General features: G+C 61.4%; 51 protein-coding genes (2 of these 51 cut by a window edge). 24 read left to right on the top strand and 27 right to left on the bottom strand.

Annotation, left to right across the window (positions count from 1 at the left end; genetic code table 11):
• On the top strand, window positions 1-695 hold the 3' portion of the coding sequence (locus tag NKJ35_RS16545; protein WP_352648502.1) for a hypothetical protein. Its footprint begins 25 nt before the window's first position; 695 of the gene's 720 nt are visible here — the last part of the coding sequence; its start codon lies off the left edge, out of view; its stop codon occupies window positions 693-695.
• A 1498-nt stretch (window positions 696-2193) separates the two neighbouring features.
• Here NKJ35_RS16545 and NKJ35_RS16550 read toward each other — a convergent pair.
• Window positions 2194-2454, bottom strand: a complete 261-nt coding sequence (locus NKJ35_RS16550) for a hypothetical protein (protein WP_352648505.1) — start codon at window positions 2452-2454, stop codon at window positions 2194-2196.
• Between the two features lie 386 nt (window positions 2455-2840).
• Between NKJ35_RS16550 and NKJ35_RS16555 the strand changes: the two genes are divergently transcribed.
• The 11 genes from NKJ35_RS16555 (at window position 2841) to NKJ35_RS16605 (ending at window position 21759) form a co-directional block, all read left to right on the top strand.
• Window positions 2841-4823 (top strand): type I restriction-modification system subunit M, encoded by a 1983-nt coding sequence (locus NKJ35_RS16555; protein ID WP_352648507.1) that lies wholly within the window; start codon window positions 2841-2843, stop codon window positions 4821-4823.
• Window positions 4823-7075, top strand: a complete 2253-nt coding sequence (locus NKJ35_RS16560) for a GmrSD restriction endonuclease domain-containing protein (RefSeq protein ID WP_352648509.1) — start codon at window positions 4823-4825, stop codon at window positions 7073-7075. The genes NKJ35_RS16555 and NKJ35_RS16560 overlap by 1 nt, the downstream gene beginning before the upstream one ends.
• A complete protein-coding gene (locus NKJ35_RS16565; protein WP_352648512.1) occupies window positions 7072-8487 on the top strand; it encodes a restriction endonuclease subunit S in 1416 nt (471 codons plus the stop codon). The genes NKJ35_RS16560 and NKJ35_RS16565 overlap by 4 nt, the downstream gene beginning before the upstream one ends.
• Window positions 8488-8489: 2 nt before the next feature.
• Window positions 8490-9131: a type II toxin-antitoxin system toxin DNA ADP-ribosyl transferase DarT gene (gene darT, locus NKJ35_RS16570; RefSeq protein ID WP_352648514.1), complete on the top strand. Its 642-nt coding sequence runs from the start codon at window positions 8490-8492 to the stop codon at window positions 9129-9131.
• Window positions 9132-9142: 11 nt separating this feature from the next.
• Window positions 9143-10174 (top strand): type II toxin-antitoxin system antitoxin DNA ADP-ribosyl glycohydrolase DarG, encoded by a 1032-nt coding sequence (gene darG / locus NKJ35_RS16575; RefSeq protein WP_352648516.1) that lies wholly within the window; start codon window positions 9143-9145, stop codon window positions 10172-10174.
• Window positions 10174-13194 (top strand): type I restriction endonuclease subunit R, encoded by a 3021-nt coding sequence (locus NKJ35_RS16580; RefSeq protein WP_352648518.1) that lies wholly within the window; start codon window positions 10174-10176, stop codon window positions 13192-13194. The genes darG and NKJ35_RS16580 overlap by 1 nt, the downstream gene beginning before the upstream one ends.
• Before the next feature lie 229 nt (window positions 13195-13423).
• Complete coding sequence (gene zorA, locus NKJ35_RS16585) at window positions 13424-15574, top strand: anti-phage ZorAB system protein ZorA (protein WP_352648520.1); 2151 nt, start codon at window positions 13424-13426, stop codon at window positions 15572-15574.
• Between the two features lie 12 nt (window positions 15575-15586).
• A complete protein-coding gene (locus tag NKJ35_RS16590; RefSeq protein ID WP_352648522.1) occupies window positions 15587-16450 on the top strand; it encodes an OmpA/MotB family protein in 864 nt (287 codons plus the stop codon).
• Window positions 16447-17832, top strand: a complete 1386-nt coding sequence (locus NKJ35_RS16595; RefSeq protein WP_352648524.1) for an EH signature domain-containing protein — start codon at window positions 16447-16449, stop codon at window positions 17830-17832. The genes NKJ35_RS16590 and NKJ35_RS16595 overlap by 4 nt, the downstream gene beginning before the upstream one ends.
• Before the next feature lie 416 nt (window positions 17833-18248).
• Window positions 18249-20813, top strand: coding sequence for a DEAD/DEAH box helicase (locus tag NKJ35_RS16600; RefSeq protein WP_352648526.1), 2565 nt, complete (start codon window positions 18249-18251; stop codon window positions 20811-20813).
• Window positions 20814-20850: 37 nt separating this feature from the next.
• Entirely contained in the window at window positions 20851-21759 is a 909-nt protein-coding gene (locus NKJ35_RS16605; protein ID WP_352648528.1) for an ASCH domain-containing protein, read from the top strand.
• A gap of 9 nt (window positions 21760-21768) precedes the next feature.
• Here the strand turns inward: NKJ35_RS16605 and NKJ35_RS16610 are convergent, their stop codons facing one another.
• The 6 genes from NKJ35_RS16610 to NKJ35_RS16635 form a co-directional block, all read right to left on the bottom strand.
• Window positions 21769-23871, bottom strand: coding sequence for a UvrD-helicase domain-containing protein (locus tag NKJ35_RS16610; protein ID WP_352648530.1), 2103 nt, complete (start codon window positions 23869-23871; stop codon window positions 21769-21771).
• A gap of 468 nt (window positions 23872-24339) precedes the next feature.
• Window positions 24340-24504, bottom strand: coding sequence for a hypothetical protein (locus NKJ35_RS16615; RefSeq protein WP_352648532.1), 165 nt, complete (start codon window positions 24502-24504; stop codon window positions 24340-24342).
• A gap of 246 nt (window positions 24505-24750) precedes the next feature.
• A complete protein-coding gene (locus NKJ35_RS16620) occupies window positions 24751-25158 on the bottom strand; it encodes a lysozyme inhibitor LprI family protein (RefSeq protein ID WP_254817984.1) in 408 nt (135 codons plus the stop codon).
• A 229-nt stretch (window positions 25159-25387) separates the two neighbouring features.
• Window positions 25388-25822, bottom strand: coding sequence for a hypothetical protein (locus tag NKJ35_RS16625; RefSeq protein ID WP_352648534.1), 435 nt, complete (start codon window positions 25820-25822; stop codon window positions 25388-25390).
• A 32-nt stretch (window positions 25823-25854) separates the two neighbouring features.
• The gene (locus tag NKJ35_RS16630) at window positions 25855-26244 is read right to left on the bottom strand and encodes a hypothetical protein (protein ID WP_352648536.1); all 390 of its coding nucleotides are present in this window, start codon (window positions 26242-26244) and stop codon (window positions 25855-25857) included.
• A gap of 787 nt (window positions 26245-27031) precedes the next feature.
• Entirely contained in the window at window positions 27032-29029 is a 1998-nt protein-coding gene (locus NKJ35_RS16635) for a transcriptional regulator (protein ID WP_352648611.1), read from the bottom strand.
• Window positions 29030-29276: 247 nt separating this feature from the next.
• On the opposite strand from NKJ35_RS16635, the gene NKJ35_RS16640 reads away from it, so the two are divergent.
• Both NKJ35_RS16640 and NKJ35_RS16645 read left to right on the top strand, forming a co-directional pair.
• Window positions 29277-30362, top strand: a complete 1086-nt coding sequence (locus NKJ35_RS16640) for a PLP-dependent cysteine synthase family protein (RefSeq protein ID WP_352648538.1) — start codon at window positions 29277-29279, stop codon at window positions 30360-30362.
• A gap of 25 nt (window positions 30363-30387) precedes the next feature.
• Window positions 30388-31875 carry a pyridoxal phosphate-dependent decarboxylase family protein gene (locus NKJ35_RS16645; RefSeq protein ID WP_352648540.1) on the top strand — a complete coding sequence of 496 codons (1488 nt, stop codon included), beginning with the start codon at window positions 30388-30390 and terminating at the stop codon, window positions 31873-31875.
• A gap of 49 nt (window positions 31876-31924) precedes the next feature.
• Here the strand turns inward: NKJ35_RS16645 and NKJ35_RS16650 are convergent, their stop codons facing one another.
• From NKJ35_RS16650 to NKJ35_RS16665, 4 genes are all read right to left on the bottom strand, one after another.
• Entirely contained in the window at window positions 31925-33565 is a 1641-nt protein-coding gene (locus NKJ35_RS16650; RefSeq protein WP_352648542.1) for an ABC transporter substrate-binding protein, read from the bottom strand.
• Window positions 33566-33777: 212 nt separating this feature from the next.
• Window positions 33778-34779: an alpha/beta hydrolase gene (locus NKJ35_RS16655; RefSeq protein ID WP_352648544.1), complete on the bottom strand. Its 1002-nt coding sequence runs from the start codon at window positions 34777-34779 to the stop codon at window positions 33778-33780.
• A 16-nt stretch (window positions 34780-34795) separates the two neighbouring features.
• Window positions 34796-35473 (bottom strand): isochorismatase family protein, encoded by a 678-nt coding sequence (locus NKJ35_RS16660; RefSeq protein WP_352648546.1) that lies wholly within the window; start codon window positions 35471-35473, stop codon window positions 34796-34798.
• 20 nt (window positions 35474-35493) lie between these two features.
• Window positions 35494-36798 carry a M24 family metallopeptidase gene (locus NKJ35_RS16665; protein WP_352648548.1) on the bottom strand — a complete coding sequence of 435 codons (1305 nt, stop codon included), beginning with the start codon at window positions 36796-36798 and terminating at the stop codon, window positions 35494-35496.
• Window positions 36799-37061: 263 nt separating this feature from the next.
• Between NKJ35_RS16665 and NKJ35_RS16670 the strand changes: the two genes are divergently transcribed.
• Window positions 37062-37349, top strand: coding sequence for a GIY-YIG nuclease family protein (locus NKJ35_RS16670; RefSeq protein ID WP_352648550.1), 288 nt, complete (start codon window positions 37062-37064; stop codon window positions 37347-37349).
• 151 nt (window positions 37350-37500) lie between these two features.
• Here the strand turns inward: NKJ35_RS16670 and NKJ35_RS16675 are convergent, their stop codons facing one another.
• The 7 genes from NKJ35_RS16675 to NKJ35_RS16705 form a co-directional block, all read right to left on the bottom strand.
• A complete protein-coding gene (locus NKJ35_RS16675; RefSeq protein WP_352648552.1) occupies window positions 37501-38478 on the bottom strand; it encodes a GlxA family transcriptional regulator in 978 nt (325 codons plus the stop codon).
• A gap of 328 nt (window positions 38479-38806) precedes the next feature.
• Entirely contained in the window at window positions 38807-39988 is a 1182-nt protein-coding gene (locus tag NKJ35_RS16680) for a trans-sulfuration enzyme family protein (protein WP_352648554.1), read from the bottom strand.
• Complete coding sequence (locus NKJ35_RS16685; protein WP_352648557.1) at window positions 39985-41409, bottom strand: pyridoxal-phosphate dependent enzyme; 1425 nt, start codon at window positions 41407-41409, stop codon at window positions 39985-39987. Before NKJ35_RS16685 ends, NKJ35_RS16680 begins: the two co-directional genes overlap by 4 nt.
• Window positions 41410-41728: 319 nt before the next feature.
• A complete protein-coding gene (locus NKJ35_RS16690; protein WP_352648559.1) occupies window positions 41729-41935 on the bottom strand; it encodes a winged helix-turn-helix transcriptional regulator in 207 nt (68 codons plus the stop codon).
• A 324-nt stretch (window positions 41936-42259) separates the two neighbouring features.
• Window positions 42260-43606, bottom strand: coding sequence for an FAD/NAD(P)-binding protein (locus NKJ35_RS16695; protein ID WP_352648561.1), 1347 nt, complete (start codon window positions 43604-43606; stop codon window positions 42260-42262).
• A 49-nt stretch (window positions 43607-43655) separates the two neighbouring features.
• Window positions 43656-44108 carry an RrF2 family transcriptional regulator gene (locus tag NKJ35_RS16700; RefSeq protein ID WP_352648563.1) on the bottom strand — a complete coding sequence of 151 codons (453 nt, stop codon included), beginning with the start codon at window positions 44106-44108 and terminating at the stop codon, window positions 43656-43658.
• 147 nt (window positions 44109-44255) lie between these two features.
• Window positions 44256-44447: a hypothetical protein gene (locus tag NKJ35_RS16705; protein WP_352648565.1), complete on the bottom strand. Its 192-nt coding sequence runs from the start codon at window positions 44445-44447 to the stop codon at window positions 44256-44258.
• Window positions 44448-44793: 346 nt separating this feature from the next.
• Here NKJ35_RS16705 and tauA point away from each other — a divergent pair, with 346 nt between their 5' ends.
• From tauA to NKJ35_RS16725, 4 genes are all read left to right on the top strand, one after another.
• A complete protein-coding gene (tauA, locus tag NKJ35_RS16710) occupies window positions 44794-45807 on the top strand; it encodes a taurine ABC transporter substrate-binding protein (RefSeq protein ID WP_254817967.1) in 1014 nt (337 codons plus the stop codon).
• A 112-nt stretch (window positions 45808-45919) separates the two neighbouring features.
• Window positions 45920-46693, top strand: coding sequence for a taurine ABC transporter ATP-binding protein (locus tag NKJ35_RS16715; protein ID WP_352476810.1), 774 nt, complete (start codon window positions 45920-45922; stop codon window positions 46691-46693).
• Complete coding sequence (locus tag NKJ35_RS16720) at window positions 46690-47556, top strand: ABC transporter permease subunit (RefSeq protein WP_352648568.1); 867 nt, start codon at window positions 46690-46692, stop codon at window positions 47554-47556. Before NKJ35_RS16715 ends, NKJ35_RS16720 begins: the two co-directional genes overlap by 4 nt.
• Before the next feature lie 6 nt (window positions 47557-47562).
• Window positions 47563-47745, top strand: a complete 183-nt coding sequence (locus NKJ35_RS16725) for a hypothetical protein (RefSeq protein ID WP_352476808.1) — start codon at window positions 47563-47565, stop codon at window positions 47743-47745.
• A gap of 58 nt (window positions 47746-47803) precedes the next feature.
• Here the strand turns inward: NKJ35_RS16725 and NKJ35_RS16730 are convergent, their stop codons facing one another.
• Window positions 47804-47989, bottom strand: a complete 186-nt coding sequence (locus NKJ35_RS16730) for a hypothetical protein (RefSeq protein ID WP_352476807.1) — start codon at window positions 47987-47989, stop codon at window positions 47804-47806.
• A 303-nt stretch (window positions 47990-48292) separates the two neighbouring features.
• Here NKJ35_RS16730 and NKJ35_RS16735 point away from each other — a divergent pair, with 303 nt between their 5' ends.
• The 3 genes from NKJ35_RS16735 to NKJ35_RS16745 all read left to right on the top strand — a co-directional run bounded on the left by NKJ35_RS16735 (window position 48293) and on the right by NKJ35_RS16745 (window position 51031).
• Window positions 48293-48652 (top strand): septal ring lytic transglycosylase RlpA family protein, encoded by a 360-nt coding sequence (locus tag NKJ35_RS16735; protein ID WP_352476806.1) that lies wholly within the window; start codon window positions 48293-48295, stop codon window positions 48650-48652.
• A gap of 271 nt (window positions 48653-48923) precedes the next feature.
• Complete coding sequence (locus NKJ35_RS16740; RefSeq protein WP_352476805.1) at window positions 48924-50201, top strand: polyhydroxyalkanoate depolymerase; 1278 nt, start codon at window positions 48924-48926, stop codon at window positions 50199-50201.
• A gap of 212 nt (window positions 50202-50413) precedes the next feature.
• The gene (locus NKJ35_RS16745) at window positions 50414-51031 is read left to right on the top strand and encodes a transglutaminase-like cysteine peptidase (protein WP_352476804.1); all 618 of its coding nucleotides are present in this window, start codon (window positions 50414-50416) and stop codon (window positions 51029-51031) included.
• Between the two features lie 9 nt (window positions 51032-51040).
• Here NKJ35_RS16745 and NKJ35_RS16750 read toward each other — a convergent pair whose 3' ends face one another.
• Genes NKJ35_RS16750 through NKJ35_RS16765 form a run of 4 tightly spaced genes read right to left on the bottom strand, consistent with a single transcriptional unit; the run spans window position 51041 to window position 53833 of the window.
• Window positions 51041-51409 (bottom strand): helix-turn-helix domain-containing protein, encoded by a 369-nt coding sequence (locus NKJ35_RS16750; RefSeq protein ID WP_023675912.1) that lies wholly within the window; start codon window positions 51407-51409, stop codon window positions 51041-51043.
• A 53-nt stretch (window positions 51410-51462) separates the two neighbouring features.
• Window positions 51463-51999: a Smr/MutS family protein gene (locus NKJ35_RS16755; protein ID WP_352476803.1), complete on the bottom strand. Its 537-nt coding sequence runs from the start codon at window positions 51997-51999 to the stop codon at window positions 51463-51465.
• Entirely contained in the window at window positions 51996-53102 is a 1107-nt protein-coding gene (mltA, locus tag NKJ35_RS16760) for a murein transglycosylase A (RefSeq protein WP_352648572.1), read from the bottom strand. The genes NKJ35_RS16755 and mltA overlap by 4 nt, the downstream gene beginning before the upstream one ends.
• A gap of 23 nt (window positions 53103-53125) precedes the next feature.
• Window positions 53126-53833 carry a Tim44/TimA family putative adaptor protein gene (locus tag NKJ35_RS16765; RefSeq protein WP_254817956.1) on the bottom strand — a complete coding sequence of 236 codons (708 nt, stop codon included), beginning with the start codon at window positions 53831-53833 and terminating at the stop codon, window positions 53126-53128.
• A 198-nt stretch (window positions 53834-54031) separates the two neighbouring features.
• Between NKJ35_RS16765 and NKJ35_RS16770 the strand changes: the two genes are divergently transcribed.
• Together NKJ35_RS16770 and secB are read left to right on the top strand one after the other, a co-directional pair.
• Window positions 54032-54523: an FxsA family protein gene (locus tag NKJ35_RS16770; protein ID WP_352648574.1), complete on the top strand. Its 492-nt coding sequence runs from the start codon at window positions 54032-54034 to the stop codon at window positions 54521-54523.
• A gap of 113 nt (window positions 54524-54636) precedes the next feature.
• Window positions 54637-55137 (top strand): protein-export chaperone SecB, encoded by a 501-nt coding sequence (secB, locus tag NKJ35_RS16775; protein WP_254817954.1) that lies wholly within the window; start codon window positions 54637-54639, stop codon window positions 55135-55137.
• A gap of 285 nt (window positions 55138-55422) precedes the next feature.
• On the opposite strand, the gene dnaQ is transcribed toward secB, so the two are convergent.
• The 4 genes from dnaQ to NKJ35_RS16795 form a co-directional block, all read right to left on the bottom strand.
• Window positions 55423-56127, bottom strand: coding sequence for a DNA polymerase III subunit epsilon (gene dnaQ, locus NKJ35_RS16780; RefSeq protein WP_352648576.1), 705 nt, complete (start codon window positions 56125-56127; stop codon window positions 55423-55425).
• A gap of 86 nt (window positions 56128-56213) precedes the next feature.
• Window positions 56214-56816: a dephospho-CoA kinase gene (coaE, locus tag NKJ35_RS16785; protein WP_352476798.1), complete on the bottom strand. Its 603-nt coding sequence runs from the start codon at window positions 56814-56816 to the stop codon at window positions 56214-56216.
• Entirely contained in the window at window positions 56813-57655 is an 843-nt protein-coding gene (locus NKJ35_RS16790) for a shikimate dehydrogenase (protein WP_352648578.1), read from the bottom strand. Before NKJ35_RS16790 ends, coaE begins: the two co-directional genes overlap by 4 nt.
• Window positions 57648-57671, bottom strand: the final stretch of a protein-coding gene (locus NKJ35_RS16795; RefSeq protein ID WP_352648580.1) for a Maf-like protein. Its footprint extends 576 nt past the window's final position; 24 of the gene's 600 nt are visible here — the last part of the coding sequence; its start codon lies off the right edge, out of view — the gene reads right to left on this strand; it ends in the stop codon at window positions 57648-57650. The genes NKJ35_RS16790 and NKJ35_RS16795 overlap by 8 nt, the downstream gene beginning before the upstream one ends.

The raw sequence follows: 57671 nt of genomic DNA on the forward strand, positions 1-57671 counted from the left end.
TTTCGAGTGCTGACTATCTGGCAATCGCTAGAAAGCGCCACAAGGGCGGACGCTCAAAACTGTATTCCGAGCTTAACTGGATGCTGGTCAGCACGTCCTTCGACTTTGGTGTCAATGCAAGAAACGTCGGACTTCTACTTGATCCTCTCGGTTGGAGTAAACTGGTCACCCAACAAAAAAGGACCCCCCGCGTTTTCTTGGATGCACGGGTCAACCAGAGCGGCAATGCAGAAATCGTGTGGGCTAGAGGGGACAAAGGAATTGTGTACGAGGAGGACTTCTTGCCAGCATATTTGTACGCGGCACTGTCCCCCAACGAGGGTCCCGGCCGAGGCATTGGGGAGCTGATCTGGGTCAAGGATTATGAGAGGCTGGTCGATAATGTCGCCAGTCGCCAATGCCCTACGGCGACCGCCTTGCTGTTCGGGTTTGCCGCCCGACTGAACGAACTCGCTGCTGTAATCGCCAACGGCGTGGGCCTTGTAGGGGCCATGAAGATGGAGTTTCGATATTCATCGCGCGGCAATCTGACGTCTGTTGAATTTGTTCCGTCCGTTTCATTCGATCGCCTGCAAGCGCTGCGGGAAGAGGGCCGTGAACAACGGAGGCCGCGTTTGCAGGCCGCGATCAAGAAGCTCGAGGAGTCGCATCCCTTGGACATGATGGCGCCGGATAGCGCGGATGGGACCGATTGATGACAGCCGCCAATCCTGGATGGCTCTTCTTGACTCATACAGGCACCGCTACAGCGCCTTCTCGCGGCGCCGAGTCCCTTCGGGCCTCAACAGTAAGGATCCGCTGCAGGGTGCCTCCTGGCCCGGGGAAATCTAGCGCAAGGTTCTGATGAGCGAAGGACGTCCCTAGAGGGAATTAGACGTCCATCGTGGATCCGCGGCGTCGCCCTTTCAACCGCAGTGGTACCGATCTTCGGAACGCCCCGCGTTCATCTCGCGTCGGATATGCCCAATCAACTGCTCGGGAGTTAGCCCAAGTCTGGTGAACCACACCAAGACCGCGCTGGCCGACGGTTGCTTGACACTCTTACCGTTCCAACGTGCGTCGAGGAACGTCTCGTAGAAGTCAGGGTCTTGGATGACTCGTCTAGCGGCTTCGAGATAGGGTACAGACTGATCGACAATCAGACGCGCGACCTCTCGACTGATCGCAAGGCGGGCGGACGCTCTGACCCTGGCGCGGTAGGTGCTGTGTATTGGCATGCCTGATCTCCGGTGGTTGGTCCACGAGATTTAAGCGCCAGAAACGGAAGTTGAAGTGGCCACGTTGCGTTGTCTATAGGATGTCGGCGAATGGATTGAACCAACCATTGCCTCGGTCCAATAGATTACGGGTCTGCAAACTTCTGTTGTCTGCCATCGGCATGAAGTGGCCCGCGAAGTTTCGGAACATCGACACATAGTGAGGTATTGCCAGAGATTGTCGTGGAAGAAGAGTAACCCTCGGGCGTTCAAAAGGCCGATCGAAATCCCTAGTTCATTTTTGTCTATTGAACTAAGAATTTCCGTGGCGATCAATCGAAGGAAAAAATGGGTTCCCATCTTTTTTCTTTTTTTCCTCCAACGTCTCGCCCGACTCTAGAAGAGACTTCTATTAGGAAGTTCTAATAGAATAGGAGGAAAGAGAGAAGACATAAGCTGGTTAACTCCATTTATTTTCCGATTGGTCGCTACGGAAAATTCTTAGTCCAATAGACAAAAATGAACTAGGGATTTCGATCGGCCTTTTGAACGCCCCCGTGGCGATACAAACTAGGGGATTTTGACGGCCGATGTTGGCGTCAGCCTCGCGCCCGCCCCCCCGGGCACGCATCTAGCGTGAAAAGACGCGGGCGGCCTGCGGCTCATCAGCCGCAGAGGTCATAGTGACCAAACTAATCTCAGTTGGACGCGGCCTATCCGCGTTGCAGGCGAACCTAGGGCCCATCACGGCTTGCCTTTTGAACCAGATTGCAGCGTTGATTAGAAATCGCGCCAGGCGGATTTTGAATTACGCGCTCGGTGCGGATCATCGGTTCGGCCACGCGAACAAATGCATTCCGATCTGGGCGGAAGGAGTAGACGTTTTTCTGGCAGGCATTTGCGCCACCGATGGTCTGAAACTTAGTGCGAAAAAAATTTTGAAATGGACCGTGATATCATATCTCCGATCTGCCCAACGGCCAAGCCGCGCGAACTGCTACTCCGCACAGTTCCATTCCTTGGCGATGACATAGACCTTCTTGGGATTGATGACGCTCCCGCGCGTCGAATACAGGTCGCCGTAGAGATAGCGACCAATGTCAGTTAAGACCGCCTTGCGCACGACAAATCCCATTCCGGTGTCGACGTAGCTCTCTCCCTGCCAATCGCGGTGAATATCGTTCGGCGACGGGCTGGCTAGAATGCGAGCGGCGTTATCTCGCGCGTTGCAAATCGTCTTGCTGGCACCACACTTCATGCACGTTGTTTGATCTGGCTTTCGCGTATTTGAGGTCTATTGCGGTCGCATGATTACAGCCCGTGAACCGCATCGGGTCCGATGTGGAAAGCAAAATCTCCGATCCTTCAAGTTTCATTTCACTCCCCCACCCAACTCATAATAGAATCGTAAGCACTGATCGTGACAATAGCTGTCACCCGGATTGGTGAAGGACCGATGTCATTTGAGGAGGCGCAGCAGTCAATTGAGCTTGCAACGTATGGTTCAGGCCGAAGGCTAGGTGTGACACTTGACGAAGTCGGGGAGCGGATTCGCATAAGAGCTGCAAATAGCTGTCCCATCCAATGATTTCTTGGCTGACCACGCCCAACCAGCTAAGTTCGTGGGAATCATGGGGGCGTGGCGTGCAGAACGGGCATCTGAACTGGATCAGCAATTTTATCTGGGGCATCGCGGACGACGTGCTGCGAGACCTTTATGTCCGGGGCAAATACCGGGACGTGATCCTGCCGATGACCGTATTGCGACGGCTCGACGCGGTCCTGGAGCCCGCAAATTCCGCTGTCATGGACATGAAGGCTGCGCTCAACAAGGCGCAGGTCGACAACCAGGATCTGGCGCTGCGTCAGGCTGCGGGCCAGGCATTCTACAATACGTCGGGATTCACTTTGCGCGATCTACGCAATCGAGCCACCCGGCAGCAGTTGAAAGCCGACTTCGAGGCCTGGCTCGACGGCTTTTCGCCCAACGTGCAGGAAATCCTGGAGAACTTCGAGTTTCGCAATCAGATCCCGCGCTTGTCCAAGGCCGATGCCCTTGGCACGCTAATCGAAAAGTTCATGGATTCGTCCATCAACGTCAGCCCCAACCCGGTGCTGAACGGTGATGGTTCGGTAAAGCACCCCGGTCTCGACAATCATGCGATGGGAACGATTTTCGAAGAGCTGGTTCGGCGCTTCAACGAGGAGAACAACGAGGAAGCCGGTGAGCACTGGACGCCTCGCGACGCCGTCAAGCTCATGGCGCGCCTGATCTTCGAGCCGATTGCGGAGAAAATCGAGAGTGGGTCCTACATGCTCTATGACGGCGCCTGCGGCACCGGCGGCATGCTCACGGTTGCCGAGGAAACCTTGCGGGAACTCGCCGATGAGCACGGCAAGCAGGTTTCAACGCATCTCTTCGGGCAGGAAATCAACGCCGAAACCTACGCAATCGCCAAGGCCGACTTCCTGCTGAAGGGCGAAGGCGAAGCAGCCGACAATCTCGTCGGCGGGCCAGAGCACTCAACCCTGTCGAACGATGCCTTTCCGGCCAAGTCGTTCGATTTCATGCTCTCGAATCCCCCCTACGGGAAGAGCTGGAAAAGCGATCAGGAACGCATGGGCGGCAAAAGCGGGATCAAGGACCCGCGCTTTATCATCGAGCACGACGGCGATCCAGAATACAGCCTCGTGACCCGGTCCAGCGACGGGCAGATGCTGTTCTTGGCCAACCTGATCTCCAAGATGAAACCCGGCACCACATTGGGCAGCCGGGTTGCGGAGGTCCACAACGGTTCGTCTCTTTTCACCGGCGACGCCGGTTCCGGCGAGAGCAACATCCGCAGGTGGGTCATCGAGAAGGATTGGGTCGAGGCGATCGTCGCCCTGCCGCTCAACCTCTTCTACAACACGGGCATCGCGACTTATGTCTGGGTGCTTTCCAATCGCAAAACCAAGCACCGCCGGGGTAAAATCCAGTTGATTGACGCGACGCAGTGGTTCACGCCGCTGCGCAAGAATCTCGGCAAGAAGAATTGCGACCTTTCGGAATTTGACATCCGCAGAATCCTCGACACGTTCGCCGCCTTCGAAGAGACCGAGCAGTCGAAGATTTTCGAGAATGCGTCGTTCGGTTATTCGAAAGTGACGGTGGAACGCCCGCTGCGGGTCACAGACATCGATCCGAAGGCGGTCTATGGGGCCAAGGAGATAAAGGCGTTCAAGGAAGCCGGCCGCGTTTCGCACCGAGGACACCCTCTCATTCGCCGCATCCACAAGCTGGGCAAGGTACAGCCCAACCCACTGCATGGCTTCTGCGAGGCGAGGATCGACGGCCGTGTGTGCGTGGTGGAATATGAGCCGGATTCGGAGCTGCGTGATACCGAGCAGGTGCCTTTGACGGAGCCTGGGGGCATAGAATCCTTCGTCCGACGCGAGGTTCTGCCGCATGCGCCGGACGCGTGGGTGGCGAAAGACAAGACGCAGATCGGGTACGAGATCAGCTTCACTCGACACTTCTACAAGCCGAAGCCGCTGCGGACGCTGGAGGAGATACGCGCCGACATCCTGGCGCTGGAGCGTGAGACAGACGGCCTTCTGGCCGAAGTAGTGGGGGAAACCGCCTGATGAGAGACGCCCAGAAACCCGATCACATCAGCCTGAGCACTTTGGTTGAGCGGCTCCGGGAAGGCCGATACGTCATTCCCGATTTCCAGCGTGAGTTCGAATGGGAACCCTGGGACATTCGCGAACTCATGCGGTCGATCTTTCTCGACTATTATATCGGCAGCCTGCTGCTGTGGCGGGGGAGCGCCCGCAGTTACGCGGATCTTTCCTGTGAGCCGGTCTATGGGCACGAGGGAAGCGGAAAGCCCGAATATATCGTACTAGACGGCCAGCAGCGCCTCACGGCCATGCACTACGCATTCCTGGCGCCTAAGATCAATTTGCCAAAAAAGAAGAACCGGGCCTTCTACTACATGCATGTCGACCGCTTCATGGCCGAGGAACATGACGAGGCGTTCCAATACGATTGGGGTTGGGGGAAGGGTCCCAAAATCCTCGGAGATATCGAGGCGCAGTACCGCGACCACATCTTTCCGTTCAGCCTGGTCGGGGCCGGCGGTTGGGCGCTACCCAACTGGGTGCAGGGCTATCACAAATACTGGGCCGATACGGCCGCGAACGCCGTCCCCGGCAGCGAGGGAGCCGTGACCGCCACGCTCCATGCCGAAAACGCGGTCACGTTCGGCGAACACGTCAAGGGAGTGACCCAGCAGTTCCAGATCTCCTATGTCGAACTCGACCGCGAGTTGGAGATCGAAAAGGTCTGCGACATCTTTACCCAGATCAATAGCCGCGGCGTGAGGCTCGACGTGTTCGACCTGATGAACGCGTTGCTGAAGCCTAAGGGTTTGCAGCTGAAGCAGCTCTGGCGCGACGCCCGTAAGCGCCTCGACTTTGTCGATACGCCGAAGATGAACGTCTACGTCCTGCAGGTGATGTCGATCCTGCGGCAGTCCTACTGCTCGCCGAAATATCTCTATTTCCTGCTGCCCGGAACCGAGAGGCCATTCCGCGATCCTGACGGCACGCTGCGAAAGGAGGCCCTCGTCACCAGCGTGGAAGATTTCGAGGCTCGCTGGAAATCCGCCGTGGATGCGCTGGAGAAGGCCATCAAGCGGCTCAAGCACCCGCAGGAATTCGGCGTCACCAGCGCCGGGTATCTGCCTTACGTCTCGATCCTGCCTGTGTTCGCCGCGCTGCTGAACCAGGTCGAGCAGTTGCCGGCCGAGGAACGGCTGAAGGGCGGCCGCAAGCTCCGCCACTGGTATTGGGCGAGCATCTTCACGAACCGCTATTCCGGTTCGGTCGAATCCACGAGTGCCCGCGACTTCCAGGACGTGCGGCTGTGGCTCGAAAAGGATGACGCGGAGCCGCCGCTGATCGGCGAGTTCAAGACCAAGCTGGCCTCTCTCGATCTGCGCACGGAGACCAAGCGCGGCGCCTCGATCTACAACGCCGTATTCAATCTGCTTGTGATCCAGGGCGCGCGCGACTGGATCACTGGCAATGTTCCGCAGCCCGACGAACTCGACGACCACCATATCGTACCGTCGTCATGGGGGCTGAAGAATCTGTCCGGACAACTCGGCCACACAATCCTCAACCGGACCCCGCTGACCGCAGCCACCAACCGGGAAGCGATCCGGGATCGGCTGCCCAACGCCTACCTTCCAGAGTTGATCAAGAGTATCGGTCGAGATGAAATCGAGAAGATCATGGCCTCGCACTTCGTCAGTCCCGCTGCGCTCGACATTCTGTTGCGCAATCCCTTCACGCCGGCCGACTACGAAGCCTTCATTACGGAACGCCAGAAGACGCTGACCGCCGCGATCGAAAGCTTGCTTGTTAAGGGTAGATTGGACCTGCCGCCCGACTTGCGTGCGCTCGACGAACGCATGGAGAAGATCGAGCTGGCCCTACGCGCGGCAATCGCCACGGCCAGCGGCGGGGATGCTTCACGCCTGCCGCCGCATGTGCTGGTCAAGATCGACGATCGCATCAAGGGCGAACTGAAGAAGAATCCGGCGCTCGATCCTGAGGAGATGAAGTCGCTGACCCGGCGGCTGGAGTATGCCGACTTGCGCGAGACGCAGGAGGCGCTTTGTGGCGCCGGATTGTGGACGGTCTTCGAATCCTGGTTCGGAACTAAGCCGGGATTGATCGGACGCTTCGACCAGCTCGCCGGCTTGCGCAACAACATCCGCCACAGCCGCACCGTGACCGACGTGACGCGAAAGGATGGCGAGGCGGCGATCCTGTGGTTCGAGGACATACTGAAAGCGCGCGCGGGCGAGCAGGCGCGCGCCGCATGATCGAAGGACTGAAGCCCTATCCGGACATGAACCCGTCCGGCCTGCGGTGGCTGGGGGCGGTGCCGGCGCATTGGGAAATACATCGAGCCAAATATTCGTTCTACGAAGCTGACGATCGGTCAGAGCAGGGTGACGAGGAACTGCTTTCCGTTTCGCATAAGACAGGAGTCACGCCGCGCAGCCAGAAAAACATTACGATGTTCATGGCCGAAAGCTACGTAGGCCATAAGGTTTGCAACCCCGGCGACATCGTCGTGAACACGATGTGGGCGTGGATGGCCGCCATCGGCGTCAGCCGCCACGTTGGTATCGTCAGTCCAGCATACGCGGTCTATCGCTCGCGAGTAGCGGATCGGTTTGAGCCGAAATTTCTCGACTACCTGCTTAGAACCGAAATTTATCGCGCCGAATACGTCCGCGGTTCACGCGGTATCACCACCTCAAGGTTGCGGCTCTACCCGCCGGATTTTCTCAACATCCCCTTCATTCAACCATCCATAGACGAGCAGCGATTGATCGCGAGGTTTCTGGACTGGCACGGCGTCCATACCTCGAAGCTGATCCGCGCTAAGCAGAAAATGATCGCGCTCCTGAACGAGCAGAAACAGGCCATCATCCACCGGGCCGTCTCAGCCGGCGTCGATCAACCCTCCCGATTCATCACGACTGGCAATCCTTGGTTCCCTGAATTACCTGAGCGTTGGCAGTTGTTGCCGATGCGGAGAGTCATCACGAGAGCGGTTGACGGCCCACATCACTCGCCTGAATACCAAGGCGGCGGAATTCCATTCCTTTCTGCGCGGAATATTCGGCCGAACGAATGGAATCTCGGAACTGAAAAGTTCATCTCGGAATCTGATTATCTTGAGTTCTGTCGGCGTATCAAACCAGAAGTGGGCGATGTTCTCTACACCAAGGGCGGGACAACTGGCGTTGCTCTTGCGGTGGACCGTGATTTCCGTTTTCAGGTTTGGGTCCACATCGCAGTTCTGAAATTAAGAGAGGACAAGATACGACCGAAGTTCCTCGCATTGGCTCTGAACTCACCCAAGTGTTACGAGCAATCGCAGCTGCTCACACGTGGAGCGACAAACCAAGACCTTGGGTTGGGACGCATGAAGGATATAGTCCTTCCGGTACCACCACTGGCGCAGCAAGATGCAATTGTCGCGTCAATTGAATTGAGCGTCCAGGCTCTTGATCGAACTATGGAAACTGCGCGATCCGAAATCAGTTTTTTCCGGGAATATTACACCCGCCTAGCCGCCGATGTCGTCACCGGCAAGCTCGACGTGCGGGCGCTCGCTGCCGGCCTGCCGGAGGCCACCGACCGCGAACTTCTCGAAGAGCTGGGTGACGACGAAGACCTGGAGGAAGCGTTCGACGACGCCGAGAACGAGGAGGCTGCCTGAGGTTGCCCGTTCCCGCCCAACCCAAGATCTATCACATTGTCCACGTCGACAATCTCGCATCGATTGTCGCTGACGGAGGGCTTTGCTCCGATTCCGTCATGGTGCAGCGGCAAGGCGGAACCGTCATCGGCATGGGCAGCATCAAGCAGCGGCGGCTGTCTCTGCCGGTCTCCTGCCATGACGGTGTGCATGTGGGCGATTTTATCCCGTTCTATTTTTGTTCGCGATCTATTATGTTGTACGTGATCCACTGCGCGAACCATCCCGAACTTACCTATCGTGGTGGACAACAACCAATCGTGCATCTGGAGGCTGATCTACACCGGGTCGTTCAGTGGGCGGAGGAGAACGGACGACGGTGGGCGTTCTCGCTGTCGAATGCCGGAGCCGTCTATACGCAATTTCGCGCGCAACTGGTTCAGTTGGGAGACGTCAACTGGCAGGCGGTGGCGGCGACCGATTTTCGTCCCGCCGACATCAAGGAAGGCAAGCAGGCTGAATTCCTTGTGGAGCAGTTCTTCCCATGGGACCTTGTCGAGAGGATCGGCGTTCATTCCCAAAGTATCGTGCAAAAGGTTTCGACGGCAATGCAGGGCGCGGCGCATCGGCCGATTATAGAAATACAAAGAGGATGGTATTACTAAGAGGGATGGCGATGATCGAGTTCAGAACGGGAGATATCCTGAGGGCGAATGCCGAGGCGCTCGTCAACACGGTCAACTGTGTCGGGATCATGGGGCGCGGGATCGCCCTCCAGTTCAAGAACGACTTCCCGGAGAACTTCAAGGCTTATGCCGCCGCTTGCGCGCGTGAAGAAGTGCAGCCCGGCAAGATGTTCGTGTTTGAGACCCGAACCCTCACGAACCCCAAATACATCATCAACTTCCCGACCAAGCGACACTGGCGTGGCAAGAGTCGGATGGAAGATATCGACTCCGGCCTCCGGGCGCTTGTCGAAGAGATTCGCAGGCGTGGCATTCGCTCAATTGCTATTCCTCCACTGGGAAGCGGCCTCGGTGGTCTGAACTGGGCCGACGTGCGCCCGCGCATCGAAGCCGCATTGAGCGCGATCGACGGTCTCGACGTGATCGTATTCGAGCCCAATAGCGCCCCGGTTTCGACGACCTCGCGCGAGGTTCCGTCCATGACCCCCGGGCGTGCCGCGCTCGTCGCCTTGATGCATCGCTATCTGGGCGGGCTTATGGACCCGTTCGTCACGCTCCTCGAAGTGCACAAGCTCATGTATTTCATGCAGGAGGCCGGAGAGCCCCTTAATCTTCGATACGTGAAGGGCCCTTACGGACCCTATGCCGAGAATCTCCGCCATGTGCTCCGTTCGGTCGAAGGGCACCTTGTATCGGGCTATGCGGACGGCGGCGATGCGCCAGACAAGCAACTCGAACTCGTGCCCGGCGCCACGAAGGACGCGGAAGCATTCCTGGCGAGCAGCCAAGACACGGTCAGCCGTTTCGAACGCGTAGGAAAGCTGGTTGAAGGATTCGAGACCCCCTTCGGGCTGGAGCTGCTCACGACCGTTCACTGGGTGGCCACCCACGAGCAGGCGAAGGATGCCGAGGAGGCTGTCGCGAAGGTTTATTCCTGGAGCGATCGAAAGCGGCGCTTCTCGCCACGACAGGTCGGCATCGCCTTCCACACGCTGAACTCGAAGGGGTGGCTTGCCGCCTGATGAAGACCGACACCAGCGAGCGCGGCCTGGAGAACCTGATCTGCGCGGCGCTCGCCGGGCGGACCGTGGAAGAGATGAAAGGCGGCTTTCAGGAAACGCCGGAGCCATTTGTCGGCCTGAACGCCTATCGGCTCGGCGACCCGACGGACTTCGATCGCGACTACGCCGTCGACCTCAGGCAGATGACGGGCTTTCTCAGGGCGACGCAGCCGGAAGCGGCTGAAGCGCTCGATCTCGGTGCGGACGGCCCGGCCCGGCGCAAGTTCCTGAGCCGATTGCAGGGCGAAATCAGCCGGCGCGGCGTCGTCGATGTTCTGCGCCACGGCGTGAGCCATGGCCCTGCACATCTCGAACTATTCTATGGTTCGGCCTCGCCTGGAAACACGAAGGCCGAAGCGCTGAACGCCCAGAACCGGTTCAGCGTCACACGGCAACTGCGCTACTCGAAAGATGAAAAGGCTCTGGCCTTGGACCTGGCCATATTCCTCAATGGCCTTCCACTGTTCACGTTCGAATTGAAGAACAGCCTGACCAAGCAGACGGTAGCCGACGCCGTCAGGCAGTACCAGACCGACCGTGACCCGCGCGAACGTTTGTTCGAATTCGGCCGCTGTCTCGCCCATTTCGCCGTCGATGACGCGGAGGTGCGCTTCTGCCCGAAGCTGACTGGCAAAGGGCCCTGGTTCCTGCCCTTCAACAAGGGCTGGAACGATGGCGCCGGCAACCCGCCCAATCCGGACGGATTGAAGACCGATTATCTCTGGAAGCGAATCCTGCGGCCCGACAGCCTGACCAATATCCTAGAGAACTACGCCCAGATCGTCGAACTGAAGGACCCGAGGACCGGGCGCAAGAAGCGTGACCAGGTCTTCCCCCGCTATCACCAGCTCGACGTGGTTCGGAAGTTGCTGGCTCATGCCGGCGAGCACGGCGCTGGCTACCGCTACCTGATCCAGCATTCGGCCGGCAGCGGCAAATCCAACTCGATCGCGTGGCTGTCGCATCAGCTCGTCGGCTTGAAGCATCAGGGCGCGCAGGTCTTCGATACCGTTATCGTCGTCACTGATAGGCGTATTCTCGATGACCAGATCAATCAGACTATCCGTGGCTTCATGCAGGTCGGCTCGACCGTCGGCCATGCCGACCGCTCCGGCGACCTCCGGCGCTTTATCGAAACCGGAAAAAAGATCATCATCACTACGGTGCAGAAGTTTCCGTTCATCCTGGACGACATCGGCGGCGAGCACCGGGACCGCCGCTTCGCTATTATCATCGACGAGGCCCATTCGAGCCAAGGCGGAAAGACCGCGTCGGCGATGAGTCAGGCGCTCGCCCGGCCGGGTGACGACGAGGACGGCGAATCCTTCGAGGACCAGATCAACAGTTTGATGGAGGCGAAGAAGATGCTGGCTAACGCCAGCTATTTTGCCTTCACCGCCACGCCCAAGAACAAGACGCTGGAGCTTTTTGGATTGCCCGCGCCGGAGGGCGACCGGATCCGTCATCTGCCGTTCCACAGCTACACCATGAAGCAGGCGGTGCAGGAAGGATTCATCCTCGACGTGCTCGAGCACTATACGCCGGTCGACAGCTACTATCACCTGATCAAGACGGTGGAGGCCGATCCTGAGTTCGACACCAAGCGGGCATCCAAGAAGCTGCGCCGCTATGTCGAGAGCCATGACCATGCGATTCGGCTGAAGGCCGAGATCATGGTCGACCACTTTCACGAGCAGGTGCTGGCGCTGGGAAAGATCGGCGGCGAAGCGCGGGCGATGGTGGTGACGAGCGGCATCGAGCGCGCCATTCAGTACTACCATGCGTTCAAGGCCTACCTTGCCGAACGCAAGAGTTCCCATCGGGCGATCATCGCCTTTTCCGGCGAGCACGAGTATGGCGGCGCGAAGATAACGGAGGCGACGCTGAATGGCTTTCCCTCGAAAGACATTCCGGAACGGATCGAACAGGATCCATATCGCTTCCTGATCTGCGCCGACAAGTTCCAGACCGGCTACGACCAGCCGTTGCTTCACACCATGTACGTCGACAAAGCCCTGTCGGGCGTGAAGGCGGTGCAGACGCTCTCGCGTTTGAACCGGGCGCATCCCCGGAAGCACGACGTCTTCGTGCTGGATTTCATGAATGATGTCGAAGGGATCAGGGCCGCGTTCGAGCCGTACTACCGCACCACGATCCTCAGCGATGAAACCGATCCGAACAAACTTCACGACCTCAAAGCGGCGCTGGACGGCGCACTCGTCTACGACGCTCAGTCGGTCGAAACCCTGGCTCGTCTTTATCTCGACGGCGCCGATCGGGACCAATTGGACCCGATCCTGGATTCCTGTGTGGCAACCTATGTCGGAGAGTTCGACGAGGACCAGCAAGTCGGGTTCAAGGGCAATGCAAAGGCGTTTGTGCGCACCTTTGGATTTTTGTCCGCGATCCTGCCCTACACATACGCCGCGTGGGAGAAACTGTCGATCTTCCTGAACTTCCTCATCCCGAAGTTGCCGGCCCCCAAGGAGGAAGACCTTTCCAAAGGTGTCCTCGAGGCGATCGACATGGAAAGCTACCGCGTCGAAAAGCGCGCCATCCAGAAAGTCCAGCTGGCAGACGCCGAGGGTGAGATCGACCCTGCGACGGAGGGCGGCGGCGGACATGCCCTCGAACCGGAACTCGACCGCCTTTCGAACATCATCGAGACATTCAACGCGATGTGGGGTGGCGTCGAATGGGAGGACCAGGACCGAATTCGCCGCCTCATCACTGAGGAAATTCCTAACCAGGTTGCCGCGGATCAGTCCTATCAGAACGCTCGGGCCAATTCCGACAAGGATTCAGCCCGGCTCGAACACGACCGCGCCCTGCAGAAGGTGATCGTCGGGCGCATGAAGGATGACGGGATGCTGTTCAAACAGTTCAGCGACAACGACGATTTCCGGAGATGGCTGAGCGACGCCATCTTCGCCGCGACCTATGCGCGATCTTCCGTCAGCGAGACCGCGAGGCGGGGCTGATTGCCGGCACGAGGCTGGTTGTCATTGGGACCGCACCGGCAATCATGTCCCGTGCGGTCAGGTAAGCGGTAGCCGCGCCGAAACAGGCGAAGGGATCCCTTCCCGATGCCGCCTATTAGCCAGTAGCAAGAGCAACGGCAGCGGGACAATTTGGCAACGCCATTCACAATATTCACCCGCCGATCCAGACTTCACTTAAAAAGATCGCCGACTTTTCCCTTGGGGTGTATTGGTAGGGACGGGTTCGGGGGTCGCAATGTCTATTTTCGCATCGAAGCTGCTGTGGAACAGCGCCGTACGGTTCGTACTATTTTGGGCGATTGCTCTCGCGACGCTATCGGGACTCGCCGACACTTTTGCCTGGCTGGATGTTGATCTGATTTGGGCGACGCTCGTTGAAGCGGGCAACGGAGATCTGAGAGGCGTCAGCACTCAAGGTTTCGCCTTCGCCCTGGCTACCGGGCTGGTTGCGTTCGCGGTGGCCCTGGCGGTCGCTTTCACCATCATGCACACGTTCTTGATCTCGCTTGCCATCTTCGGCATCCGGCGTCGCATACAGAAAACGAAGGATATGGCCGATTTCGCCAAATCCTATCCGTCCATGCACAAGCGGCTGGAATTGCACCCGCTTCTGGGCCACGCGTGGAAAGAGTTCGACGAGACGCTTGTTTCGCCGAAGGACGAAGGCGGCGTCTATCGCAACACGGTGCGCCCCCAGGCCTTCATCAACATGTCGGTCGCGCGAGAACATCTTCTCGGGTTGAAGCTCGTCGGCAGCATCCCCGGCTATTTCGTCGGCATCGGCTTGCTGTTGACGTTTGTCGGCCTGGTGCTTGCGTTGAACAAGGCGGCTACGGCGGTGAATAGCGAGACCGCGGAAGCGATGCAGGTTGCGACACGTGAACTGCTCCAGGTGGCGACATTCAAATTCGCGACCTCGATCGCGGGCCTCGGCGCGTCGATTTTCTTGTCCTTCTGGTTCAAACTCAATCTTTCGGTGATCGAATCCGCCTTCGACAAATTCTGCTCGGCCGTGGAGCGGAAGCTTCGCTACACCGCGCCTCAGGCGATTTCCGTGGAGATGAACGAGACGCTGGCGGGGCAACTCACCGAGCTGAAGCAGATCAACTCCGCCGACTTCTTCGCTCGCATGGGCGAGAACCTTTCGCCGCAAATCCAAAGCGCCTTCGCGAGCGCCATTGCGCCGGTGACCGCAAGCATTGACCACGCCGTTGGAAAGCTTTCCGACAACAGCCAATCCGGCGTGGCAGAACTCGTCACCCGGTTCAGCGAGAGCGTTCAGGGGGGCGCTGGCACCGAACTACGTGAACTGGCATCCACGCTCCAGTCGATGCAAGGCGCGTTGGCTGAAGCACAGCGCGGAATCCACGGCAGCGGAGCCGATTTTGGCCGTAGACTGTCGGAGGCGGCCGAGAATCTCAATCGGCTCGTTTCGGATGCCGGCGACAGGCTCGGCTCCAGTTCAGAACAGAGCCGCGTCGCCATGGTCGAGGTGGTCGCCGCGTTGCGAGAGACCATGGAGCAGGCGAACCGCAAGGTCGACGAGAGCCTTGGCCAAGCCGCGTCCGGCGCATCCGCGCGCCTCGAAGAAGCAATGGGGAGAGTTTTCGAACGGCTTGAAGGGCAGGTATCGAGCTTCAACAACGGGCTTGGCGGCTTCCAGGACGGATTGTCGAAGCAACTCGAGGAAACGCGCGAGCGGGTCGCCGCGGCGCAGGCGGGCGCAGCGGAAGCAATTGGCGGTGCATCGGCGGAGGCCGCCAAGGCGCTGCGCGATGGGCTTGGAGGAGCGCTTGCCACCATCCGCGAAGAGATCGAGCGCTTCGCCGCGGCCATGCGCGGGACCGAAACGACGCTTGTCGCGCAGGGCAATGCGGTGAGGGAGGCGACCGACCAATCGCGCGCCGTGGCCGATGCGTTCCAGCGGACGGCCCAGGATGTTCGCACGGCTTCAGCGCCGCTGATCCAGTCCGGCGAACGCATCGCGGGCGCGACCGACAAAATGGCGGAAGCGGTTGCGTCCTCGGTAGCTGCTATGGAGGCGGGCCAGGCCGCGTCGCGCTCCCTGGCCGATGCGCTGACGCAGCACCACGATCGTCTGGCATCGGCCTGGGCATCTTATGGCGAACGCTTCGAAAACGTTGACAAGAGCCTTGCCGGCGCCGTCGAGGGCCTCGCCAAGGCCGCGCAGGATCAAGGAGAAGTCATCGCGCAGCGGGTACAGCAAATCGACGCCGGCTTCGCGAACGCTATCGACAAACTAAACCCGCTCCTGACGGACATGAACGACAACACTACTGCGTTGAGCGAGGAAGTCGATCGATTGCGGATGGCGTTGCTACCGCTGGCCGCTGAATAGGACGCTGCGTGAATGATTGTCGAGGAAGATTCTCACGCAGCCGCCGAAGAAGGCGAAAACTATTTCGTTTCGATGACCGACATGATGGTCGGCGTCCTGTTCATTTTCATCATTATGCTCATGGTGTTCGCCCTCGATTTCCGGACGAAGACGGACATGCAGCAGGTTGCGCTGGAGGCGGCGAGGCAAGCGGCGAGAAAGGTCGACGAGCTGCAGATCGAGGTGCGCCGTCACATCGCGGCGATGGACGATGCGGCGGTCGCTCGACGCACGTTGCTGGAGCGCATCCGGGACCAGCTTGCCAGTCGAAATATTGAAGTGGTGATCAGTCCTAAGAGCGATGTCCTTCGGATAACTGAAAATGCCGTCCAGTTTGGCTCAGATGAGTCGACATTGAGGGGTCAGGCTGAACGAAACGTAGAGACAATCGCACAAATCCTTCGGGAGGTGCTTGTCGACTATGTTGCATGCAAAATGGAAGATGGTGCACGCACATGTCGCGACACCAACACGCCTGCCATTGAGACCGTCTTCATTGAAGGGCACACCGACGTCACCGGCATCGACCAGAACAACTGGCGGCTATCCACCGCCCGCGCTTCGGAAACATTCAAGAAAATAATCGCAAGTGCTCCTGAGCTGAGAACTTTCTCGAATAGCAACGACCAGGAAATCTTATCTGTCTCCGGTTACTCCTCGACGCGCCCCGCAGACAAGTCAGATACAACCGACGCTCGGGCTGCCAATCGGCGCATCGACTTGCGTTTCGTCATGGAAAGCGACAATCGCGGACGGCTGGAGCAGTTACGCAAACAGACAGACGACATGCAAGGAGAGATTAAGATCCTGATGGACGCGATCGGAGGTGCGCCGTGAGCCATCTGAAGGAAGCAATTCAGCAGTTGAAGGCGCGCCCACTCACCTCCCCGAAACTCCGGGATGTTCCGGCCGTGGAAGCGGCAGCTGAACGGGTCAGTGGTATTGATGGGCAGGCCTTCCGGCGTGACGCGAAGGATTACGACGAGCTGGCGCGGATATTTCTCAATCGCCTGAGCGTCGGGTCGGACGTAACCATGCGTGAACTTCGTGATGCAGCGTGGTGCCTTTGGATGACCACTCCCGCCCTATCCGATCACAGCGACATCCTCAAAGGCACGCTTGCTCGTATTGAAAACTGTGGCCGCAAACCGCCCGGCCGCGCCTTGGCGTCGTCTTTCCTCTCGGCCTTCGCACCTGGTCGTAACGGAATAGCGGAAGCGTCTGCCGCGCTCGGCCGGCTTGCGAGCGGGTTGGGTCGGCCATGGTCCGACCTTCACGACGAACATGACCTGTTCGACTGGCGGACCGGACCGCGCAATATTAGCCGCCGCGCACTGACAGATGGCGTCTCGCCTACAGTCGTCTTGCAGAAGGGCGGACTTGGCGCCCTCGACTCGCGATCGGGCTATGCGCGTGCCTGCGCCACGGAAGCGCTGTCGCAGCTTGCTACCGACACCGGACTTCACGCCGACACCCGACTGGCAATCGTCAAGAACCTTGCGCTTGACCGGCATGGTGGGCTCATCTTCGAGGAGCATGCGCCTCTCGTAGCGAACGCGCTGGTGCTTCCCTTTGGCACCGTCCTGCCCGCGAAACAGGTTCGAGACCACTACCTTTCGCTGCTCCTCGAACTGTTCAAGGATCCGCGGCTGCCGGGCGCGCGATGGTCGCGGATGCCTGGAGCGGCTGACATCGTTCGCCGATGGCTGACCGAGCAGTCGCTACGACAGTTCCTTGATATCGTCGACGAGGTCGCGCTCGAACGGATGTGGGTCTATCGACGAGCCTTCTGGGAAGCTATCTACAGGGCCGAACTCATTTCCGAAGCTTGGGTTATCTTTGACGCATCCGGTGCCCGAGCGGCCCGACGGGCCTTTGGAAAAGAGGTTTCCTTCGCCACTTTTGATGGCTCTGTTCAATCGGGCCATGCCGTTCTGCTCTTGCGCATTGGGCGCGGAGTAGTTGCCGAATGGAGTCACAACGGAAAATGCCACGTATGGAATGACACAGAGGATCGCACCGCCCCAAGGCTTTACGGGCGTTCGTATGTTCCGGACGCAGTACGGTCGTACGGCAACGATTCTCTCCAACATTCTATCTTCGCCGTGACTCACTGGCCGCATGATGGCGCGAATAGCTGGCAATCAAAAGTGGCCAACAAGATCCACCAGATGACTGGCATTCGAATCCCCTCGTCAAGCTACAAGGTAAAGGGATGAGGATTGTTTTCCGCACGCGCGTTGCGCCGGACGGCGTCCATGTAGAAGCGCAGCAGAAGGGATTGCTTGGACGAAGAACTGTCCCGCCGGCGCAGTGGGAAACCTTCAGCGGCACTGAGTCCGTCGCGGCGCGCATGATCTTGTCGGCGGCGGCCAGACAGGAGGCTCGCGAAGAGCCGGCTTCGGTCGTGTTGTCCCACGCTGCCGTGACTGGATTGCCGGCATCGATCGCCAGCACGCTTGGAATAGCTCCGTTGGCCCGTCTCTCGGCAACGCTCTCTTTCGAGGACAGGATTGATTCGGCGACTGGACGAATCCGCGTTCGCTGGTACGACGCGAATACTCGGCCCGTTCTCGGGACCCGAACTGGAGCCTTCGTGTCTGTCGGCGAAGACACTGGGAGACTGACTGGGGCATTGTTCCGACTAACGGAGGCTATCGAATCCTACAATGCGAGCGCAGGGCAACCGATCGAAGCCCGTATCGGTCTGTGGCAACCGGTACAGGAAGCGTTACGCGAGAGCACGGGACTTGAGGTCAATTCTGATCAATATCTCTCCAGCCTTACGATCTATCAGGCCGGGTCCTTCGCGCTCGATGTCAGGGAGACGTCAAACGGCCCCGACTTCACACCCGTCCTGATGAGCCGAGGCAAGGCGGCAACTCTCGAGGACGTGGCGCCTGCCGCCGAAGGTGATGAGGACGAACCAACGGGAAAGCTTCGCGACGAGATTGCCGACGCGCTTCTGCCGCCGGCACTGCAACAGAAATTCGTTTCCGAACGTTACGAGGCCAGCGGCCGCACCCACAATGCCTACGTCCTTGGGCGCAATGTCTTCGTCGTCCTCGATCCTGACCTGAAGCAGGCGCTGGATGTGGTCCGAATGATGCGTTCCGCTCCACGGGAAGCGCGACGGGCCTTTATCCGCAACCCTCGACCGGCGCTCGCAGAAGCATTGAGCGGGGAGGCGGCCGATGCCGTCGCAGCTTCGCTTTTTGTCGAGACACAACAATATTCCGAACGCGTTCTCGGCCTCGGCGTGTGGGAAAGGCCAGCGCTTCCCTGGTTGCAGAACAAGGCGGGTCAGTGGCTGCCCGAAGGTTTCGCGCTGAAGCTGCGCGACAAGACCCTCATCTTCAGCCAGGAGGGCGTGGAGCAGCTGTCGCATCAGGTTCAGGCCGCCAAGGTCGAAGGACACGAGACCGTCCCCGTTATGGGGACGGACTATTCCGTATCCGAAGTCGAGGGCGCGCTTGCTCACGTTGGGCCAGTTGATTCTGCCCCGGTCGGCATCGACTCAACGGAGGAAGAACCCGGCCAGACCGCAAGGGATGAGGTTCTGGCACAAGACGACCGGCAAGTCCTTCTCATCAGGCAGAATCTGGAAGATGCCGACTATGTGCTTGCTGCTCCGAGGCGGGTTGCATCCATTCCGCTTGAACTGCCATCAGAACTGACGGGGAGCACCAAGGCAAAGCCGCACCAGCAAACGGGATTGTCATGGTTGCTCAACGCATGGGTGGCAGGGCGACCGGGTGTGCTGTTGGCCGACGACATGGGTTTGGGAAAAACGTTTCAGGCTTTGGGCTTTCTGGCCTGGACCAGGGCGAACCGGAAATCTCAAGCAGCACCGCTGACGCCGCTGCAGCGAGGTCCGATCCTGATCGTCGCACCAACGGCGCTTCTGAACAACTGGATCGCCGAGGCAGAACAACATCTTGCCCCGGATGCGCTGGGAGAGAGGATGGATGCGTTCGGGCCGGGCTTGAAGAGGCTGAAGCGGCCACGAACGGACTCCTGGTCGCCCGAGGACGCCCTCGACAGCGATGCCTTGAGGCGCGCCGACTGGATCCTGACCACTTACGAAACGCTTGCCGACAATCATCGCGCCTTCGCACGGATTGGCTATTCGGTGGCGGTGTTCGACGAAATGCAGAAGGTGAAGGATCCACGTACGATCAACACGCATGCCGCCAAGGCGATGAACGCCGATTTCGTATTGGGGCTGACGGGAACGCCCATCGAGAACCGGCTCGAGGATCTGTGGTGTATCATGGACCGCGTGGCGCCCGGATTTCTTGGCGATCTCAAGAGATTTTCCGAGGCGCATACCGAAGACCAGGCGGACAATCTCAAGGCGCTCAAGGAGAAGCTCGACGAGCCGCAGGCCGACGGGCCGCCGATGATGCTTCGGAGGATGAAGGAAAACCACATAGAGGGGCTGCCTGAAAAGAAGATCCTGTCCTACGAGACGCACATGCCCGGCGCGCAGGCGGAAGCCTATATGGACGCCGTTCGCGCCGCGCAGGCGGGCGAGCGCTCGCATGGGGCGATGCTGAAGGCGATCCACGCGCTCCGCGGGATTTCCCTGCATCCCGAAGGAGCCAGGGAGGTCGATCCTTATGACACCCAATCAGCAGCGACTTGGCTCGGGCAATCCGCACGGCTGACACGGGCGATCGAAATCTTGCGGCAAGTCAAATCAGCGGGCGATAAGGCACTGATCTTCATCGAAGACCGCGCCGTTCAGAAAGCCTTCGCCGCAGTTGCCGCCACGCTCTTCGATCTTCACGCCGAACCGACGATCATCAACGGCGAAGTGCCCGGCCACCGGCGGCAGGAATATGTCAAACGGTTTCAGGAGACGCCGAAGGGCTTCGATCTCCTGGTGCTGTCTCCCAAGGCGGCCGGGATCGGCCTTACCATCACCGCCGCGAACCACGTCATCCATCTCAGCCGCTGGTGGAATCCGGCAGTTGAGGATCAGTGCAACGACCGATGTTATCGCATCGGACAAGTCAAGCCGGTCACCATCCATCTGCCTATAGCGATCCATCCGGAGTTGGGCGAGGCCTCCTTCGACGTCACGCTGGACCGTCTCCTGACCCGAAAGCGTTCGCTTTCGCGCAACATGCTAGCGCCGCCCGTATCGGACGGGGATATAGGCGCTCTGTTCGGGGCGACCGTCCCGACGCACTGATCCATCCGATTCCACAGCTTCAGCCAAGAGTAAGCACATGAAAGCGCTCATCGTTCGAGAGCCATGGATCGATCTGATCCTGGACGGCCACAAGACCTGGGAGCTGCGAACCCAGCCCACCTCGATCCGTGGGCGAATCGCGCTCATTCGCAAAGGCAGCCGAGAAATCGAAGGCGTCGTCAAACTCGTTGACGTCCTGCCGCGTTTGTCACCGACCGGACTGGCAGATTCCATCGAGTTTCACCGCGTCCCGTCGGGCAGACATCAGGAGGTTACGCAAGCAGGCTGGCTGACGCCATGGGTGCTTGTAGACGCCCACCGGTTTTCTGCGGCCGTTCCTTTCACGCGTCCCTCCGGCGCCGTTACCTGGGTCGATCTGGATGCCGAGGCCACTCGCGCCGTGCGGCAGAATTCCTCGATCCCAGACCGGCAGAACGCAACGGCTGTACGGGATGTTTTTCTCGCAGCCCCTGCCTCAACGCCTCGTCCATTTGTCGTGGAGCCAGCCATTCCTCCACGCCCATCATCCGGCAAGGAACCGCAAATCTCTCCTGCCCTGGAAACCAGGCTTGTGCTCAAGGCACAAGAACTCGGCTTCGCCGTCAAACAGCGCAGGAGTCCGCAGACCAAGATGCTTGAATTGTCCGTTGGCACAAGGAGCGGCAAACGCTTTGTCTTCGTCGACCGGATGCCGAAGTCCGAACCGCAGTTCAGGGTTTTCCTCCAGCCGGAGGTGGATAAGAAGGCTGCCAACACAATCGCCGGAATTCCTGGCGTCGAGCGATTCAGGAATGGCAGATCGGGCGATCATGCGTTCAGGCACAGCGCTTTTCGAGCCTTCTCTCAATATGACGGCCGGGAGCCCGAAGCTCATGGCTGGCTTGTGTCCGCGCTTCGGGCGGAATTCGCATTCGGAGCCATTCTTCAAGCTGTCGAGATCGCTTGAACAGGATCGCTACAAGAGACCTGCCTCCGTGAGATACGGAGACGGGTTGGCCGCCTGGTCGCCGATCCTCCCGCTTAGCGTAATCATTAGACGGCGCTTTGGTCGTGTCATGGCGACGTAGAACAAGCGTCGCTCACTCTCCTTGGCCTCTGCCGTTTCCGCCCGCCGCAAAGGCCAGATGCCGTCATTGGCATCAAGTATGATGACCGTGTCGTATTCCTTGCCCTTCGCGCGCAACGCTGTCATCAGATGAACAGGTCGGCGCCACAGTTCGTCGGCTGCGCCTGAAGCGTCCTCCTCGCCCGGCAGCCGCGCAAGCGTATCACGTGCGCTGTCGAGATCATCGATGAAGCGCTGGAAGTCGTCCTCGTAGCGTCCCGCAAATTCCGCCAGGTAGAGAAAAGGGGGGTCGGTGTAGAATATGTCCTCCTGCGATTTGCCATAATCCTGGTTCAGCCCTGCAAAGCCTGCACCCAACGCCGCGATTGCCTCCCTTACCGTCGGCGCATTCAGGAGATCGCGCAGCACGCGGCAGAAAACCAAGCCGGCGGCCCCATCCTCGTTGGTGCCCTTCAATGATCCGCGGTAGGCTGCTATCGCATCGAGCGCGTCGCTGTAGTTTTTTGGCCGGTTCGTGCGCAAATGGGCGGCCAACGCTTCTCGTTCCGCCTTTTTCAGCGGATAGCGTTTCACCAGGTCGCAGAGCTTGACGACGTCATCCACGAGCGCGGGCGGCTTGAAATTGGCTCGCGTCATTGCACATGTCTGAAGGGCATGGCGCAGCTTTTCAAAAGCACCACTCATGAAAATCTGAAGATCCTCAGCCGCACAGAAGGGCAAATCCTCGCTCGCCATCAGAACCTGATACGGAATGAGTTGCGCGCGCTTGCGGGAAAGAATGGCAAGCTTTGCATTTGGCCTGTTGCTGCCGAGGAAAGATCGCACTTCATCCATCACAGCATCGATGGATTCGACAAACCTGTCGCTCCTCATGATTTCGACATCTGCATCTGCCGTTTGCATGGCAACGACACGCTTTTCTTCCCGACGCTTGTTGTTAATGATCAGCTTCTGTGACGCTACGACAAGGTTTCTGGGGCACCGATAATTTCGTTCCAGAATGTGCGTCGAAAATTCACGATCGAAATGTTGATCCGGTTGCAGGATGTAGTGAGGTGTCGCACCGCGCCACTCGAAGATCGCTTGGTCGTCGTCTCCAACGATCGTCAAGTCAGTCTTGTGCAGATCGACGATTTTTCGAACGAGGTTGAGGTCGAGCGGATTAATGTCCTGGAACTCGTCCACGAGTACCTGTGTGTACCGCGAGCCGCCGGTGGGAAAGCGCTCCTCCGCAATTTGCCGGCGCAGATCCAGGAACGCGACATATTTCTGGTCTTCCAGCGTAAAAAGAGCCTGCCCAATCATCGTCTGGCAACTGTCGACCCAAAACGGCAGCACATCTTCGATAAAGGATTCAAGCCGCTTGTCGGCCAGTATCTCGCACTCGGCCAACTGCTCGATCAGGTTTTGGATTTGCCAAAGCAGGCCCAGACGCATGAGGTAGTCCATCTGATCATGGGCGGCCCAACTGCTTGGAGCTTCGTGATCGAAGCCGAGCGATTTCAGGCGTTCGATCAGACTGTTCAGAATTTTGTCGACGACGTAAGGCTGCGCCTCCATGGCCTTTTCGATCCGAGGAAACTTGCGCCAGACGGGCTGCAGCGTATTTCGCACACAACCTGACTTTTCGAACTCGCTCACCAGCAGGCGGGGGCTGTGATGATTGGCGCGCACCCGCTTGAAGCCCCAACCGTTCAAGGTCACCACTTCGATGGCACTGGCCATGAAGGCGAAATCCCGGTTTGAGAGTCGTGCGCGAAGCTCGTCACGCGCCGCCCTCGTGAAAGTGATAACAAGGAACCGCCCCTTCGAATCTGCTCGCCGATAAAGCTCCGCACACCGCCATAAGAGTGATTGTGTCTTGCCGCTGCCGGCCGGGGCAAGGAGGCGCAGATTGCCTGCGGGGGCCCTGCAGAATTGCTGCTGGAATTCGTCGAGTTGCTGATTCGAGACGTCTATTGGCCTGGCCGGAATAGCTTGTGCGTCAGCCATGTGTGTTTCCCGAAAAGTGAGGGAGTGATGTCTATAGAAATAGATCGCAAGCACGAGTCTAATGAAGCTGCAATCTGCCCGTGGACTGCAGTGTGAGCAAGTCCCGAAGACGGAGCTGGGACAGCTTGTGTTCGATATATTCGAATAAGAAATTCTTTGCGTGAGGGTAGGCTGATGAGACGGCCGGCTTGAGGTCTGCACAGATCCCGATTGATTGCGCTTGCTTCGCTTACGGAGCAGCAGAAATCGGCCCCCGCTGGTGCATTAACACCGAACGGAAGCCTGACCCGGAATTTGGATCTTTGGTGACGCACTTGCCGGTTGTAAGGGCTCTTCAAATGCTATACGTGACTGCTACACAAGCTCGAACTCTTCCAGAGAAACAGTTAATATAATCAAGGGCTAAGTAGGAGGCTGTTCGAGTCCTCTTCTGGGCACCAAATTCCCGTTTCGAACTTTTGATAGGGTTCAGAAACCCCAAGAAAAGCCCGGTTTTGCCGGGCTTTTTTGTATCCAATAATTATCGGCCCGGGCTAGGCAGCGATCTGTCGTGCGGCAGCGCACCAGCGGAAGGATTTCGCCCGAGATTATTCTGGTGATCTTTTGCTGTTTGGCGTTGGTCACGACGCTCATGCACGCACATCCGTAGCCATGGCCGAACCGGGCACATTGGTCTCGACGAATTGCCGCTTGTCAAAGGCCGGCACGTTGTCGATGCCGCCACAGGCTCCCTTTGGACATCGCACAGTGGACCGTCGATGAAATCGCCGTTGAGCAAATTGTCCGCACTGCCCTTGCGCGCCTCGCATCCTTTCATGCCCGGCGGCGACGCCACGCTCGCCGCCGGCGTCATCGTGATCAGATCAGCTGTGGCATGTGTCAGTTCGCGGCCGGAACAGGGCAGCTCATGTCGCCCTCCTGGCATTTCAGATAGCCTTCGAAATCTTTGGCACGGGATTGCGTAAGGCCGTCCATGCACTGCGCGATGAGCATTGGCATCATGCTTCCTCCGGCCGCTCCCGCCGTCTGGAAACTGCACTCCGCGTCGCGAAACTTGCCCCAATCCCGCTGTGCCTGAACAAGAAGCTTCTTGGTATCCGCATCGTTCTTCAGGCGGGCTTCGATCTGCTTGTAAAGCTCGTTGAGCTTCTTGTCGGATTTCTGAAACTCGGCACCGAAGCACTGGTTCATGGTGGCCTGATCCTTGGCATCGGCGCACTTGTCCTCGGCGAAGGCGAAAGTCGGCATGGCCGGAACCACGGCAGCAATCAGTATTGCGGTTTTCATCGATTTCCCTTTCCGGTTGCAGTCAAGCTCTTAAGTTGCTCAGCCCCGCCCCATGTCCTCTTCAGCTGTCCGTCATTGCCACGGTCAGCCGTGCCCATGGCGTGATTATCTGGTTTTCGTTGGATCAGCTTTGTCACCTTCGGAGACCGTGACACGACTTCCGTCACGCCGGAATAGTTGTTCTCCTCATGCGCCAAGGGCGTCGGCGGCAAATCTCCACCGATCACCATCATTCCGTAACTTGCTCGGCAAAACACTTTGCCAGATCTTGCGGCGCTCCGAGCTTCTTCGCCCAGGATACCAGTTCAGGTTTTTCCGACGGCTCGGCATAGCCGCCCCAGACGTCGCGGAACTGCTTTTTTCCATCGACTGTCTGGAAGAACATCACACCGTCGTCGCTCACGGGCGTGGAGACGTAAGCGGCGCTCCAGTTGCCGTTCTCTATGATCGTGATGAACTTCACCCGAGCGGGCTTGACCTTGTTGTTCAACGCCGAGGCGACGAGAGATGCATATTCCTGCTTGCGCGCCTTCGTCGCTTCGACCTTTATGCCGTCGCAGGCGCTACCCGCAGCGAAGGCGGATGTCAGCGTCATTCCCAGCCCCGTGAGGCCAACCATAACGATTTTGGCATGTCGCCGGACCAGGCCGCTGAATTCAGACATAATTGGCTTCCTCTTTTTCGCCCCGGAGTCCCTTATTCGGAATCGTCATCGTCCGATGAACTGTCATCGTCCGGTGTATCGACCTCGCAGCCGATGCCGCGGCAGCCTTGGTAGTTGCCTTGCGTATCGAAGGTGGGATTGCCTTCGTTGTCGTACTGCGGTCTGTCGTCGATGCTTTGATCCCCGTCATCAGGATCGTCGACTTTACATCCGAGCCCATGGCAGCCGATGTAACGGCCCCTGGTATCGAAGTTGGGATTGCCGTTCCTGTCGAACTGCGGCCGGTCATCAATCTTTCGGCCGGCTTTGTGGGGCGGATCAACCAGGCAGCCCTTTCCGCGACAATCATCGTAATCGTCGGTGGTACAACCGGCGATCGCCATCACAGCAGTGGCCAAGGCCGCACAGATTACGAATTTCATGGTTCATTCCTCCGACTGGCTGGCGGACATCGTCCATATCGGAAGGCCGTTGCAGGCGGCGATCCCCGCCTTTGCCGCGGAGTCTGGCGCCAATCGGAGGAGGGCAAAGCTTCGCCGGCTATCAAACGAGAGCCAGGCTGTGGGCGACGCATTCGACGACTTAGCCGATGGTTGTCGTAATCTCTAACGTCGGAGGGAACGCTCCCGGCGGGGGCCGCCGCATTAGCGAATGTCAATATGCCTCTCCATGCTTAGTGCCCCGTCCGCCCAAGCATGTTTCAACAATCCGCTGACGCGGCTGTGCCTCCAAGAAATTGCATCCGAGTCCGCCTGTGACAAGGACAAATCCCAATATCGCAGGATTGAATTTGGCAGATGCTTAATATTTCGGAATCAGCACCGGTTATCTTAGCAGACACTGAAACATTCGTCTCCAGCACGATTACGGAACGTTCCATTAGCTTTGCTTCTCGTTGATACAAGTAATGCTCCATATCGTTGTGACTTTTGCGCCAGCTCTACGAAAAGACGCGACGAGACCACTTCTTATAAGATCGCCCTAATCGCGATCTATTGTGGTATTTTTTTTCGAACCCAGCCCAACCCGTTGCGGGGGGCCGAAAGAAACGCCGCCCCTTTGCCGACTTTTCGTACTGGCCGTCGGGCCAAGCGACGGCAAACATCCTCAAGGTCAGCCTGACGATGCGCCTTGGCTGCGGACATGACGATGTTTCGTGGCGCCAGCCGCGATGAGCGGTTTAGAGAGCCGGACGAACCACGCCTTGTCTCACCCCAGCCCGATCCGCTTGGCGCCTTGCCGGAACAGCGCCTCGGCGTCCGGCTCGAAGCGAAAGGTGCCGATGAAATCGTCGGCGCAGTAGTTCGGCAGCATCTTGCGCAGCGCAGCGGCGAAACTTCGTGCCTCGCTCAGCCGCCCCGCCAGCGCAAGGCAATGCGCGGCAATCGCCAGGATGATGGCATGGGCGTTGGGACGGGCGGCTGCTTTCAGCGCCCATTCGGCGGCCTCGTCGAACTGGCCAAGCCGGACATGCGACATCGCCCTGGCGCCCAACATGCCGAACAGCAGCGGATCGAAGGGACTTAGATGCCTGGAATGGTCGGACGAGCCGATCGCGGCCTGCGGGTCGCCGGACTGCGAATGGACGAATGACAGCGCATAGTGGCCGAGCGCGAAATTCGGGCTGAGGTCTACGGCGCGTTCGAGCTCGGTGAGGGAGCCGTCCTGTTCGCCGCGCAGCCACAGCGCCCGCCCCATGGCCCAGTGAGCGGCTGGATTGTGATCGTCGACGAGCAGGCTCTGGCCGGCTGCCTCGAAGGCCAAGGCGCTTTCCTGGTCGCGGTCGCCCCAACGCTGGAAGGCATTTTGCCAATGGGTGAAGGAGAGGCCGGCATAGGCGCGGGCGAAGGTCGGATCGAGCTTCAAGGCCGTGTCGAAGAAATGCCGGGCCTGCTCGTTTTCCGTGCGGGTGAAGCGATACATGTGCCAGAGCCCGCGATGGTAGGCTTCCCAGGCGTTCAGCGAATTGGGCGCCTTCAGCATGGCGCGGTTGCGCTCGACGGTTTCGATCTCGGCCGAGATCGACGAGACGATGCTGTTGCCGATGTCGTCGAGCACGGTAAAGATGTCGTCCGGTCTGCGCTCGAACGTCTCGGCCCAGACGATCCTGGCCGTGCGCACCTCGACAAGTTCCACGCTGACCACGACGCGGGCTGCCTGGCAGCGTACCGTGCCGGTGGCGACATAGTCGACGTTGAGCCGGCGGCCGGCGTCCTCCGGCGCAATGTTTTTTTCGGCGAGCGCAAACACCGAGCCGCGTGCGATGACGAAAAAGTCCCTGAGCTTGGCCAGGCGGGTGATGATGTCGTGGGTGAGGCCGTCGGCCAATCCACCGCGCGGGCCGCCGACAGCCGCCTCTTCGGCAAACGGCATCACGGCGAGCGAAGCCTTCTGCGATGCAGCAGTATCGGAACGGGGAGGCACAATTGACGCGTGAGGGGCCGCCGGCACGACTGAAGGTCGCGCCCAGAGCGTTGCTGCAGGTCGTTCGCTGCGAATCGTGCGCCATGCCTCACGAACGGCTCCGAAATCCAGATCCTCTGAAGCAAACAGCCGCGCCGCGGAAGCGAGATGTTCCTCGCCCGCGCCAAACTGGCCGCGCTGCGCCAGCCTTTTCAGAAGAGCCATATGCGCGCGCCCGTCGAACGGAGCGAGTTCCAGCCATTTGTCCAGATGCGAGGACATTTCGTCGGTATCCGCCGGAAGCTTGTTGACGAGGTGTTCCAGGATTGCGGCGTGCCAAGAGCTGAAGCGGCGGCGCTGAGCGATCAGCCAACCGTTGAAATGCGGGCTGCGGTCGATCTCCAGCCCATCGAGAAAATCGCCGGCGAACATTCCGGAAAGAGCCTGCAGCCGCTCCAGACCGAGCGTCTCAACGCCCTTGGCGGCGGCCGAAGCTATGTCGACAGCGTCGACGGAAGCACCTCTCAGATCAAGCGCGATCGTGTCGCCTGGTGTCTCGACCCTGCGATGGTGCGGTTCATCGAGGATGCCTCTAAGCTTGCTCAGGCACCAGCGAAGCTCGCCGCGCGGATCGTTCGGCACATCCCACAAAAGCTCGCACAGGCGGCTGCGGCCGACCGGATGCGGTGCCAGCGCCAGATAGGCGAGCAGCGCACGCAGCTTGCGCGATTTTGGGAGCTGGATGATGATGCCGTTGCGTGCGATCGTCAGCGGTCCGAGCAGACCCACGGAAAGACCGGCCATCTCGCCGCCGAGGCTCGATCGGGCGGATTCCACGTAAGTTTCCACGCCTGCTCCCACGCTGGCCAGTTGGCCTTTGTTTTATTACCAAACGCGACACGGTGCATCCGGCAGCGAATTCCCGCGCCGGATGCTGGCATTGCCGGGGTGCAAATGTAGCGCGGCAAGGTCTCGAAATCTCGCCGCCCAAGCCACCGGTCTGTAACCGGCCCGTGACGACATGAGACAACGAAAACGGGAGGAGATCGACATGTTGCATCAACAGAAAATCAGAACCACCGCCGGGCGCGGACGTCTGTTCGACAGCATTCTCGACACGGTCGGCGATACGCCGGTGATCCGCATCAATAATCTCGGACCGGACCATGCCACGATCTATGTGAAGGCCGAGTTCTTCAATCCCGCCGCCTCGGTAAAGGACAGGCTGGCGCTCAACATCATCGAGGAGGGCGAGCGCAGCGGCGCCTTGAAGCCGGGCCAGACCGTCGTCGAGGCGACCAGCGGCAACACCGGCATCGGCCTGGCCATGGTTTGCGCCCAGAAGGGCTATCCGCTGGTGGTGACGATGGCCGACAGTTTTTCCATCGAACGCCGCAAGCTGATGCGCATGCTGGGTGCCAAGGTGGTGCTGACGCCGCGCGCGCAGAAGGGTTTTGGCATGTACACGAAGGCGGTGGAGCTCGCCGAGGCCAATGGCTGGTTCCTTGCCCGCCAGTTCGAGACCAAGGCCAATGCCGCCATTCACGAAGCGACCACGGCGCGCGAGATCATCCACGATTTCGCCGGCTCGCGGCTCGACTGTTTCGTCACCGGCTATGGCACGGGCGGCACCGTCGCCGGCGTCGGACACGTGCTGCGCCGCGAGCGGCCGGAGACCCGGATCGTGCTCGCCGAACCGGCCAATGCGCAGCTTATCGGCAGCGGCAAGCCGCAGCAGCGCGGCGCCGGCGGCGCGCCTGCCGCCAGCCATCCAGCGTTCGAGCCGCATCCGATCCAGGGCTGGACGCCCGACTTCATTCCGGACGTGCTGCAGGAGGCGATCGACACAAGCCTCTACGACGAGGTGGTGCCGATTGCCGGGCCCGAGGGCATGAAATGGGCCAAGGCGCTGGCGCAGAAGGAAGGGATTTTCACCGGCATCTCTGGCGGGGCGACCTTCGCGGTGGCGCGGCAGATCGCGGAAAAGGCGCTACCCGGCTCGGTGATCCTGTGCATGCTTCCCGACACCGGCGAGCGTTACATGACCACGCCGCTGTTTGACGGCATCGAAGCGGAGATGGACGCCGAGGAGACCGCGCTTTCGCAGTCGACGCCCGGCTGCCAGTTTCCGGCGTGACGGCGACACATCGGGAGCGGCCTGCATGGACACGAAGCCTGGATTGGCCGTCACGGCCAGCGAGGAAACGCTTGACCCCTCGAACTGGGACGATGTGCAGGTCCTGTCGCATCGGATCGTCGACGATGCCGTCGCTTACCTGCGCGATGTCAGAGAGCGTCCGGTGTGGCAGGAGATGCCGGTCGATGTGAGGACCTTCTTCAAATCGCCGCTGCCGCGTTCGCCGGCGTCGCTGGCAGAAATCTATGGTGACGTCACCAGGAGCCTGATGCCCTATCCGATGGGCAACATCCATCCGCGCTTCTGGTCCTGGTATATGGGCTCGAGCAATTTCACCGGCGCGCTCGGCGATTTCGTGGCGGCGATCCAGGGCTCCAACCTCGGCGGCGGCAACCATGCCGCCGCGCTGATGGACAACCAGGTCGTCGAGTGGTGCAAGGAAATGATGGGCTTTCCGCAATCGGCCAGCGGCACGCTGGTCAGCGGCGGCTCGATGGCCAACATCATCGGTCTGACCGTGGCGCGCAACGCCAAGGCCGGCATCGACATACGCGAGCACGGCGTTGCCGGCATCGACAAGCCACTGCGTTTCTACGGCTCCGACCAGCTTCACTCCTGTCATCGCAAGGCAATGGAGGCGCTCGGCCTTGGCAACCGGGCGCTGCGCCGCATCCCGAGCGATGCCGGGCTGCGGATCGACATCGCTGCGTTGCGGGCGGCGATCGCCGAGGACCGTGACGCCGGTTTCAAGCCGGCCTGCGTGATCGGTACGGCCGGCACGGTGAACACCGGCGCCATCGACGATCTGCAAGCGCTGGCCGACCTGGCGGCAAAAGAGGATCTGTGGTTTCACGTCGATGGCTGCATCGGCGCCTTGCTTGCGATTGCGGCGGACAATTCGCATCGCGTTGCCGGCATCGAGCACGCCCACTCAATCGCGCTCGATCCGCATAAATGGCTGCACGCGCCCTTCGAGGTCGGCTGCGCGCTGATCCGGGATGCCTCCGCGCATCGCCGCACGTTCGCGGTGACGCCGGAATATCTGGAATCGACGCCGCGCGGCCTGGCCTCCGGCCAATGGCTGCACGACTACGGCTTGCAGACGTCACGCGGCTTCCGGGCGCTGAAGGTGTGGATGGCGCTGCGGGAACACGGCATCGAAAAGTTCGGCCGGCTGATCGACCAGAATATCGCGCAAGGGCATTATCTCGGTCAGCTGATCGAGGCCGAACCGGCGCTCGAGCTGGTGGCGCCGGCGAACATCAACATCGTCTGCTTTCGCTATCGCGCCGATGGGTTGGACGCTGAGCGCCTGAAAGCGCTCAACACCGAGATCATGCTGAGGCTGCAGGAAGAAGGCATCGCCGCCATTTCCGACACGACGGTGCACGGCCAGCATTGCCTCCGGGTGGCGATCAACAACCACCGTACCCGGCGTGACGATCTGGACCTGCTGGTCCGGGAAACGGTGCGCCTCGGGCGGGAGATTTCAAGGGCGGGCACCGCCGGCTGACGCCGGCTTCCGCTGCCCTGCGCGCCGGCCTTCCGTCGAGCGGCACGACTCACGCCTCGAGCCAGACCTTCTCGAAATGCTGCTCGAGCGACTGGTGCTGCTCGCAGCCATGGACGCCCTTGCGGTAGGTGCGGTAGACCGAGCGCCAGTAGGGCTGGATGATGATGCCGGAATCGCGGAGATTCTGCTCGATCTTTGCCATGATCTCCTTGCGGGCACCGGCATCGGGCATCGCCAGCGCCTTGTCGAGCAGGCTGTCGAATTCCGGATTGGCGTAGGCGCTCTCGTTCCAGGCGGCGCCCGATTTGTAGGCCAGCGCCAGCACCTGCACGCCCAGCGGCCGGCCGAGCCATTCGGTGCAGGAGAACGGATATTTGCTCCAGTCGTTCCAGAAGGTGGCGGCCGGCAGCACCGTGCGCTTGATCTTCAGCCCAGCCTCGCGCATCTGCGCTGCGATGGCGTCGCCGGTGCTCCTTTGCCAGTCGACGTCGACCGAAATGAGCTCGTATTCGTGATCGGCCTTGCCGGCCTCGGCGAGCAGGGCCTTGGCTTGATCGATGTTGCGCACGGTTGGGCCGATATCGGCATATTCGGGATGCATCGGCCCGACATGATGGTTCTCGGCCGGCTTGCCGCGGTTGTCCATGCCGATCTTCAGCACAGCGGCGTTGTCGACGGCGAGCTGAGCGGCGCGGCGCACCTTGATGTCGTCATAGGGCGGATTAGCGACATTGAAACGCGCGACGATCGTCGAGCCGGTGGCGATCTCGGAATTGCTCAGGCCCATGGAGTCGGTCTGCGCAACCGTGTCGGAGGCGGTTTCGTGGTCGGTGTCGATCTCGCCCGATTCGAAGGCCGACAGCATGGCGTTGGGGTCGGAGCCGTAGTCGACCCATTTGATGCCGTCGAGGTAGAACTCGCCCTTCCACCATGGCTTGTCCTTGCGGCGGACTTCGGCGCCGACCTCGGCGTCCCATGCCACGAGTTCGCACGGCCCGGTGGTGATCGCCAATGCCTTCAGCGGGTCGCCGTCGCCTTGATAGCTGCGGTGCATGATCAGCGCCGGATAGTCGGCCATGCCGGCAATCAGCGAGATGTCGGGCTTGGGCAAATTGAGCCGCACGGTGAAGTCGTCGACGCGTTCGACGCCGCCGTCGACGGCTTTCTTGGTGTCCGTGTTGACCAGTGCGCCCATCCGCGCGGCGACAGAATTGCCGGCGACGGACGCATCGCACCAGCGCGTCAGATTGTGAATGACATCGTCGGCGTTGAAGGTGTCGCCATTCGACCAGTTGACGCCTTTGCGGACATGCAGCGTCAGCAGGCGGGCATCGTCGCTGGTCTCCCAGCTCTCGAGCAGCCATGGCTCGAAGGTGAAGTCGCGGTTCCAGCGCACCAGATATTCATTACACTGGCGGGCGACGTTGGACATCTCGACGCCGTCGAAGGTGCGCGGATCCTTCCAGCCCTTGACGTTCATGGCAACGCGCAAGACGCCGCCGCGCTTCGCCTCCTCGGCCCTGGCCGGTGACGGAGCAAGCCCGCCAAGCGCCAGCGCGCCGGCAGCGCTGACACCAAACGCGGCCATGGTGGCGAGATATTCGCGCCGGTTCATCTGGCCCTTCTTGAAGCCGGCGGCGACGGGCGCGGCCTGCGGATGCAATTTCCGATCGGTCAGCATGAACTTCATCGTCGTTCCCTCTTTGTTGGGCGCCTCCGACCGACCGCGCCGCGGGGGTGGATGCGTTTCGCAGGGGCGCCTTACGTGAGGTGATGATAATGCTGGCTTGAGCGGGCAAGTGTTCGGGTTTCCGCAGTTGTTGTGCGCTGTTCCGCAGTGGGGAGCTTGAGGAGAGCGGATTTCTGCGCTTGCCTGGCCGGCATGAGAGCCGCACTCCGCCGTCACTCCGGCCACTTACCCCCGCCCAGCGCGGCTATGGCCGCGACGATGCGATCAAAGGCCTCGCTGGCGCGCGGCACGGTCTTGCGGGCGCGCAGGAAACTGTGCACGAGGCGCGGCTCCTCGCGCCACCATGCCTTACCGCTGGCGGCAAGGATGCGGTCGCGATAGGTCTGGCCGTCCGATGACAGCGGATCGCATTGAGCGGTGACGATGACCGTCGGCGGCAGGCCGGAGAAGTCGCTATCGTTAAGTGGCGAAAATGTCGGGTCGTCCGGCGACTGCCCCTTCGCTGCCCGGATATGGCGGTAGAATTCGACGTCCCGCAACGTCAGCAGCGGTGCCTCGGCGTGCTCGATATAGGAGCCGGTGCGCGCTTTGCCGTCCAGCTCTGGGCCGTCTAGCTCGTCACCGCCCAATTCGGGATAGATCAGCACCTGGCCGATCGCGCGGCGAGGATGGCGGCGCGTCGCCTGCGCCACTGCTGCGGCCAGGTTGCCGCCGGCGCTTTCGCCGCAGAGCACGATCGGCAAGCCGGTCGTCGCCGCAGCCCATTCGTATACGGCCAGCGCATCCTCGAAGGCCGCCGGATGCAGATGTTCCGGCGCCAGCCGGTAGTTGGCGGACAGCACGGCAAAGCCGGTGCCGGCGCAGATCTCGGCGCAGATGTCGTCATGGCTGTCGAGCCCGCCAAGCACGAAGCCACCGCCGTGATAATAGACAACGATCGCCTGCGGCGCCGTTCCCGCCATATGGTAACGCCGGACCGGGATCGCACGGTCGCCGACGCTGCTGTCGCTGGCCTTGACGCCGGGTGGATAGGGCTCGCGAAAGGCCCGGCACATGGCATCATAGACCGCCCGCTGCCTGTCGATCGGCATGTAGACGATTTCGGGCGGATACCACTCGTTGACCCGATCGATATAGGCCCACAGCTCCGGATCGAGCAGCGTCAGGTATTTTCCGCGGTCTGTCGTTTCGGGTCGCTCGGCTTCGGTGACCATCGCGGCGCGATCCCGCTCAGAGCTCGGCGTAGAGCCGGGCGGCGTTTTCGTAGCTGAAACGCAGCGGCACCGAGCCCTCGACCTGCCAGGCATCGACCGTCTCGCCGGCCAGCAGCCGGCAGGCGGCCTCGGTGGTGGTGACGGCACCGCCATAGAGCCGGTTGGCGAGGTTGAGGATGGCCGTCTGGTGCATCGCCGTGCTGCCGCTGCCGCAGGCATCCTTGACCAGCAGCACGCGAAACCCGAGCGCCACCGCATCTTTGACGGTGGCATCGATGCAGGCCTCGGTCCAGACGCCGGCAACGACCAGCCATTCGATGCCGTCGGCCTTGAGCCGCCCGGCGGCAGGCCCTCCACCAAAGGCGCTGGCCTGCGTCTTGACCATCATCGTCTCGCCGGCTGCAGGCGCCACTTCCGGACAGATCGCCGTCAGCGGATCGTCCTTGTCGGAAAAAGCCGACTTGCCGTTGGTCTCGACCGGGTGGAACGGCCGTGCTGTGGCGAGATCGACGACATAGGCCCAGTGATACAACGGCACATGATTGGCCCGTGCCGCTGCCTGCAGGCGCTGTACGTTGGCGAGGATATCGCCATAGCCTTCGACCAGATAGCGCTTGTCCCGCCGATGCTCCTCCTGGAGATCGATGAACACCGCCGCCGCCTTGCCGGGCTTGATCGAGATCGGGCTTTTCATGCAAAACTGCCTGTCAGCACTCAAACGTGCGTGTCAAGAAAATCGTCCTCGTAGGGGAAGCGCGACAGAAGTTCGGTGCCGGTCTCGGTGATCAGGATCTCGTCCTCCAGCTTGACGCCCTCGCGGCCGCCCTTCTCGCCGATATAGCTCTCGACGCTGACCACCATGCCGGGCACGATGACCCCGTCGCGGCCATAGGTCTCGTAGTCCATGGCATGCGCGATGAACGGCGTCTCGCCATGCATGCCGACGCCGTGCATGACCGAGGTATAGCGCTGGTCGACGAAGCGGTCCGGGATCTTCCAGGCCTTTTCGGCAATCTCGCGAAACGCCATGCCGGGCTTGACGACCCCGATATTGTGCTGAACCTGGTCGTGCGCCATCTTGTAGAGCGACTTCTGGTAATCCGTCGGCCTGCCCGGGCCGCAGCGGAAGGTGCGCGAGAAATCCGAATAATAGCCGTAGCAGCCGATCGTGTCGGTATCGAGCGCCAAGAGTTCGCCCGGCCTGATTTTGCGGCCGCTCGCTTCGTTGAACCAAGGATTGGTGCGCTGGCCCGAGGTCAGCAAACGGGTTTCGATGAACTCGCCGCCCTGCCGGATCACCTCGCCATACATGATGGCGAACAGCTCGTTTTCGGAAACGCCGGGCTTGATCGCCTCGCGCACGGCATAGACGGCGGCCTCGGCGCCGGCCATCGACACCTGCAGGCATTTTACTTCCTCGGGTGTCTTGACCGCACGCACCGCCAAAATCTCGCCCTGGCAATCGCGGACGTCGCAGCCGCGCTTTTCGAGCGCCAGCGCCTGCAGATGGCTGCAGCGGTCGAGGCCGAGCTTCATCGAGCCGCCGCCATGCGCCTTGAGCAAATCGGCGATCTCGTCGGCGAAGGGACCCGCGGTTTCGTCGTCGCGGCCCGACACCGAAGACCATACCAGCTTGGACGGACGCGCCTCGTCGATCGTGTCGAGCACCATCGAGACATGGTAGCTCTGCGGATATTCGAACAGCACGATCGGCCCTTCGGTGGGGATGAAGAAGTAGCGCGTCGAGTTGCGCAGGAAATAGCCGAACATGTTGCGCGAACCGGTGGCGTAACGCTGGTTGTAGGGGTCGAACAAAACGACGCCGCCATAGCCGGCCTCGCGCATCCAGGCACGCAGCTTGGCAAGGCGCCCCTTGCGCAGCGCGTCGGCATCGATGAAGGACGGCTCGGTATCGGACAGCCACATGCCGCCGGCCGGATCGGCCGCCGCCGGATGGCGCATGCGGTCCTTGAAGTCGACGTCCTCGGTGCTGTCGGGGTCAAAAACGACGATGCTCATGGGTGCCTCCTGGAAGCGGCGAGGATGGGCCACGCGTTGCGCAGAGGCTGTGCGGAATCCCGCAGGTGTTGTGCCGTATGCCGCTAGGCGCAGCCCCCTTCAATTACCTCGGCGATTGACTGTGGGCCCGAACGTTTTCGTCATCCTAGGGCGGAGCAAGGAGCGAAGCGACGCAGCGCAGACCCTAGGATCCATGCCGTGACATTGGTCGTAGAATGCGGCGGAATGGCGCTTGTGCGCGCATCGATGCTTACCCTGAAACCATGACCGGCTACGTTTACATGACCGCAAGCCAGAAGCGCGGCACGATCTATATCGGGGTTACGAATGATCTCGGCCGCCGCAAGCCGGAGCACAAATCCGGCGAGGGCTCGCGGTTCACCAGCCGCTACGGTGTGCAGCGTCTGGTCTGGTATGAGGAACATTTCGACATTGTCGACGCCATCCAGCGCGAGAAGTCGCTGAAGCGCTGGCCACGCCAATGGAAGATCGAGCTGATCGAGAAGACCAATCCGGAATGGTTCGAGCTTTTTCGCGGGACGGGGTGGTAGCATTCGGTTCTGGTCCGCAGGAGCACTGCCGCGAGGTAACGGCATGGATCCCAGGGTCTGCGCCGCGTCGCTTCGCTCCTTGCTCCGCCCTGGGATGACGAACGGAGGGGTGGTTCGGCTAATCTCCGACGTTTGCGGCTTGCAGAGGCCCCTAATGCCTGCGCATCACCTTCGGCGCATGCCCATGCTCTTCCCGAAACGCGCGGGCAAAGCTCGACATTGAAGCAAAGCCGCAGGCGAGCGCCACGTCGCGCACCATCAGCGTCGAATGTGCCAAAAGATCGGCGGCACGCTTCAGCCGCAGCCGGCGGTAGTAGCCGTTGGGCGAAATGCTGAGCTCGGAGCGAAAATTGCGTTCGAGCTTGTCGGAGGAGACGCCAAGCCTATTCGCCAACTCCGCCATGCCGAGCCGTTCCTCCACTGCATCCTCCATGATGGCGATGGCCGACAGCACCAGTTCGTTCTGCACGCCGGTGCGCAAGCGCAGCGGCATCAGCTTGCGGTCGACGCTGGAGCGCAGCGGGCTGTGCACGAACCATTCGGCGACGCCGGCCGCGAGTTCGGCGCCATAGTCGTCGGTGATGATCTCCAGCATCATGTCGAGGCTGCCGATGCCTCCGGCCGAGGTGAAGCGCTTGCGGTCGATGACATAGAGATCGCGCCTGAGCTCGATGTCCGGAAAGGCCTCGGTGAAGGCCGCCTGGCTGGTCCAGTGCAAGGTGCAGGCATGGCCGTCGAGCAGGCCCGCGCGGGCAAGGAAGAACGCCGCATCCGCCACAGCACCGATATGGGCGCCACCGCGCAGGCTCTTGCGGATCCAGCTCACGGCATCGTACGCGACGAGATGATCGGCATCGCCGCCTGAGCAGACGACGATGCGATCGACCTTCGGCGCGTCGTGGGCAGAAAAGCCGGGCTGGATGACGACGCCGTTCGAGGCCTCCACCGGGCCTTCGGCGGCGCCGACAATGATCCAGCGATAGCAGTCCCGCTTGGCCAGTACGTTGGCGGCGCGGAGCGGCTCGATGACCGAGCTGAACGCCATCATCGGAAAGCCGGGGAAGACCAGGATGGCGAAGGTGAGCGGGGCGTCGCTTGCCGTCGGTTGGTTGCGTTGTCGGTGGTTCATAGCTTCCGGAGCCAGGCAGTAAGGTGGATCAGGAAGCTACAATTCTGCCAGATGGCGCCAAGGTCAACGGAATAGAATGTAAGACACATGGATATGGATGCAGAACAAGCGCCGCTCGTTGGCGATCCTTCACGCCCCCCTCTGTCCTGCCGGACATCTCCCCCACAAGCGGGGAGAACGGCAGCTTCGCCGTCCCGTCCGTGTTTCAGCGTTGGAGGTTGGCGAAAGCGCAAGATGACGGCCAATCTCCCCCCTCGTGGCCGAGATACCCGGTAGGGCAGAGGGGGCATTGTCCCGCCGACGTCTCGCAAGGTTCTTGTTGCCGGGCTCAGCTCGCTAGCGCCTGATCCAGATCCGCGATCAGATCGTCGCCATCCTCGATCCCGGCCGACAAGCGCACCAGCGAATCGGATATCCCGATCTCGGCGCGTTTTTTCGCGGGGATCGAGCCGTGCGTCATCAGCGCCGGGTGCTCGATCAGGCTTTCGACGCCGCCGAGGCTTTCGGCCAGCGTGAACAGTTGCGTGTGTTCGAGGAAGCGCTTGGTGCCGGCGAGGTCGCGGTCGAGCTCGACCGTGATCATGCCGCCGAAGGCGTGCATCTGCCGCCTGGCGATGGCGTGCTGCGGATGGCTGGGCAGGCCGGGATAGATGACACGACGGATGTCGGGGCGACTTTCCAGCCAGTGAGCGATCTTCTGGCCGTTCGACGAATGGCGCTCCATCCTGAGCGCCAGCGTCTTCAAGCCGCGCAGCGCCAGGAAACTGTCGAACGGCCCGGAAATGGCGCCGATGGCGTTCTGCAGGAATTTCAGCCGCTCAGTGAGATCCTTGTTGTCGCCGACCACGGTGACGCCGCCGACCATATCGGAATGGCCATTGAGGTATTTGGTAGTCGAATGCACTGATATGTCGATGCCGAGCTCCAGCGGCCGCTGCAGATAGGGGCTGCAGAAGGTGTTGTCGGCGACCGAAAGCACGCCTTTGCGCCTGGCCAGTGCTGCGACGCCTTCGAGGTCGACGACACGCAGCAGCGGATTGGTCGGCGTCTCGACCCAGAGCATTTTGGTTTCCGGGCGGATCGCCGCTTCGACCGCGGCAAGATCGGTGAAGTCGACGAAGTCGACCTGCAAATTGGCCGAGCGCTTGCGCACCCGTTCCAGCAGCCGGAACGTGCCGCCATAGATGTCGTCGGTGGCGACGATATACGCGCCTGAATCAAGCAATTCAAACACCGTGGCGATCGCCGCCAGCCCCGAAGCGAAGGCGAAAGCGGCTGTGCCGCTTTCGAGGTCGGCCACAGCGCGTTCGAAGGCAAAGCGGGTCGGGTTCTGGCTGCGGGCATATTCAAAGCCCTTGTGCACGCCCGGGCTCTGCTGGCCATAGGTCGAGGTGGCGTAGATCGGTACCATCACCGCGCCCGTCGTCGGGTCGTGGCTCTGGCCGCCATGGATGGTGCGGGTCGAGAAGGCGAGGCGGTTTTTGCCCGATACAGTGGCTTTTAAGGTCATCGGGCGCGCCTCAGATGGTTGATCAGGTCGATGCGGGTTATCAGGCCAATAAATTCGTCGCCGTCGAAGACGATGGCGACCTCGTTGCGGTCGAACACCGGCAGCAGCGCGTCCAGCGTCTGGCTGGCCTGCAGCGTGTGCAGATTGGTGGTCATCGCCGTCCTAACCGGAGCCTTGAAGCGGTCCCAGCGGCTGTCATAGGGGCCTTCGACCTTGGCCAGGATATCGCTTTCGTCGATGATGCCGACGAGCTTGCCCTCGTCCAGCACCGGCAGTTGCGAGACATCCGAGCGGCGCATGCGGCCATAGGCGTTGAGCAGGCTTTCGTCGGGGCCGACGGACACGACATCGCCGGTGCGGAGCGTGCGCATCACCAGGTCGCGCAGGTCGCCATGCTGCTCCTGCTCGGCAAGGCCCTGCTCGGCCAGCCAGAAGTCGTCGAAGACTTTCGACAGGTACTTGTTGCCGCTGTCGCAGACGAAGGTAACGACGCGCTTCGGCACGGCCTGCTCGCGGCAATAGCGGAGTGCTGCCGAAAGCAGCGTGCCCGACGACGAGCCGGCGAGAATGCCTTCCTTCGAAAGCAGGTCGCGCACCGCAAGCATGCTCTGCTTGTCGGGGATGGAATAGGCCTTCCTGACCAGCGACAGATCGGCATTGGGCGGCACGAAATCCTCGCCGATGCCTTCGACGGTCCAGCTTCCGGCCTCTACCATCTTGCCGGTCTTGATCAACGGCGCCAGCACCGACCCAACCGGATCGGCGAGCACCATCTCGGTCTTCGGCGAGACTTTCGCAAAGTAGCGGCCGAGCCCGGTCAGTGTGCCGCCCGAGCCGACGCCGACGACCACCGCGTCGACATCGCCTTCGAGCTGCTGAAAGATTTCCGGCCCGGTCGTGGTCTCGTGGGCGTGCGGATTGGCCGGGTTGGCAAACTGGTTGGCATAGAAGGCGCCGGGCAGCTCGGCGGCGATCTTTTCGGCCATGTCCTGATAATATTCGGCATGGCCCTTCCCGACATCGGAACGCGTCATGCGCACTTCCGCGCCGAGCGCCCGCAGATGCTGGATCTTTTCGCGCGACATCTTGTCAGGCACGACAAGGATGATGTGGTAGCCCTTGGGGATGCCGACCTGGGCGAGACCAAGACCGGTGTTGCCGGCGGTCGCCTCGACGATCGTCCCGCCGCGTTGCAGTTTGCCCTGTTCTTCGGCGGCGGCAATCATCGACAGCGCGATGCGGTCCTTGATCGAGCCGCCGGGATTCTGGCTTTCGAGCTTGATGAACAGCCGGCACTTGCCGATGTCGAATTTGGTCAGCTCGACGACCGGCGTCTGCCCGATCAGGTCGAGAACCGAGGCATAGGGCGGGCGCAGGCGGGACGACGCATCGTCCTGTGCCACGATCTTGTGCTTGCTCATATCAGATGCTCCGTTGCCAGAATGAGCAACCGCCCTGGAAGACGGCAACCTACCGCCTTTTCCAGCCGTTTGCAGTTGGAAAGAAGATAGATCGTGCCAATCCGGCCGCCAGCAGGGGAATGGAATTTCGCGAAAGCTTCGCCGGCTCCAGGCAGGGCAAAAGATTTGCAGAACCTGCTTAGGGTTCAGGCGATCGCGGCCTGGGCTTCGATCTCGATCAGAAAATCCGGATTGCCGAGGCCGGCGACGCGCAGCACCTTGATGATCGGCGGCGCGCCACGGTTTGCCCAGAAGGCCATCCAGGCGCCGAAGGCCGGCCCTATGTCCAGGTCGCCGGCGATATAGACCGAGAGGCTGACCAGGTCTTCAGCATCTTGTCGGAAAGCGAAGGGATCAGCCGGCGCAGTTCGGAATAGCGCATCGGCTGTTCCTTGATGCGCGCCAGGATCACCGTCTTCCATTTGCCGCCGAGCGCGTCGAGCGCGAACTCGACCGGACAGCCGTAGAGTCGTCCGCGTTGGGTCATGCGCCATGGTAGGCAAGGCACGGTGACGACGAAAGCAGAATTTGCCCGGCCATCTGGCCAGGGTCGCGGCTTACGGCCTCGCCGACTACAAAATCCATGGAGGAGACCGAAGACGGGCGTACGCGACACCAATCCGGTCAATGCGAGACGGCCGAACGTGGCGTCATCGCTTAGCTCTCGACCACCACGGGCTGGCTGGTCGGCTCTGGTGGAGCGAGCTCCCGCACCCCTGGTTCGCCTTCAGCGAACGCGGCTATGCCGTCGAGATCTTTTCACCCAACGGCGGCGGTCTTGCATCCGAAGTGCGTCTAGACAAAGAGGTCCTCATCCGAGCAAGCGCTTGCTCAGCCGCGCGCACTGCACGCGAATATCGGGAATGGCGTCGATTTCGAAGAAGGTGCCGCGCGTCAGTGGCCCGACGGCGAGGATCTTGGCGGATACCGTGCCGTCGCCGGCGATGACCTCGCAGTTCGCGGTCACGTCGAGGCCGAGGCGCAGCGGATCCGGCCGTGCCAGTCCACGCTCGACCAGCGACCGTACCACGCTGTTCGAGGTGGTCGAGATGTCCCTGGCGATGCCGGTGCAATCATAGATGCGGGTGACGTCGAACCTTTCGAGCTGCTGCGTGTGGCGCGACTGGACCTGTACCCTGAAGCCGTCGCCCGCGGCGATCTCGACGACGCGCCCGGCGACAAGGCGGATGCGGCCCGCTTGCACCGCCTCGGCAACGCGGGTGTAGACTTCCGGCGCCATCCGATGGCGGTGGATGTCCCACCAGGCCTTGGTGTGCTCGACGAAGCGGCGCTTGGCCGAAGACGGCCAGTTCTGCCAGATCTTCTGGTTGAAGGGTCTCAGACCGTCGACGACGTCGCGCCAGTCGATACCGGCCTTCTGGTTTTCCCGGATCAGGTCGCGGAACCAGCCGACGAAATAGGAAAGCTGGGTGCCGAGCGGAATGTCGGCGACGTCGAGCTTGATCGGATTGCCCTTGCGATGCGGCGAAGGCAGCAGGCCGCGCCGCGACACCGCGACGATCGCGCCGCGGTGGCCGCGCTGCTCGAGCGACAGGAAGGCATCGACCATGCTCAAGCCGGTGCCCAGCACCAGGACTTGGGCTTCGGGGTCGAGCGCAGTGTCCGCCTCGGATCCCATTCTGATCGCATGCCCCTGCCCCGCCCCCGGCTCTTCGTCATGCCCGGTGGCGAGCACGGCAAGATGCGCGACCACGCTGGTGCCGTTGGCCAGCGCCACCTCGACGCCGGAGGCGGTCGGCGAGATCGACAGGCTCTCCTCGCGGATCAGGCGCAGCCGGCCCGTCTGCTGCTCACGCGTCTCGAGCTCGTCGAGCAGCTCCTTGAGATAGCGGGCGTAGACGCTGCGCGGTGCATAGACCGGCGCCTGTTCCGGCGTCGCTATCCCGCGTTCAAGCAGCCAGCGCAAGAAATTGCCCGGATCGTCGGCATAGGCGCTCATGCCCGACGCGCTGACATTCAGCACATGCGCCGACAGCAGCGTTGAATAGGCCATGCCTTGCCCAAAATGCGGGCGTTTTTCGATCAGGCTGACGCGGAGATCGGGATTGGGCGACTTCAGCAGATGCGCCGCAAGCACGACGCCGCTGGCGCCGCCACCGACAATGATGATCGAATTTGGCGTAACGCGCCCGGTCATACGCACACCAGCTGTGCTGGCGATCGTCGCCGGCTCAGGAGAGATTGGTTCAGGCCTGGATTTTCAACGCCGCCGAAAAGTCTTCGTCGCCAACGATATCGCGCATTTCGGCGAGGCTGCGCCGATCCAGCACCTCGGCGATGGCCTGCCGGACCTCCAGCATCAGGTGTCGGACTTGGCATGTCGCCTCTTTGCAGTCTTCGCAGCGCTGATACTGGGTGCGGCTGGCGCAAGGAATGGGGGCAAGCGGCCCGTCGAGCACGCGCACGACGTGGCCGACCTTGATCTCGTCCGCCGGGCGCGCCAGCCGATAGCCGCCGTCCTTGCCCTTGCGGCTCTGGACGAACCCGGCATTGCGCAATTCGCCAAGAATGGCATCAAGGAACTTCTTCGGAATATTGTTTCCTGTAGCGATGTCGTTGACGAAGGCGAGCTGTCCAACCGGCAGGCGCGCCAGATGGACGAGCGCCTTGAGGCCGTACTTACCTTTTTTCGTGAGCATAACCCGAACGTTTCTCTGTCATGCGATGGCGCAAGGCCACCGGTTGCGAAACGCCTGGCGTGCCTCCCCGCCGCGTCCAAGCTGTCACTACAGATAAATTCTAGTGACATGATATACAAGCCGAGAAACGTTGATTTTGCTTCGTTTTCAAGCCGCAATGGCCATTCTGGTCGGGGCTTGTGCCCTTGCGAGCACAGGAGCCGCCGCGAATGGCACACCGGCAACCTGGCCGGCGGCAGGAATGTCCCGATCGGCGAGAATGCCGACGACCGCTTCTGCCCCTGAATTTGAAGGCCAAAGCATGCCGCGCACGGCAACAAGGAGGGTGGCGTCAATCATCGTCCTCTCCAATCCTTCAATGTCGATAAGGATACTAGACTTAACCGCGAACACAGGGAACTTGTTTCCAATTTCTTGGCTACTCGCGGCATGGGTTTGCCGATGCAGGGGTGAAAACGGGAAAATCCTTGTTGTGGGCATGGACGGCGTGGAAGGGGTTCCCGGGCAAGGACGCTGGTTCTCACCCGGGCCATCACCCAGAACCGTGCGAATGGGCAACTGCCCTAGCCAGACGACTTTTTCTAACAAGGCCGAGCCGATTGGAAGGATTTAACTCTACAAGAACGATAGAGTTAGGTGACTATGAAACGCAATCCGGGTTTTTCTCGTTTCCAAGGAGCCTTTCATGTCCACCATTTCGCGACGTATCGTTCTCTTGTCCTCGGCGGCTCTAGCAGGTGCCGTCTTTCTCGGCCCAGCCGATGCGCAGGACCTCAAGATCACTATCGGCTACCAGACAGTCGTCGAACCCTCGAAGGTGCCGCAGGCCGACGGCGCCTATGAGAGCGCGACCAAGGCGGCAATCGACTGGCGGAAATTCGATTCCGGCGCCGACGTGATCGCCGCCATCGCTTCCGGTTCGGTCGACATCGGTTATGTCGGCTCGAGCCCGCTGGCGGCGGCGGCGAGCCGCGAGCTTCCCATCCAGACAATCTTCATTGTCGGGCTGATCGGCGAATCCGAGGCCCTTGTCGCCCGCAATGGCGCCGGCATCGAGAAGGCCGCCGACCTTGCCGGCAAGAAGGTGGCGGTGCCCTTCGTTTCGACGACGCATTACAGCCTGCTTGCCGCGCTGAAGCATGAGGGTGTCGACCCGAAGTCGGTCGATATTCTCAACCTGCGGCCACCGGAGATCGCGGCGGCATGGGCGCGCGGCGACATCGACGCCGCCTATGTCTGGGATCCGGCACTCGGCCAGATCAAGACGACGGGCAAGGTCGTGCTGGATTCCTCGCAGGTCGCAGCCTGGGGCGCGCCGACCTTCGACGCCTGGATCGTGCGCACCGACTTCGCCGAAAGGAACCCGGAAGCGGTGCGCGACTTCGTCAAAGTGACGGGCGCTGCCTATGCCGACTTCCTGGCCAAGCCGGATCAATGGTCGGTGTCCTCGCCGCAAGCGGCCAAGATCGCCAGGATCACCGGGGCCAAGCTCGAAGACGTGCCGCAACTGCTGAGAGGCTATGTCTTCCCGACGCTCGAGGAGCAGGCCTCGGACAAGTTCCTCGGTGGCGGCACGGTCAAGGCGGTCGAGGCGACATCGGCCTTCCTCAAGGAGCAGGGCAAGATTGATGCCGTCTTGCCGGATTATTCGAAATACGTGTCGTCGAAATATGTCGGCGAGGCGCTGGCCTCGAATTAGCGGCGGCTCAATACGCGCGTCCTCTCTTCCCTGACACGCGCGTTGCCTGACCCGGAGCCGCTGACGAGGAACGGCTTCGGGGCTGGCAGGTTTACAATATCGGCGACCCCACATGACGCATCTCGTGCTCGACCAAGTCTCGGTTCATTATGACGGTCAGCCGGCGCCGGCCGTCGAACGCGTGTCGCTTGACATCGCCAAGGATGACTTCGTTGTCCTGGTCGGCCGCTCCGGCTGCGGCAAGACCTCGCTGCTCAACGTCGCTGCGGGCCTGGTCCAGCCTGTGCGCGGAAGCGCCACGATAGGCGGCAGGCCGATCACGGCGCCAGGCTCGGACCGCGCCGTCGTGTTCCAGAACGACGCACTGTTTCCGTGGCTGACCGCGCGCGAAAATGTCGCCTTTGCTCTCAGGCTGCGCGGTGTCGGGGCTGCCGAACGGGGGCGGACTGCCGACGACCTTCTGGCGCTGGTGAAGCTCGACGGCGCCGGCGACAAGCGCATCTGGGAGCTTTCCGGCGGCATGCGCCAGCGCGTCGGCCTGGCCCGGGCGCTGGCAGCCGAGCCGCAATTCCTGCTGCTCGACGAACCGCTGGGCGCACTCGATGCGCTGACACGCGAACGCATGCAGACAACGCTGCTCGATCTGTGGACGGCAAGCCAGGTCGGCGTGCTGATGGTCACGCACGGCATCGATGAAGCGCTGGTGCTCGCCACCCGCATCATTGTGCTCGCTCCCGGCCCTGGCCGGGTGGTGCGGAGTTTCGAGGCCGGTTTCAGCCGGCGCTATGCAGCCGGCGAGGCCATTCGCAGCATCAAGGCCGATCCCGCCTTCGCCGCGGCGCGCGGCGAGCTGACCGACGCGATCTTCGAAGGGGAGGCAGCATGACCGTTACCTCCTATACCGAGCGGCCGCGGCGCTCCAAGGTCGACGACGGAGCCGACGCGCTGTCGGTGCCATGGTCGCGGCCGCGGCCGAGACGCAGCCGCGTTTCGGCCCGCGTGGTTAGCGCGATCACCATTCTGATGGTGCTGGCAGTGTGGACGGTATCGGCCCGCCTGCAATTGGTGTCGCCGGTTTTCCTGCCGTCGCCTGTGGCAGTCTGGAACAAATTTGTCGTCGTCGCCCGTGACGGCTTTGTCGACGCGACGCTGCTCCAGCATATCGCCGCCAGCCTGTGGCGCGTGTTTGCAGCGCTGATCGTCGCCATCGTCGTCGGCGTTCCCATCGGGCTGGCTATCGGCGTCAGCACGATCGGGCGTGGCCTCTTCGATCCGCTGCTCGAATTCCTGCGGCCGATCCCGCCGCTCGCCTATCTGCCGCTGATCATTATCTGGTTCGGCATTGGCGAGCCGTCCAAGATCCTGGTGATTGCCGTTGCCATGCTGGCACCGGTTGCGCTGTCGACGGCATCGGGTGTTCGCGGCGTCTCGCAGGAACGCATCAATGCAGCGCGTTCGCTTGGCGCCACGCAGCGCCAAGTGATCCGGCACGTCACCCTGCCCAGCGCGCTGCCCTCGATCCTGACCGGTCTGCGCATCGCGCTTGGCGCCGGTTGGTCGACGCTGGTCGCCGCCGAGCTGGTGGCCGCGACGCGCGGGCTCGGTTTCATGATCCAGTCCGCTGCCCAGTTCCTCGTCACCGACGTGGTGGTGATGGGCATACTGGTGATCGCGGCCATTGCCTTCGTGCTCGAATTCATCATCCGCAGGATCGAGCGGGTGCTCGTCCCGTGGGCAGGGCGGGAGTGACCGACAATGCCCCATTCCATCGCTGTATTGTTCGCGCATTTCGGCCATTGGCTCCGCCTGATCAAGGCCGGGGACAAACAGCCGCCTGACGGCGAACGCAAAACGCCGGTGCAACTGGACGCGGAGCGCAACCGCCTGCCGCCGCGCGACGAAAGTTTCTACTGGGGCTGGCAATACTGGTCGCGGTGACCCGGCCGCCACGGGTACGCTGTGGCGCTCTGGCGGGAGCCTGAGGATCGACGCCTGCTCAAACGCGCGAACGGTTCGCCCAGGCCAGGCCGGCCAAGCCGACCAGCGCGGTGACGATGCCGACATAGAGCCATTGCGACTGGCCGGTCATGAAGCTGCCGCCGATAACGCCGATGCCTTGCAACGTCCACAGCACGCCGATGGCGAGCACAATCAAGGCCAGCAGATTTTTGATCAATCTCATCGCTAGAACTCCGTTCCAAGTCGATCATAAACCGCGTTCCGGCCGGAATGAAACAGCGAGAAGACGCTGCTCGATTACACCAACTTCTACTTGGATGCTAATCTCTGATCTTGTGCAAGACGCCCGGAGATCGGCGCAGACATCATCAAAGAAGCTGCGCCTCGCTGCAGAAAGTCTCTGACAAATTGTTTCGCGCCGACTCCAAACGTGTAACATTGCCATGGAACCGACAGATCATTGCCGCATTTGCTGCCTTGTTCGGCACCTAACGGCTTGGGTCTGTCAACGGAGCTAACCCCAAGCATGAAGAAAAGCTATCAGGCCGCGCTCGTCGCGGCCACGATTGCGGCCGGCCTGACGGTCGGCGCATCCGCCACCAGCGCCGCCGCTCAGTGCGGTCGTGCCTCCTGGTACTCACTGCATTCCAGAACCGCTTCCGGCGAGCGCATGAACCCGTCGGCGCTGACCGCCGCGCATCGCAGCCTGCCGTTCGGCACCAAGCTGAAGGTGACCAATCGCAACAATGGCCGCAGCGTCGTCGTGCGCATCAACGACCGCGGCCCCTTTATCAGGGGCCGGATGCTCGATCTGTCGAAGGGCGCAGCCAGTCAGCTTGGCTTCATCAGCTCGGGCCATACCGCTGTCTGCATGGCACGGGTCTAACGGTCCGGCCGCCACGGCCGGACGCCGCCTCCAACGATCTTCCCAATAGCCGTGCCCTTGCCTGGCCTTCGCAGGTGCACTTCGCATGTGCACATTGAGCCGGCTGTTGCCCTTCCAGGCGGATTCTCAATGCCTTGGACGAAAGAACGAGCATAAATCACGCAGATTGACGTATTGCATCGCAGCAGATTGTTGCTAACTTCCCCGCAAAGCATTCAAGGCTCGGCGCTGCTCGTCGGCCCTTCGATCGCAGTCGGCAGCGGGGTTCTCGATGTTCTACCAGCTCTACGAACTGAACCACGCCGCCTTGCAGCCGGCGCGCCTCTATGCCGATGCGGTGCGCCTGTTCTACTCCAATCCGCTCAATCCGGTCTCACACACGTCCTGGGGCCGCTCGGTTGCGGCAACGGCCGAACTGTTCGAGCGCACGACGCGCCGCTACGGCAAGCCGCAATTCGGCCTGACCAAGACCGTGGTCGACTGGAAAAACGTCGAGGTCAGCGAACGCACCGTCTGGTCGCGGCCGTTCTGCAACCTGGTTCGTTTCGAGCGGGCGGTTCCTGCCGGGCGCCGGCCGGATCCGAAGCTGTTGATCGTCGCGCCGATGTCGGGCCACTACGCGACGCTGCTGCGCGGCACGGTGGAGGCGATGCTGCCCTATGCCGACGTGCATATCACCGACTGGGTCGACGCCCGCATGGTGCCGCTGGCCGACGGCAGCTTCGATCTTGACGACTATATCGACTACATCGTCGACATGCTGCATGCGCTGGGCCCCGACACCCATGTGATGGCGGTGTGCCAGCCTTCGGTGCCGATGCTGGCGGCGGCGGCACTGATGGAAGCCAAGGGTGATCCGTTCGTGCCCTCGACGATGACGCTGATGGGCGGGCCGATCGACACGCGCCGCAATCCGACGGCGGTCAATCTGCTGGCGCAGGAAAAGGGCATCGACTGGTTCCGCGACAACGTCATCATGCGCGCGCCCTGGCCGGTGCCGGGCTTCGGCCGTGAGGTCTATCCCGGCTTCCTGCAGCTTTCGGGTTTCATGAGCATGAACCTCGACCGCCACATCACCGCCCACAAGGACTTCTTCATGCATCTGGTGAAGCATGACGGTGACAATGCCGAGAAGCACCGCGAGTTCTACGACGAATATCTGGCGGTGATGGATCTGACGGCGGAATTCTACCTGCAGACCGTCGACACCGTGTTTGTCCGCCAGGCCTTGCCCAAGGGCACGATGAGGCATCGCGGCGTGGCGGTCGACCCTTCGGCGATCCGCAATGTCGCCCTGTTTACGGTCGAGGGCGAGAACGACGACATCTCCGGCCTCGGCCAGACCAAGGCCGCGCACGATCTGTGCATCAACATCCCGGCCGACCGGCACGCCCATTACATGCAGCCTGCGGTCGGCCATTATGGTGTGTTCAACGGCTCGCGCTTCCGTTCCGAAATCGTGCCGCGCATCGTCGACTTCATCACCAGCTACGGCCGTCAGAACCGTGTTGCGGTGAAGCCCAAGCTGGTCAGGACCGGCAAGAAATAGGCGACCAGTGATGATGCCCGTCAATCCGCATCAGGTCGGTCTATGCCAAAATCATCGGTTGGCGCGGCCGTGCGGCGGGTCGACCTGTTGCACAATAGTCGCGTTGGCGCCACGCGGGTAACCATGCCGCAAAAATCAATCCATCCTCATAATTGACACGGACTGTAAATACCCCTTAACGTTTCGTTAATAACAAGGGACAAGCGGGGACAATGATTTCCTCACCAATGGCGAGAACGCTGCGCCTGTGCGCGCTGGCCGGACTTACTGTGGCGGCAGGTTGGGCCAGTTCGGCCTCGGCGGCCGGCCCGATGATAACGGGTGGCCCGACCTCGCAGCCGATCGGCCATTATGATTTCTGCAAGAGCTACGCCTCCGAATGCTCGATCCGCCCGAAGGATCTGTCGCCCGCCAGCCTGACCGGCTCGCTGTGGCGCAAGCTGCTCAGCGTCACGGCAAAGGTCAACGCCGCCGTCAAGCCGGAGAGCGACTTCGACATCTACGGCAAGGATGAGGTCTGGGCCTATCCCGACAAGGGCGTTGGCGATTGCGAGGACTATGTCCTGGAAAAGCGCCGTGAGCTGAACCGGCTGGGCGTCTCGTTTGCCGATCTGCTGATGACCGTCGTGCGCAAGCCGGATGGCGAAGGCCACGCCGTGCTGACGGTGCGCACCGACAAGGGCGACTACATCCTTGACAATCTGACCGACCAGGTCCGTCCCTGGGACCAGACCGGCTATCGTTTCCTCAAGCGGCAGGCGATCGACAATACCGGCCGCTGGGTCTCCATCCGCGGCGGCCAGCAGGTTCTGGTCGGCTCGGTCCAGTAACAACGCAACTCATTTCGGCCGTGCCAGCGCGGCGCGGATCGACGCAATGATGCGGCGAAGCTCGGCTTCGTCGAGCTTTTCAATGTTGTCGGCCAGGAGATTGGCAAGCTCGGTCGCCGCCGGGCTAAGGCCCGACGTGTCGAGCTTGACGCGCGGATGCGAGGTTTCGGCCAGCCGCGCCAGTTCCTCGGCGTCGTCCCAAATGATGTTGAAATAGCCGATGATCTTCTGGATCAGCGTCCAGCTCGGCGCACCGCGGCGGCCGTGTTCCAGCGCCGAGAGATAGGCTGCGCTGACGCCGATCGCCTTGGCCATGTCCTTCTGGCTGACGCCGCGCTCGTTTCGCAGCACGCGAAGCTTTTCGCCGAACGGGGTCACAAGCGCACCTTCATGGATGCATCCTCATAGGTGCGTCCCTCATCGGCATGCCCTCATGAGCGTGCCCGCCGCAAGCGGACATAGAGCGCACCCGAGCCGCCATGTTTGCGGGCGGCATGGTCGTGGCTGGAGACGAGGGGCCGGAAAGCGGGTGTCGACAGCCATGACGGCACGGCGCGCCGCAAGACGCCATCACCGCCCGACGAAGAGCCCTTGCCGGTGATCACCAGGACGTAGCGGATGCCGCCGGCATGCGCCCGGCACAGGAAGGAAAACAGCAGCGAATAGGCTTGGTCCTGGGTCAGGCCATGCAGGTCGACGCGGCCCTCGATCGGCAGCCGGCCCTTCGACAGCTTGTCCAGCGTCGGTTCGTCGAGTGCGTGGGAGACATGCTGCGCCTTCGGCTTTGTGGCCGCGGCAGGATTGCCCGCGCCCTGTGCCGGCGGCGGCGCCTGCCTGGTCTCGTCGATCTCCGGCCCAACGTGTGGAATTTCGACGGCGGTTCTGCCCTTCAGCGGTTTTGCCGTGCGCGCCACCAGGTTCCACAGCACCCGGTCGTCCTCGCTCAGCCTGTCGATGCGCCGGGTCATCGGCCTGCTCCTGAAACCAGCGGCCGGGGGATCAGCGCATAAAAATCGGCGGCGTTGCGGATAACGCCGGCGATCTCGCCGGCCGCATCGCCCGACCCGGCAAACAGATCACCGCGGGCCGGCCCGGTGATCGCCGAGCCGGTGTCCTGCGCGATCATCAGCCGCCGGAACGGTTTTCCGTCGAAGACGGTCAGCGACGGCGCATCTATATGGAAGGGTGTGCCGAACGTGTGCAGCAGCCGGTCGACGGCGATCGAGCGGCCGGGTGTCAGCGGCACCTTGGCGGCAGCAATCGGGCCGAGCTCCCGGTCGTCGACGCCCGTCTCGCGGAAGAAGATATAGGAGCGGTTGCGCCACAGGGTCTCGTCGACGCGCTCCGGATGCGCCTTGAACCAGGCACGGATCGACTGCATCGTCACTTTCTCCAGCGGGATCTCGCCTTCCTCGCTCAGGATCTTACCCGGTCCGGTAAAGCGCTGGCCGGATTTGGCGGCATAGGTGACGCGGCGAAGCCTGCCATCGGTCATGTTGAGCCGTGCCGCGCCCTGCACGTGAATGAAGAAGGCGTCGACCTTGTCGGCGAGCCAGGCGATTTCCAGCCCTTTTCCGGCAAGCGCGCCGCGTTCGATCTCGCCGCGGTCGAAATATTCGACCGGGCCGTTCGGCGCCGCACGAGCGAAGGCGAGATAAGGATCCAAGCCGGAAGGACGATTGCCGTCGTCGATGTCGACCAGGTCGGCCGGGCGCGCCAGCAACGGCACCGAAAATCGTTCCGTGCGCACCGGCGAGGCTTCGACCTCCGGCTCATAAAAGCCGGTTACCAGGCCCGGACCACCATCTTCGGCATCGATACGGGCCGGAACGAAATGGCGCTCGAAAAAGCTTCGTGCCTGCAACCGATTCGGCAACGAAACGGTACGCGCTTCGGCATAGGCATCGGCAAAGCCATTGTAGTCGACGCCGAGCGCGCCGGAGCGGTAGGGTTTGGTCAGGATATGAAAGGCCGAGCGGCGAAAGGCGTCAAAGGCAGGGAGATGGTCGTCCTCGCCCCAGCCCGGCAATTCGCCAAAGGATTTTTCGCTGAAGGCTCGAGAAAGCGACACGACAGCCTCCGCCGCCGTCCAGCTCAGTCTTCTTCTTCGGTGGCGACGAGCTTCCAGTTCGGATCGCGCGAGCGCGTGTCGCGGGCGAAGGTCCAGACATCCTTGACCTCGGCGACGGTCTCGGGATCGCCGTCGATGACAGCGCCGGCCTTGTCGCGGGTCGCCGAAATCAGCTCGCTGACAATGCGCAGCGTGATGTGCGCCTCGCTGCCCTTCATCTCGGCCGAAACGATGTCGGCCTTGTCGATGCCGACGAAGGAGGACTGGATCTTTTCGGCTTTCGCCTCACGGTCGCCGATGGCCGCGACGAAGCCGTCGTAGACCTCGCGCGACAAAAGGTTCTTCAAGGTTTTGCGGTCGCCATCGGCGTAGGCCATGACGATCATCTCATAAGCCATCTTTGCGCCGTCGACGAAGGTCTTCGGGTCGAACGTCGGATCATTGTCCTTGATCGCCCGCAGGCCCCGGTTGAGATCGGTGTCGGGCTTGGCAAAGGCATCGATCGCCGCATAGGTGTCGGCCGCCGGCTCTCCTGTCAGGCGCTTGCGCGGCAGCGAAACCACGTTCTCGGGTTTCTGGGCGGCATCCTTGTCGTTTTTGCGCGCTGCCGTATATGGATCGAAGGGTGGGCGCTCGTTTCCCGTGCGTCGGCCAAGCACGTTGCGCAGCTGGAAGAAGATCACCACCGCCGCAATCAGAAAGAAAATCGTGCCGAAGTCGAAGAAGCCCATATCTTGCGCCGATCAATCCCTGCTTTGGCCGGACCAGCGGCCAAGCAGGGGCCGCGATCACATAGCGTTCGGTATCCAAAGCATATAGAACGCATGGCGCAATCATTCAAATCAAAGGCAGCCATACCTATCTAACAGCTCTGGTGCCAGCGGCGATTGCTCGCCGGCCGGCAAAACATCGAAACGATCGGTCAAGATTTGCGTATCTCGCTGTTTCCCCTGTTCATTCTCGCGCTTCCGCTGCTGGAGATAGCCGGTTTCGTGATTGTCGGCCGCCAGATCGGCGCGCTGGCGACGGTCGGGCTGGTGCTGGCCTCGAGCGTCGCCGGCGCCTTGCTCCTTCGACACCAGGGTTTTGGCGTCATGGCCAGGGTACGTGCCGAAATGGACGCCGGGCGTGATCCGAGCGGCCAGCTTGCGCATGGCGCCATGATCGTGCTGGCCGCGATCCTTTTGATCATCCCCGGCTTCATCTCGGATATTTTCGGCATTCTGCTGTTCCTGCCGCCAGTGCGCGATCTTGCCTGGCGGATGCTGAAAGGCCGCATCGTGCTGGCCACCGATTTCAGCAGTGGTTTGCGGGCAAGGCAACGCGGCAAGATCATCGATCTCGACGACGGCGACTATTCGCGTGCCGACAACCATACGCGCGGACCGGATTCTCCCTGGCGCCGCCTCAAGGACGAGTAGCCGCAAAGCAACCAGCGTCTTTTGCAAACTTGTCTTGTCGGGCCGGCCATGATAGCGAACGCCCGAATTTCAATCCGGTCAGCAACGCTGCCCAGGCAAAAGGACCACAGCTTATGGCCAGCAACGACGACGCGCCGACCGGCGCAGCCAACGGTAATGGAAATGCGGCGCAGCCTTCGCTCAACGTGCTTGCGCAATATGTGAAGGACCTGTCCTTCGAAAGCCCCGGTGCACCGAACTCGTTGCGCGGTCGCGACAAGGCTCCCGGCATCGCCATCAACGTCAACGTCAACGCCAACCCGCTTTCGGACAAGCAGTTCGACGTCAATTTGACGCTGAACGCAAAAGCGTCGTTCGACCAGGAAGTGCTGTTCAATGTCGAACTGGTCTATGGCGGCGTCTTCGCCATCAGCGGCTTCCCGCAGGAGCACATGCTGCCGATCCTGTTCATCGAATGCCCGCGGCTGCTGTTCCCGTTCGCGCGGCAGATCATTGCCGAGGCAACACGCAACGGCGGCTTCCCCCCGCTGATGCTGGACCCGATCGATTTCGCGCAGATGTTCCAGCAGAAGCTGGCAGAGGACCAGGCTGCCGCCAAGGTCAAGGTGAGCTGAGCGCGGCTGTCTCGCCAGCGTTTGACAAACCCGGCCTTGCGCCGGGTTTTTTGTTTGAGACGTCGGCGGGACAGCGCCCCCCTCTGTCCTGCCGGACATCTCCCCCGCAAGGGGGGAGATCGGCTATCATCCCGGCTTTCGCCAATCTCCACGCTGCAGGCCGCAGGAGTGAGCGGAGCGCTGAAGCTGCCAATCTCCCCCCTTGCGGGGGAGATGTCCGGCAGGACAGAGGGGGGTGTGACGGATCGCTACAGAACGGCTTTCTGCATTTACTACGCAGACGTCTTAGCTCGCCTCAACCCGCAGCCAGAGCGCCTTCTCGCCCAATGTGCCAACCATGCCCGCGTGCGCGGTGCGCTCGGCGTCGGTCAGGCGCGACGGCAAGGCAATCGGCCTGACGCCGATCGAAATATCGATGTCTTCGACATTCTGCCTGCCGCCCGTCGGAGTCAGGATGCTGTCGAGGATAAGGCTTGCCTGCTTGCCACCGATGAGCTCGATATAGACCTCGGCCAGCAATTCCGAATCGAGCAGCGCGCCGTGCTTGGTGCGGCGGCCGTTGTCGATGCCATAGCGGCGGCAGAGCGCGTCGAGCGAATTGGGGCCCATCGGATGCTTGCGGCGCGCCAGCGCCAGCGTGTCGACGATCCGTCCCGGATCGATGGCCGGATGGCCAAGCCGGCCGAATTCGAGATTGAGGAAGCCGATGTCGAAGCCGGCATTGTGCGCGACCAGTTTGGCGCCGTCGATGAAGGTCAGAAACTCCTCGGCGATCTCCATGAAAGTCGGCTTGCCGACGAGATCGGCGGCGCTGATGCCGTGCACGGCCTGCGCCTCGTGATGGATCTGGCGGCCTTGCGGGTTGATATATTTGTGGAAGGTTCGGCCGGTCGGGAAACGGTTGATCAACTCGACGCCGCCAAGCTCGATGACGCGGTCCTCGCGCGTGTCGAGGCCGGTGGTTTCCGTATCGAAGATGATCTCACGCATCGAATCAGTCCACTGGTGCCGGCATCATTCTAGCCGAATCACACCAGGAACAAAATGGCAACAACTAATGTGGGTCTGCAAGCCTCTTAACCAGGCCTGGCTGCCTTATCCACGACTAGTTCGGCGATGATGGCCTTGACGGCCGCGCGAGCGGCGTCAAAGCCCTGACCAGTGTCGATGACAAAGTCGGCGCGCCGGCGCTTTTCGGCGTCGGGAACCTGCCTGGCCAGGATCGACGCCAGTTTCTCCTCGTTCATGCCCGGCCGCGCCAGCACGCGGGCGCGCTGAACTTCAGGCGGCGCGGTGACGACCACGACCTTGTCGACGCGGTTCCCGCCGCCGGTCTCGAACAGCAGCGGTATATCGAGCACGGCAAGCGGCGCGCCGGCGGCACGATTTTCAGCCAGGAACGCATCGGCATCGGCGCGGACCAGCGGATGGATGATCGCTTCCAGCCGTTTCAGCGCGGGGGCGTCGCCGAGCACCCGCGCCGCCAGTGCCGCGCGGTCGACCGCACCGGATCTGGTGGTGCCGGGAAAGGCCGCCTCGACCAAGGGCGCGGCCTTGCCAGCATAAAGGCGATGCACAGCCTCGTCGGAATCATGGACCGGCACGCCGGCTTCGGCAAACATCTTGGCCGTGGTCGATTTGCCCATGCCGATCGATCCGGTGAGGCCGAGCACGATCATTTTATCGCGCCGATATCGGCAATAACTATTTGCCGCAGTTCGGCGGTGACTTCTGGCCTGATGCCGAACCAGCGCTCGAAGCCGGGCACCGCCTGGTGCAGCAGCATGCCGAGCCCATCGACGGTTCTCAGGCCGCGCGCTTTGGCGGTGGCAAGCAGCGGCGTCTCCAGCGGCACGTAGACGATGTCGGTGACGATGGCGCGGTCCGGCAGTCTGCCCGGATCCGCGGACAGGCCTTCATTGCCATGCATGCCGAGCGCAGTCGTGTTGACCAGCAGGCCGGCATCTTCGAGGAATTCGCCGGTCGCCGCCATGCCATGGGCGGAGACGCCGGCACCGAAGCGGTCGCGCAGCTCCTGCGCCCTCGCAAGCGTCCGGTTGACGATGCGGACGTCGTTGATGCCGCGCTGCTTCAGCGCATGGATGACCGCGCGCGCGGCGCCGCCGGCACCGAGCACCACGGCGGGGCCGTTGGCCGCCCAGCCCGGTGCATATTCGTCCAGATTGGCGGCAAAGCCATGGGCATCGGTGTTGCCGCCCCACAATTCGCCATTCTCGAACCACAGCGTATTGACCGCACCGATCTGTTCGGCGTCGGCGTCACGCCGCTCGGCCAAAGCGAAGGCGGCTTCCTTGTGCGGGATGGTGACGTTGCCGCCGCGATAGCCTTGTGCCTGCAGCGTCTGCAGGAATTCGGCAAAGGCCTCCGGTGCAACGTCAATGGCCTCGTAGACACCGTCGATGCCGTATTTCGCCAGCCAATGGCCGTGGATCTTCGGAGACCTGGAATGGGCGATCGGGTGGCCGGTGACGAAGGCTTTTTTCGAGGCCTCAGCCATCGATCGCTCCGAACTC

Source organism: Mesorhizobium sp. M0136 (assembly GCF_040322515.1).
Lineage (GTDB): Bacteria > Pseudomonadota > Alphaproteobacteria > Rhizobiales > Rhizobiaceae > Mesorhizobium.

Excerpts from the sequence above, each read along its gene's own strand:
- NKJ35_RS16560 (WP_352648509.1), top strand. The coding sequence starts at position 4,823 with ATGAGAGACGCCCAGAAACCCGATCACATCAGCCTGAGCACTTTGGTT.
- NKJ35_RS16550 (WP_352648505.1), bottom strand. The coding sequence starts at position 2,454 with ATGAAGTGTGGTGCCAGCAAGACGATTTGCAACGCGCGAGATAACGCC.
- NKJ35_RS16580 (WP_352648518.1), top strand. The coding sequence starts at position 10,174 with ATGAAGACCGACACCAGCGAGCGCGGCCTGGAGAACCTGATCTGCGCG.
- NKJ35_RS16745 (WP_352476804.1), top strand. The coding sequence starts at position 50,414 with ATGATTTCCTCACCAATGGCGAGAACGCTGCGCCTGTGCGCGCTGGCC.
- NKJ35_RS16605 (WP_352648528.1), top strand. The coding sequence starts at position 20,851 with ATGAAAGCGCTCATCGTTCGAGAGCCATGGATCGATCTGATCCTGGAC.
- NKJ35_RS16755 (WP_352476803.1), bottom strand. The coding sequence starts at position 51,999 with ATGACCCGGCGCATCGACAGGCTGAGCGAGGACGACCGGGTGCTGTGG.
- tauA (WP_254817967.1), top strand. The coding sequence starts at position 44,794 with ATGTCCACCATTTCGCGACGTATCGTTCTCTTGTCCTCGGCGGCTCTA.
- NKJ35_RS16735 (WP_352476806.1), top strand. The coding sequence starts at position 48,293 with ATGAAGAAAAGCTATCAGGCCGCGCTCGTCGCGGCCACGATTGCGGCC.
- NKJ35_RS16615 (WP_352648532.1), bottom strand. The coding sequence starts at position 24,504 with ATGAGCGTCGTGACCAACGCCAAACAGCAAAAGATCACCAGAATAATC.
- NKJ35_RS16640 (WP_352648538.1), top strand. The coding sequence starts at position 29,277 with ATGTTGCATCAACAGAAAATCAGAACCACCGCCGGGCGCGGACGTCTG.
- NKJ35_RS16690 (WP_352648559.1), bottom strand. The coding sequence starts at position 41,935 with ATGACCCAACGCGGACGACTCTACGGCTGTCCGGTCGAGTTCGCGCTC.
- NKJ35_RS16620 (WP_254817984.1), bottom strand. The coding sequence starts at position 25,158 with ATGAAAACCGCAATACTGATTGCTGCCGTGGTTCCGGCCATGCCGACT.
- NKJ35_RS16645 (WP_352648540.1), top strand. The coding sequence starts at position 30,388 with ATGGACACGAAGCCTGGATTGGCCGTCACGGCCAGCGAGGAAACGCTT.
- NKJ35_RS16665 (WP_352648548.1), bottom strand. The coding sequence starts at position 36,798 with ATGAGCATCGTCGTTTTTGACCCCGACAGCACCGAGGACGTCGACTTC.
- NKJ35_RS16700 (WP_352648563.1), bottom strand. The coding sequence starts at position 44,108 with ATGCTCACGAAAAAAGGTAAGTACGGCCTCAAGGCGCTCGTCCATCTG.
- NKJ35_RS16685 (WP_352648557.1), bottom strand. The coding sequence starts at position 41,409 with ATGAGCAAGCACAAGATCGTGGCACAGGACGATGCGTCGTCCCGCCTG.
- NKJ35_RS16740 (WP_352476805.1), top strand. The coding sequence starts at position 48,924 with ATGTTCTACCAGCTCTACGAACTGAACCACGCCGCCTTGCAGCCGGCG.
- NKJ35_RS16715 (WP_352476810.1), top strand. The coding sequence starts at position 45,920 with ATGACGCATCTCGTGCTCGACCAAGTCTCGGTTCATTATGACGGTCAG.
- NKJ35_RS16655 (WP_352648544.1), bottom strand. The coding sequence starts at position 34,779 with ATGGTCACCGAAGCCGAGCGACCCGAAACGACAGACCGCGGAAAATAC.
- secB (WP_254817954.1), top strand. The coding sequence starts at position 54,637 with ATGGCCAGCAACGACGACGCGCCGACCGGCGCAGCCAACGGTAATGGA.
- darG (WP_352648516.1), top strand. The coding sequence starts at position 9,143 with ATGATCGAGTTCAGAACGGGAGATATCCTGAGGGCGAATGCCGAGGCG.
- NKJ35_RS16705 (WP_352648565.1), bottom strand. The coding sequence starts at position 44,447 with ATGATTGACGCCACCCTCCTTGTTGCCGTGCGCGGCATGCTTTGGCCT.
- NKJ35_RS16590 (WP_352648522.1), top strand. The coding sequence starts at position 15,587 with ATGATTGTCGAGGAAGATTCTCACGCAGCCGCCGAAGAAGGCGAAAAC.
- dnaQ (WP_352648576.1), bottom strand. The coding sequence starts at position 56,127 with ATGCGTGAGATCATCTTCGATACGGAAACCACCGGCCTCGACACGCGC.
- NKJ35_RS16610 (WP_352648530.1), bottom strand. The coding sequence starts at position 23,871 with ATGGCTGACGCACAAGCTATTCCGGCCAGGCCAATAGACGTCTCGAAT.
- NKJ35_RS16630 (WP_352648536.1), bottom strand. The coding sequence starts at position 26,244 with ATGAAATTCGTAATCTGTGCGGCCTTGGCCACTGCTGTGATGGCGATC.
- NKJ35_RS16660 (WP_352648546.1), bottom strand. The coding sequence starts at position 35,473 with ATGAAAAGCCCGATCTCGATCAAGCCCGGCAAGGCGGCGGCGGTGTTC.
- NKJ35_RS16680 (WP_352648554.1), bottom strand. The coding sequence starts at position 39,988 with ATGACCTTAAAAGCCACTGTATCGGGCAAAAACCGCCTCGCCTTCTCG.
- NKJ35_RS16790 (WP_352648578.1), bottom strand. The coding sequence starts at position 57,655 with ATGGCTGAGGCCTCGAAAAAAGCCTTCGTCACCGGCCACCCGATCGCC.
- NKJ35_RS16650 (WP_352648542.1), bottom strand. The coding sequence starts at position 33,565 with ATGAAGTTCATGCTGACCGATCGGAAATTGCATCCGCAGGCCGCGCCC.
- NKJ35_RS16670 (WP_352648550.1), top strand. The coding sequence starts at position 37,062 with ATGACCGGCTACGTTTACATGACCGCAAGCCAGAAGCGCGGCACGATC.
- NKJ35_RS16695 (WP_352648561.1), bottom strand. The coding sequence starts at position 43,606 with ATGACCGGGCGCGTTACGCCAAATTCGATCATCATTGTCGGTGGCGGC.
- NKJ35_RS16565 (WP_352648512.1), top strand. The coding sequence starts at position 7,072 with ATGATCGAAGGACTGAAGCCCTATCCGGACATGAACCCGTCCGGCCTG.
- NKJ35_RS16765 (WP_254817956.1), bottom strand. The coding sequence starts at position 53,833 with ATGGGCTTCTTCGACTTCGGCACGATTTTCTTTCTGATTGCGGCGGTG.
- NKJ35_RS16635 (WP_352648611.1), bottom strand. The coding sequence starts at position 29,029 with ATGGCCGGTCTTTCCGTGGGTCTGCTCGGACCGCTGACGATCGCACGC.
- NKJ35_RS16725 (WP_352476808.1), top strand. The coding sequence starts at position 47,563 with ATGCCCCATTCCATCGCTGTATTGTTCGCGCATTTCGGCCATTGGCTC.
- NKJ35_RS16625 (WP_352648534.1), bottom strand. The coding sequence starts at position 25,822 with ATGTCTGAATTCAGCGGCCTGGTCCGGCGACATGCCAAAATCGTTATG.
- NKJ35_RS16675 (WP_352648552.1), bottom strand. The coding sequence starts at position 38,478 with ATGAACCACCGACAACGCAACCAACCGACGGCAAGCGACGCCCCGCTC.
- coaE (WP_352476798.1), bottom strand. The coding sequence starts at position 56,816 with ATGATCGTGCTCGGCCTCACCGGATCGATCGGCATGGGCAAATCGACC.
- NKJ35_RS16720 (WP_352648568.1), top strand. The coding sequence starts at position 46,690 with ATGACCGTTACCTCCTATACCGAGCGGCCGCGGCGCTCCAAGGTCGAC.
- NKJ35_RS16730 (WP_352476807.1), bottom strand. The coding sequence starts at position 47,989 with ATGAGATTGATCAAAAATCTGCTGGCCTTGATTGTGCTCGCCATCGGC.